This is a genomic window from Candidatus Hydrogenedens sp. (assembly GCA_035378955.1).
GTDB lineage: Bacteria > Hydrogenedentota > Hydrogenedentia > Hydrogenedentales > Hydrogenedentaceae > Hydrogenedens.
The window spans coordinates 1-57671 of record DAOSUS010000011.1; the positions used below are offsets into that span (position 1 = coordinate 1).

General features: G+C 37.1%; 43 protein-coding genes (1 of these 43 running past the window's edge). 18 read left to right on the forward strand and 25 right to left on the reverse strand.

Annotated features, from left to right (window positions below):
• Positions 1 to 88: 88 nt before the first annotated feature.
• The 5 genes from csm2 to PLA12_04085 all read right to left on the reverse strand — a co-directional run bounded on the left by csm2 (position 89) and on the right by PLA12_04085 (position 7228).
• A complete protein-coding gene (csm2, locus tag PLA12_04065) occupies positions 89 to 520 on the reverse strand; it encodes a type III-A CRISPR-associated protein Csm2 (protein ID HOQ31672.1) in 432 nt (143 codons plus the stop codon).
• 24 nt (positions 521 to 544) lie between these two features.
• A complete protein-coding gene (cas10, locus tag PLA12_04070; protein HOQ31673.1) occupies positions 545 to 3160 on the reverse strand; it encodes a type III-A CRISPR-associated protein Cas10/Csm1 in 2616 nt (871 codons plus the stop codon).
• 166 nt (positions 3161 to 3326) lie between these two features.
• On the reverse strand, positions 3327 to 4847 hold the full coding sequence (locus tag PLA12_04075; protein HOQ31674.1) for a sigma-54 dependent transcriptional regulator: 1521 nt from the start codon (positions 4845 to 4847) through the stop codon (positions 3327 to 3329).
• A 241-nt stretch (positions 4848 to 5088) separates the two neighbouring features.
• Entirely contained in the window at positions 5089 to 6081 is a 993-nt protein-coding gene (locus PLA12_04080) for a hypothetical protein (GenBank protein ID HOQ31675.1), read from the reverse strand.
• Between the two features lie 133 nt (positions 6082 to 6214).
• Positions 6215 to 7228, reverse strand: a complete 1014-nt coding sequence (locus PLA12_04085) for a hypothetical protein (GenBank protein HOQ31676.1) — start codon at positions 7226 to 7228, stop codon at positions 6215 to 6217.
• Between the two features lie 888 nt (positions 7229 to 8116).
• Between PLA12_04085 and PLA12_04090 the strand changes: the two genes are divergently transcribed.
• From PLA12_04090 to PLA12_04105, 4 genes are read left to right on the forward strand one after another with little or no spacing between them, the layout of a single operon-like run.
• Positions 8117 to 8521 (forward strand): GntR family transcriptional regulator, encoded by a 405-nt coding sequence (locus tag PLA12_04090; protein HOQ31677.1) that lies wholly within the window; start codon positions 8117 to 8119, stop codon positions 8519 to 8521.
• Positions 8514 to 9431, forward strand: coding sequence for an ABC transporter ATP-binding protein (locus PLA12_04095; GenBank protein ID HOQ31678.1), 918 nt, complete (start codon positions 8514 to 8516; stop codon positions 9429 to 9431). Before PLA12_04090 ends, PLA12_04095 begins: the two co-directional genes overlap by 8 nt.
• A 5-nt stretch (positions 9432 to 9436) precedes the next feature.
• A complete protein-coding gene (locus PLA12_04100) occupies positions 9437 to 12982 on the forward strand; it encodes a hypothetical protein (GenBank protein HOQ31679.1) in 3546 nt (1181 codons plus the stop codon).
• Between the two features lie 22 nt (positions 12983 to 13004).
• Positions 13005 to 13133 carry a hypothetical protein gene (locus PLA12_04105; protein ID HOQ31680.1) on the forward strand — a complete coding sequence of 43 codons (129 nt, stop codon included), beginning with the start codon at positions 13005 to 13007 and terminating at the stop codon, positions 13131 to 13133.
• Between the two features lie 191 nt (positions 13134 to 13324).
• On the opposite strand, the gene larE is transcribed toward PLA12_04105, so the two are convergent.
• From larE to PLA12_04135, 6 genes are all read right to left on the reverse strand, one after another.
• Complete coding sequence (larE, locus tag PLA12_04110; GenBank protein ID HOQ31681.1) at positions 13325 to 14140, reverse strand: ATP-dependent sacrificial sulfur transferase LarE; 816 nt, start codon at positions 14138 to 14140, stop codon at positions 13325 to 13327.
• Positions 14141 to 14153: 13 nt separating this feature from the next.
• On the reverse strand, positions 14154 to 15461 hold the full coding sequence (gene mtaB / locus PLA12_04115) for a tRNA (N(6)-L-threonylcarbamoyladenosine(37)-C(2))-methylthiotransferase MtaB (GenBank protein HOQ31682.1): 1308 nt from the start codon (positions 15459 to 15461) through the stop codon (positions 14154 to 14156).
• A 31-nt stretch (positions 15462 to 15492) separates the two neighbouring features.
• Complete coding sequence (locus PLA12_04120; GenBank protein ID HOQ31683.1) at positions 15493 to 15939, reverse strand: hypothetical protein; 447 nt, start codon at positions 15937 to 15939, stop codon at positions 15493 to 15495.
• 32 nt (positions 15940 to 15971) lie between these two features.
• Entirely contained in the window at positions 15972 to 17468 is a 1497-nt protein-coding gene (locus PLA12_04125) for a leucyl aminopeptidase (GenBank protein ID HOQ31684.1), read from the reverse strand.
• Positions 17465 to 18841 carry a tRNA (N6-isopentenyl adenosine(37)-C2)-methylthiotransferase MiaB gene (miaB, locus tag PLA12_04130; protein HOQ31685.1) on the reverse strand — a complete coding sequence of 459 codons (1377 nt, stop codon included), beginning with the start codon at positions 18839 to 18841 and terminating at the stop codon, positions 17465 to 17467. Before miaB ends, PLA12_04125 begins: the two co-directional genes overlap by 4 nt.
• Positions 18842 to 18981: 140 nt before the next feature.
• Positions 18982 to 19947: an NAD-dependent epimerase/dehydratase family protein gene (locus tag PLA12_04135; protein ID HOQ31686.1), complete on the reverse strand. Its 966-nt coding sequence runs from the start codon at positions 19945 to 19947 to the stop codon at positions 18982 to 18984.
• Between the two features lie 365 nt (positions 19948 to 20312).
• Between PLA12_04135 and PLA12_04140 the strand changes: the two genes are divergently transcribed.
• The 7 genes from PLA12_04140 (at position 20313) to cysK (ending at position 28882) form a co-directional block, all read left to right on the forward strand.
• Entirely contained in the window at positions 20313 to 20552 is a 240-nt protein-coding gene (locus PLA12_04140) for a cold shock domain-containing protein (GenBank protein ID HOQ31687.1), read from the forward strand.
• A gap of 158 nt (positions 20553 to 20710) precedes the next feature.
• Entirely contained in the window at positions 20711 to 21946 is a 1236-nt protein-coding gene (locus tag PLA12_04145; protein HOQ31688.1) for a DUF1080 domain-containing protein, read from the forward strand.
• A 94-nt stretch (positions 21947 to 22040) separates the two neighbouring features.
• Positions 22041 to 22649: a hypothetical protein gene (locus PLA12_04150; protein ID HOQ31689.1), complete on the forward strand. Its 609-nt coding sequence runs from the start codon at positions 22041 to 22043 to the stop codon at positions 22647 to 22649.
• A 59-nt stretch (positions 22650 to 22708) separates the two neighbouring features.
• The gene (locus PLA12_04155; GenBank protein HOQ31690.1) at positions 22709 to 24034 is read left to right on the forward strand and encodes a P-loop NTPase; all 1326 of its coding nucleotides are present in this window, start codon (positions 22709 to 22711) and stop codon (positions 24032 to 24034) included.
• A gap of 137 nt (positions 24035 to 24171) precedes the next feature.
• Positions 24172 to 26418 carry a glycoside hydrolase N-terminal domain-containing protein gene (locus PLA12_04160; GenBank protein HOQ31691.1) on the forward strand — a complete coding sequence of 749 codons (2247 nt, stop codon included), beginning with the start codon at positions 24172 to 24174 and terminating at the stop codon, positions 26416 to 26418.
• A 573-nt stretch (positions 26419 to 26991) separates the two neighbouring features.
• Entirely contained in the window at positions 26992 to 27969 is a 978-nt protein-coding gene (locus PLA12_04165) for a dihydrodipicolinate synthase family protein (GenBank protein HOQ31692.1), read from the forward strand.
• 25 nt (positions 27970 to 27994) lie between these two features.
• Complete coding sequence (cysK, locus tag PLA12_04170; protein HOQ31693.1) at positions 27995 to 28882, forward strand: cysteine synthase A; 888 nt, start codon at positions 27995 to 27997, stop codon at positions 28880 to 28882.
• Here the strand turns inward: cysK and lptB are convergent, their stop codons facing one another.
• The 6 genes from lptB to PLA12_04200 all read right to left on the reverse strand — a co-directional run bounded on the left by lptB (position 28883) and on the right by PLA12_04200 (position 34473).
• Positions 28883 to 29620 carry an LPS export ABC transporter ATP-binding protein gene (lptB, locus tag PLA12_04175; protein ID HOQ31694.1) on the reverse strand — a complete coding sequence of 246 codons (738 nt, stop codon included), beginning with the start codon at positions 29618 to 29620 and terminating at the stop codon, positions 28883 to 28885.
• Between the two features lie 11 nt (positions 29621 to 29631).
• Positions 29632 to 30540 (reverse strand): LptA/OstA family protein, encoded by a 909-nt coding sequence (locus PLA12_04180; protein HOQ31695.1) that lies wholly within the window; start codon positions 30538 to 30540, stop codon positions 29632 to 29634.
• A complete protein-coding gene (locus PLA12_04185) occupies positions 30537 to 31118 on the reverse strand; it encodes a hypothetical protein (GenBank protein HOQ31696.1) in 582 nt (193 codons plus the stop codon). The genes PLA12_04180 and PLA12_04185 overlap by 4 nt, the downstream gene beginning before the upstream one ends.
• On the reverse strand, positions 31118 to 31894 hold the full coding sequence (locus PLA12_04190; GenBank protein HOQ31697.1) for a type III pantothenate kinase: 777 nt from the start codon (positions 31892 to 31894) through the stop codon (positions 31118 to 31120). Before PLA12_04190 ends, PLA12_04185 begins: the two co-directional genes overlap by 1 nt.
• A 63-nt stretch (positions 31895 to 31957) precedes the next feature.
• On the reverse strand, positions 31958 to 32800 hold the full coding sequence (gene nadC / locus PLA12_04195; protein HOQ31698.1) for a carboxylating nicotinate-nucleotide diphosphorylase: 843 nt from the start codon (positions 32798 to 32800) through the stop codon (positions 31958 to 31960).
• A 260-nt stretch (positions 32801 to 33060) separates the two neighbouring features.
• Entirely contained in the window at positions 33061 to 34473 is a 1413-nt protein-coding gene (locus PLA12_04200) for an MATE family efflux transporter (GenBank protein HOQ31699.1), read from the reverse strand.
• Between the two features lie 328 nt (positions 34474 to 34801).
• Here PLA12_04200 and PLA12_04205 point away from each other — a divergent pair, with 328 nt between their 5' ends.
• Both PLA12_04205 and thiL read left to right on the forward strand, forming a co-directional pair.
• Entirely contained in the window at positions 34802 to 35689 is an 888-nt protein-coding gene (locus tag PLA12_04205; protein HOQ31700.1) for an NAD(P)H-hydrate dehydratase, read from the forward strand.
• Positions 35682 to 36665 (forward strand): thiamine-phosphate kinase, encoded by a 984-nt coding sequence (thiL, locus tag PLA12_04210; protein ID HOQ31701.1) that lies wholly within the window; start codon positions 35682 to 35684, stop codon positions 36663 to 36665. The genes PLA12_04205 and thiL overlap by 8 nt, the downstream gene beginning before the upstream one ends.
• A 143-nt stretch (positions 36666 to 36808) precedes the next feature.
• On the opposite strand, the gene PLA12_04215 is transcribed toward thiL, so the two are convergent.
• The 8 genes from PLA12_04215 to PLA12_04250 form a co-directional block, all read right to left on the reverse strand.
• The gene (locus PLA12_04215) at positions 36809 to 36949 is read right to left on the reverse strand and encodes a hypothetical protein (protein ID HOQ31702.1); all 141 of its coding nucleotides are present in this window, start codon (positions 36947 to 36949) and stop codon (positions 36809 to 36811) included.
• A gap of 70 nt (positions 36950 to 37019) precedes the next feature.
• Positions 37020 to 39287: a DUF4091 domain-containing protein gene (locus tag PLA12_04220; GenBank protein HOQ31703.1), complete on the reverse strand. Its 2268-nt coding sequence runs from the start codon at positions 39285 to 39287 to the stop codon at positions 37020 to 37022.
• A gap of 214 nt (positions 39288 to 39501) precedes the next feature.
• Positions 39502 to 39966, reverse strand: coding sequence for a hypothetical protein (locus tag PLA12_04225; protein HOQ31704.1), 465 nt, complete (start codon positions 39964 to 39966; stop codon positions 39502 to 39504).
• Between the two features lie 53 nt (positions 39967 to 40019).
• A complete protein-coding gene (locus tag PLA12_04230; protein HOQ31705.1) occupies positions 40020 to 40583 on the reverse strand; it encodes a hypothetical protein in 564 nt (187 codons plus the stop codon).
• Between the two features lie 273 nt (positions 40584 to 40856).
• Positions 40857 to 41897, reverse strand: coding sequence for a glycosyltransferase family 9 protein (locus PLA12_04235; protein HOQ31706.1), 1041 nt, complete (start codon positions 41895 to 41897; stop codon positions 40857 to 40859).
• Positions 41898 to 41966: 69 nt separating this feature from the next.
• Positions 41967 to 42788 (reverse strand): ComF family protein, encoded by an 822-nt coding sequence (locus PLA12_04240; GenBank protein HOQ31707.1) that lies wholly within the window; start codon positions 42786 to 42788, stop codon positions 41967 to 41969.
• A gap of 1 nt (position 42789) precedes the next feature.
• A complete protein-coding gene (locus PLA12_04245; GenBank protein ID HOQ31708.1) occupies positions 42790 to 45756 on the reverse strand; it encodes a hypothetical protein in 2967 nt (988 codons plus the stop codon).
• Positions 45757 to 46014: 258 nt separating this feature from the next.
• Positions 46015 to 46215 carry a hypothetical protein gene (locus PLA12_04250; protein HOQ31709.1) on the reverse strand — a complete coding sequence of 67 codons (201 nt, stop codon included), beginning with the start codon at positions 46213 to 46215 and terminating at the stop codon, positions 46015 to 46017.
• 384 nt (positions 46216 to 46599) lie between these two features.
• Here PLA12_04250 and PLA12_04255 point away from each other — a divergent pair, with 384 nt between their 5' ends.
• The 5 genes from PLA12_04255 to PLA12_04275 form a co-directional block, all read left to right on the forward strand.
• Positions 46600 to 47316, forward strand: coding sequence for an ATP-binding cassette domain-containing protein (locus PLA12_04255; protein ID HOQ31710.1), 717 nt, complete (start codon positions 46600 to 46602; stop codon positions 47314 to 47316).
• 4 nt (positions 47317 to 47320) lie between these two features.
• The gene (locus tag PLA12_04260; protein HOQ31711.1) at positions 47321 to 48151 is read left to right on the forward strand and encodes an ABC transporter permease; all 831 of its coding nucleotides are present in this window, start codon (positions 47321 to 47323) and stop codon (positions 48149 to 48151) included.
• 16 nt (positions 48152 to 48167) lie between these two features.
• Positions 48168 to 49832, forward strand: coding sequence for a Gldg family protein (locus tag PLA12_04265; GenBank protein HOQ31712.1), 1665 nt, complete (start codon positions 48168 to 48170; stop codon positions 49830 to 49832).
• A complete protein-coding gene (locus PLA12_04270; GenBank protein ID HOQ31713.1) occupies positions 49829 to 51727 on the forward strand; it encodes a DUF4340 domain-containing protein in 1899 nt (632 codons plus the stop codon). The genes PLA12_04265 and PLA12_04270 overlap by 4 nt, the downstream gene beginning before the upstream one ends.
• Before the next feature lie 405 nt (positions 51728 to 52132).
• Positions 52133 to 57671, forward strand: the 5' end (the start) of a protein-coding gene (locus PLA12_04275) for a PKD domain-containing protein (GenBank protein HOQ31714.1). Its footprint extends 5954 nt past the window's final position; only the first 5539 of its 11493 coding nucleotides appear in the window; the start codon lies at positions 52133 to 52135; its stop codon lies beyond the right edge, outside the window.

Below are 57671 nucleotides of genomic sequence, written 5' to 3' on the forward strand. Positions count from 1 at the left end.
CCTGTAATAACAACCTTTGCTACTAATTTTGGAAAATCGTTTGTAGTACTCATATTTAAATCTCCTTTAATTTTTGTATGTTAAATTGTTAGTCTTTTCCACCTTTGGCTTTATGATAAGCTAATATTGCTTCAAAACCAGCACAGAATAAACGGAACCTTGCTGTTCGATTGTCGTCTGCTATAGTTGTATCTGTTACTGCATCAATAGCATTTTCTAAAACTTCTTGCAAAAATCCGACCGATTCATGTCTCTTGGCGGTATAAGCAAGCATCGGCTTTAACATAAGCAATTGAGGAATAAACTTTTTGGGCTCTTGAAAGTTTTCTATTTTTTTTACATGACCAAAAATCCGTCTGATTTGGGTAGTAGTTAAATTAGCTGTTTTTACGAGATATTCCCCGTATTCTTCTGCTTCTTCAATAAATTTATTATCAATTCCTTCCATGACCATCCTTTTAAGAAATTCTTTAAATTTTTTATCTAGTTTTTGGTTTTGTTCTTCTCTTCTGTTATTCATAAATTAATCTCCTTTGTTTGATTTTTAATCTTTTTTGTCTCTTGTTAAAAATTCAACCCAGCGTAGAACGGCGCCGAGTTTGTCTTCGAGTTTATAAGCTCTATTTGTTTGGTTGAGTAGGTCATCTTGGATTTCAGTAATAATTTCAGTAATAATTTGATTGGCATCCGATTCCTTTTTCGTGTATTTTCTCAATCCATATACAAGCAACCATTTCCAACGGTCAAGTACTACGAGTTTCTTAATTTCATCGTCCTTCAGTCCCTGTAGTAAATATTTGGTTTCCTTTGCTTTTTGTTTCTGATATACATTTATAATTTCAAAAAGTTTATTAATCACACCATTGATTTCCTCTGCCGATAATTTTAATAATTGTTCCTTAATTTTTAATATAGTATCTTTTTCTTCATAGCCGATAGGTGTGTCAAAGATTACGATAGCATCTTTTTTATTTTCTTTGAAAGAACCGTTATTGGATATATTGCGGGTATAGGATTTAGCCTGACTTTCTGCAGCCTCTGCCATTTTTGCAGAGAGACGAATAGGTATAGAGTCTTCTATTATAATGATACCTCCGGAGAAAGATAGTCTTTCATGAGTGTAGTCAGAAAAATCTTCTCTAAGTTGGAAAGCGAAATCAATCACTTTATCCCAGGAACCAACAATAAATAAGTCATCACCTCCGCTGTATACAATACCGATAGTTCCTTTATAGGACTCCTGTTGTGCGAGATGATTTATATATCCTTCAAAGAAATCGGATAGAGCAGAGCTTAACATAGCAGAACGCGAAAGTGTATTGTTTTCAGAAAGTCCCTTTTGGAATATTTCCCCAAGACTATCTACATCGGCGCGGAAAATAGCAATTTTTTCTGGTCCTTGGGTTGTTTTTGCAAAATCTTTAAATTGGGCAGGAGCCAAAGGCGGGTAGCGGTTATCGTCTTTTTCTAACGGTCTTTTATTTACATCCAGATTCTCTTTAAGAGATGGCCAGTAACTGGCAAAGGGGCGAAAAGCTAAGGAAATTTTGTCGTATTTATTACATAATATTTGGGTTATTGTAGAAGTAATGTCGAATTTATCAAGGAATGTAATTTCAACTACATTATCTAAATTTATTTCCTTTAATTCATTATAAAATTCATAGTTAAATCCTAAACTGTTTATAAACTGTAGAGGTGGAGGATTATCTTCATTAACTTTTGTTTCTATTTTTCGGACCATCCATTTGGCATTACGAAGATTTTTACCAATTTCTTCCATTTGCTGCGAGTCATCTTCTTCAGGGTTTCCAGCAAGAAAATACTCAGAAACAGGATATTTATTTTTATCCATTGTGCCGAATATGTCATTGTAACGCTCTTCTGTTTGAAAGATAGAATATTTTTGTTGTTTTCTTTTTCCAATTTCACGAGTCACTGATTTCCATACTTCTGTAAATTTACCTTTTTCGAAGTGAGACAATTTTACAGGGGTTGTAGCAAGGAGGAGGTGTAGGTCTCCCTTCATGTAGTTAAGTAATTCATCGGAAATTTTTTTGTTAAGTTCCTCTACCTTTTCTTTTGCATTTTTAGGTAGAAGTATAAAGAATCTTCCTCCACCGGAATAGATAATGTTAGCAGGAGGCAAGTCAAATTGTTCACATATATAAATAGCAATAAACTCGCAAATCAGTTGTAGCAAGAAAGAACGAGCTTTGAGTTGTTTTGTGGCTCCTTTGGTTGGGATGGAGTAGATGTATTCCTGGATACCGGAAATATCCCCGCAAAGGAATGTAGCCACTTCTATTTGAGATAGGTCGTTTGTATCAGGGTTAGCAGATGGTTCAGATTGAGAAAGATTTTTACTCCAGCTGTTTATCATTTGGTCTATATCGTTGTCTGTTATAGTCTTATTTAGATAACTATGGGAGAGACAAGCTGAGATTGCAGAAGTGATTCGCAGGTGTTGAAACAAACTAATATCCGGGAAGATTTTTTGTTTTTGCGTCGGTGTTGCGGAAGGAATGCGACTGGTATATTTTTTCAATAGCGATAGCCATGTAGAATAAGGCAGGTTAAGTTTGTTTGTTTCAGACCATCCCAAAAACTTTAAATCTGTGATAAATTCATTCCATAGAGTTGTATATTCATTACTGTTCCCTTCATGAAAAGATTGTGGGAAGAAATTATCACGGGAATAGTCTGGGTATTTCGATAATTTGAAATAAGTTTTTTGATTTGTTTTTTCTGCTTTGTTATTATCGAGTTCAAGATTATCAAAGATATTTTCAAGGCGGGCGGTAGAGTTTCTACATGTTGGGGGTTCTGCTTCCGTATTTTGATTTTTTACATGTTCGAATACATTCCGTTCCCCAGAGGAAAGCCAATCAGACAGTTTGATGACTTTCATTTGCCACTCATCTAATTCTTTAATATGGTGATGCAAAGCCCAACGGTAGATATCGGCTTCGTTAACATATTTTTCTATAAAGCAACCACTCCATAAAGCATGTTCATAAGTATTAAAATATTCCTTTTCCTGTTGTGAGAAAGGCTTTTCTTGTCCTGTTCGTTGCCAGAATTTTCCGATGTCGTGTAATAATGCAGAAAGGGCAACTTTTTCAATTGTTTCTTTTATGTTGATGTTTTTTTCCGTCATGTAATGTCCTTTCTATTTTTTTAGTTTATAAAAGCAAGGAGAATGCCATGTAAAGTCTTTTGAAAATTGATTGTTTAAGTTATTTATAAATAGACATTTAAAATCCATAAACAAAATCTTATCTTTGGTTGCCTCAAATAATTTTTTAAATTTTGATTTACATTTTTCAAGATTCATTTAAATTTTCTTTCTTCTTTAAGTATTGGCTTAAAGATTGAGGAGTTATTCCTAATAATCTTGCCGCTTCCGATTGGTTACCTTTTGCTATTTCAAGTGCTTTTTGGATGTAATAATCATGGATTTCTTTTTCAATAGTTTCTAACTTAAATCCTTCATAAGGATGTGGCAAGTACTGAAGATATTCTTCTGAATTCGAGAGAGAAAAAGAGAAGTCTAATAAGTCAGGTGTAATGATTCGTTTATCTCCCGATTCAATAATCGCTTTTTTAATGACATCTCTTAATTCACGAACATTACCGGGCCAATTGTATTTCATAAGTTTTGACATTGCTTCTGGAGTGACCTGAACCGTAGGAGTTTTATTATCAAATTTAGATATAAAGTATTTAACAAGGAGAGGAATATCCGTAACTCTTTCCCTTAAAGGAGGGATTGTCACAGGGAAACCAGCAATACGATGGTAGAAATCCTCTCTTATTTGTTTCTTCTCAATTAGTTTCTTTAAATCTCTATTTGTTGCAAAGACAAAACGAACATTTGATTCAATTTCTTTATCAACGCCAATAGGTCTAAATTTTTTAGTTTCGAGGAATCGAAGCAATTTTACTTGGATGGAATTAGGCACATCCCCTATTTCGTCGAGGAATAAGGTACCATTTTCTGCTGTTTTGCAAAGTCCATCTCTTTTATCAGACGCACCCGTAAAAGAACCTTTTTTATGTCCAAAAAGGGCACTTTCAAAAAGATTTTCACTTGTCTCGTGGCAGTTAAATGGAACACATTCCCCTTTTCTTCCGCTTGCTTTATGAATCATTTCGGCGAAGAGTTCTTTGCCTGTTCCTGTCTCGCCAAGGATTAAGATGTCTACATCTCGTTTTGCATATTTCCAGGCTGTTTGGCATGCTTTAATAAAATTTTCGGATTCACCTATAAGACCATAGTCGTAAAACGATGTGGGTGTGGTTTCTTCTTCTTTCCATTCCCGGGAAATTTTAGGCGAAACAACAGGGAATTCCGGTCTGGTGAAATCAATTTGGGTTATGGTTTGCTTTTCTGAACCGGCAAACCGTGCCTCTTTACAATGTATTACTTTTGCAGGTAACATGTTGCTGGCAGCTAGTAATAACAAACAAGCATGCATCGAAGGGGTACCGGAAGTTACAGAGATAAAAATTTCATAATCTTTTTTTAATAATATATCCTGTTCTTTTTGGATAAATTTTTTAAGTGCTTTAATAATTTCAGTGTGGCTTGTTGGGTCTTGGATTTCTGTATCAATAGTTTTTACTTCTTTATTGGGGTAGAGTTGTTTGATTTCTTTAAAAGTATCTTCAGCATTTTTGGAAAGTGATGGTGTAGCGAGAAGAAAGATATTATCAAAGTCGCCTTCTTTTATTGCAGATATGATAGGACCATAAAAATTACCGTCGGCAGAAACGTTCTCTTTTTTGCTAAAAGGATCATTAGAACCCACAAAACTTATTAGTATGGATGGTTTTTTCCCCATGTATCTCTCCTTTTTTATTATTCAATTTTCAATAATTGTATTGTATGAGAATAATTTCTTGTTTTTCAAATCATTTTTACAGAAAATTAATTATTTTCTGATGTAATAGCAAAATTCGGTATCCAATGGTTGTGAAACTGCAGTTTAAGATTTAAATGAATTAAATACTCGTCTGCATAGAACACGCTTTCCCATGAATTCTCAAATATAGTGTAAACTTTAAAAATATAATTTCTTCAAATTAAGAATGATTATGAGTTTTCGAATTATTGTATTTTAATCCACGCCAGAAATAAAACATACCTACTCCACTTCCGACTAATAGGGAAAAAATGATAACGGCATAGAAAAGTCCTTGACCTATTTTTTCTACCGCTTTGTTTATTCCTTCCCCTAATTGTGAAGTAAGTGTGGATGAGTACTCTGTCTTTTTAGTCCCATCGGGAGATGTTGTTTCCGAGTGCGGTTTGGGTTCAGAGAATTCTTTTATTGCATATACAGCAACTGCTCCGGCAGTGGCTATTTTTGCCAACCCCAATATTAAATCGTTTTTCGTTTTTGCTTTATCAATTGTTTCAAGTATAGCCTGAGGCGAGTTTTTAAGTCCCGTAAGGATTTTTGATTTGTCACCAGGTGATAAATTGGTTAACTTACTTTCATTTCGAAGTAAGGTAAGTACTTGATCTCGAGACAGATTTTTCATTTGGGATACACCTTCTTTTCCTAAAAGTTTTCCTACGGGTGCACTTAAACCGGGGTGTTTTATCTCCGCCTCAATAAATTCCTTACCATATTGGCTAATTAATTTTGAAAAATCATCTGGGTGGGAACGAGCAAATTGAATTCCGGCTCGGGCTACATCGTCCGATAAACTCCCAAAGAGTTTCAGAATATCATCAGTTTGTTTTACTCCATATTTATTAACCATCCAAATTACATCACTTGTTCCATAGCGTACTGTCTTTGTACCTAATTCTTTGATAAAGGTTTTAGCCCCGGATTCGCCAAGTTCTTTCACCGCTTTTTCAGAAATTTCTTCAATTGTCTCTTTTCCTACTTTTTTTATTACCTCCTCTCCCAGTTCTTTTCCACCTTTCTTTATCACAAATTCTATTAACTCCGATGCTAATTTCTCTCCGAACTTAGTTATTGTGGCAATCTGGGCATACCCCTGAAATGAAATCAAAAAAAGCCCTGTAATCAGAAGAACGGATAAGCAAATTCTATTTCTCATAAATTTATTCCTCCTTCGTAAGTTATTGAGTGTTGTCACAATATTAATATTATCGCGAGTCATAACTTTTCCTCCTTTATATCTGAGTAAATGCTTTATGACAATTATCATACAAAGCCCCTTCTGCTTTTTGTCATACTTTGGTGAAAGCCTCTTCCATTTCTGATGTTATGTCATTCTTCAGTTTGTCGAGCGATGTACTGACCTTTAGATAGATGTCTTTTTCATATTTACTATCTATATACCAGTCAATTACAAGCCCACCCAGGAACCCTGCACCGGCACCCATTACAGTTCCGAAACCTGGTAGTGTGAAACTTCCTATTGTGGTGCCACCAGTTGCTCCCAAAAGCAATGGATAATAAGAATCAATCACACATCCTACTAAAAGACCCAATACAGGACTGACAATAGTAGGCAGGCTTGCATATATAGCATATATGTTGGCATCTTTCTTAAAGTTACTTTCTACACTTTGTGTAACGCGTTTAATCATAGTGTCTATCTTGTCCTTATCAATATTTAGTTCAGGATATTCATCAGAAACTTTTACTAAATTGTTTTTGAAATTGATGTAAAATTTATTTTCGTTTTCCTTTAATTCGCTAACATATTGTTCCTTTACATTATTGACTGCGGTTTCTAAATCGTCGGGACTAAATACCTTAGAATAGAATTTTTCCTTAATATAGTTTTCCAAATCTCCCTTTGTCCAGTGATAAAGAATTGCAAAATTGGATAAATCTTTTACGAATTCATTAATTTTCTGCTCATACCCATTAAAGTTTTCCGATAATATACTTATGCATTTTTTCTTTGATGCCTCGTTGCTTTGTACCAACTCCCTGTAAGGTTCAGATATGGTTTCTTTAAAGATTTTTTCCTTATCTATTGCTTTCGTTGCCTCTTTTGTTTCCGGTGAACTCAAAGGATTGAAACTTATAATAATCCAACAAACAATTAAGCAGGTTACGAATGTTACAATCGCGCTAACTAAACTTTTATAAAAAATATGAACTTTATCATTTATTTTTTCTTCTGTAGTTCTAATATTGTCTTGTCTCATGTTAACTTCTCCTTTTTTTGTCAAGGTTTTCCCGGTTTCTGTTTTATTCTGTTCTACGATGTTTAAATTCTGTTTATTCATATTTTACCTCCTAAATTTTTAACTGTTAGAGTCGAGCAATTTATGTGCCAAGTATGTCAAAAGCCGAAAATAATTTTTATAAGTATTTGATATTAATTAGTTTATAGTTTATATGTTTTTATTCTATTATAGATAGTCGGAAAAGAAATTCTGGTTTGAAAAATCAATTTTACTTTAAATCTTTCAATCTAAACTTAAATACTGCATAAAAAGAGAAACAAATATCATATACTGTCTATAAGAAAATATCTTTCAAAACAAACAGACTTTACAAAAAAGGAAATAGATTTGGTTGTATTTAATGTGAATTTAGGTGATTTGTGGGGATAGAAAATACAGGCAGGGGTGGTCGTTTTTAAAGACATGAGGAAAATTGATAGGGATATTTATCGGTTTTATCTCTTTCAACAATTCCATTTATTCTGCTGTATATTTGTGAATCGTTGGAGATGGGAATAACATATTATCACTTAATAACTCCATTTGTTCTGCTATGTATTCGTGAGGAAATTTAGTAGCCACGAAAACTGTCATTAGAAGATGCAACACCACCTCTTCGTTTTCAGGCTATGTATTTGTGAGGAAATTTAGAGCCATGAAAAGGGAAGATTATAGTTCTTAAATCGAAATTTTTTGAAGATTGAATGTTAATAAATCCTCATAATAAAAGATAAAAAACTCAAAAAATTTTTTATTTATTGTCCTAAATTATATAAAACCTCTGAAGAAATAGAGTTTTTAGAGTGGTAATTAAATTTTTAAATATAAGGCAACAAATAACTTACAAGTATTAAAAATTTTTTCAAAAAAATTTTAAAAAAGGTATTGACAAACGGGAAAAATAATTGTATTATATTAGTAATACAGTAATACATAAGGATTCTAATTATGATTCGGATTAATACTCAAGATGGAACGCCGATATATATTCAGATTGTTCGGCAGTTCAAATATCTAATTGCAACAGGTTCTTTGAAGGATGGAGATGAGTTGCCTCCTGTCCGCACATTGGCACAACAATTATTAATAAATCCTAATACGGTAGCGAAGGCATATCGGGAACTTGAAAGTCAAGGAATGATTTATACGCGTCCTGGTGCGGGTACCTATGTGGCTCCTAAACGAATTTTGTTTTCGGATGAGGAACGATACCGCATTGTTTATGAACATATAGATTCATTATTGGTTGTAGCAAAACACCTTAACTTTTCATTAAAAAAGTTATTAGATCTTATACAAATCCGTGCAGAACAAATAAAACTGAATATAGAAGAGGAGAAAGACCATGACTAATCAAATCAAACAACAAAAAGATTCTGTTATTGTTAGAACCGAAAACTTGTGTAAGCATTTTGGGAAAAAGTGTGCGTTGGATGATGTAACTATAGAAGTGTCGCAGGGACGCGTATTTGGATTGGTAGGAGAGAATGGAGCGGGTAAGACGACTCTGATACATCATATCTTAGGTACTTATACAGCAGAGAAAGGTTCTGTCTCGGTTTTTGGTTTAAATCCGGTGAAGTATTCGAAAGAGGTATTAAGTCGCATTGGCTACCTGTCCGAAACACGCGACCTCCCCCGATGGATGAGTATTCAGCAGTTAATCCGATATATGGCTGCCTTTTATCCCAATTGGGATATGTCCTATTCAAACCAGTTATTGGAACAGTTTGAATTAGACCCGAAGCGTAAGATACGGGCATTATCGCGGGGAGAATTGGCACGAACGGGGTTGCTGGTAGCATTATCGCATCGTCCAGAGTTGCTGTTATTGGATGAACCATCATCAGGCTTGGACCCAGTAGCAAGGATGGATATTTTGTCAGCCGTGGTTCGTTCCGTAGCGGAAGAAGGAAGGACTGTTTTATTTTCTTCCCATTTATTAGATGAGGTCGAGCGGGTTTCAGACGATGTATGCATGCTTCATCACGGCAGGATTGTTATGAACGGCAGTCTGGAAGAGATAAAATCCCGACACCATTTGTTGGAACTGAAAACGAATAGCAGTAAATTGAATTTTGAAAATATTCCCGGTGTGATACGAATAAACGCAATGGGTCATGGGTATCGGGTGTTGTATAGAGGGAATGAAAAAGAAGGGAAAGAGCAAATAGAACAACAAGGTGGAGAAATAATTAATATCGCTGTTCCGTCGCTGGAGGAAATTTTTATTGCTTATGTGAAAAAACAATATAAGGAGTAACTTTTATGAAACTTAACTCACCGTGGAAAGCGTTGTTGTGGGAAGAATTATATGTAGGGGGGAGTATTGTAGGTTTAGTTTTAATAATATGTGCTTATGTTGCTCTTTCCTGTCGTATTTTTGCGTCTGTGTATCTTGTAGATTGGCAAGATGTGGACACATGTTTTTATCTGGTTGTATATGCCATATCAATTCTTTTACTCCTTCAGATAGGGAATTCCGGGGAGATGCATGTTGGCTTTCCTCGCAGAATATTGTATCTTCCTGTATCTTCTTCTTTAGTTGTAACGGTGTCTCTATTTACACGATTATTATTGATTGTTCTCTTTACCCTTTGCTCTCGGTTTATAGGGGCTTTTCTTTTATTAGACGATGAATTTTCCAGGTTATATAGTTATGAATACATAAATACATTTCTTGATTTTTTCCCTCTTGAAATTCGTTTTTATATTCCTTTAATTTTTCCTTCCATTGTGCACGGGGTTGTATATCTAACTATTCAATTTTTATGTTGGTTTTTTGTTCTTTCACCTTTTCTGGCAGGAGTAATTATATTTCTTTCGATTTTTACATGGTTAACATTAATAATTTTAGGCGATACAACTTTTATTGGTGATTTGTTTTCCTTTTTATTCGGTTTATTACCTCTTACAGGTGCAAAATATGGGAACAAAATATCTTATTTTGCCAACAATTACTTTCTATTTTTTGGATTGATACTTCTTTATACGGGTATTATCTGGTTTTTAAGTGTAAAGATTACTTCAGAGGTAAGGGCTGGTTCACGAAAAGATTTAAGTGCTTTACTTCCTCTGAATATTCTTAATATTCTAAATAAGTTAAAACCAGATATGTTTATAAAAAATTTTCCGAATAGTCGTATTGCTCAGGTCTGGTTTGAATTGAGAAATAATGGACTGGTGATTCCTGTATGGACTTTGATTTTTTGGTTGTTACTTTTTTCCCTTTATATTTCTATTATGTTTGTATTATTAGCAATCCAGGGGAAAACTTTCTTCCGCTATTCATACTTACAGGATATACTATTTTTGTTGTTCCCTCTGGTTGCTTTAATACTATCGGGTATTGTCTGGCATTTAAAAGTTAGCCGACGGAGGAAAAGGGATTATAGAGCAGGGGTATATTCGTTATCTCATATTCCTATAACTCGTAAAGAGCGAATTTATGCTTATTGGTTAGCAGGGAATATAAACCTCCTTATAACATTAATTAGTATCTGGATTGTTGAGTTTATCTATTTTTATTGGAAGTTTAAGATACATGTTTTACCGGACCCTTCTCAGGCAGATTTATTTCCCTCCATTTTTCAACTGCCTTTTTCTGATATGAGTTCGTTCATAATACCGCTGATGATATTTATTACCGGGATTACTATAACTTGTGGGGTAATCGTCTGGTTAATTATGTTTAATCCCTCAAGTATTCTTATCTCTTCATTTCTTATCCTCTGTCTGATTATATTTTTATATCCGCCTCTTCTTCCTTATACAATTAAAGAAGGATTTTTGATACTATATCATCTTTTTGAGATAGGAGAAGTAATTAGTTGGTTCATTTCTTTTATTAGCAATTTACTGATTAGTATTATCCCCGTATGTAGAATATCTTCTCTTTCTTTTCCTTATGTTGTTTTTCACGCAGTTTATTTTTACTATTTTATTATGTTTTTTGTCTATTTATTTATTGCATTTCGATCCCGTTTGTTGGGTAAAAAAGAAAGAATTTGCCTGCTTATTATTTTCCTGAGTATTTTTGTTTGTATAATGCCATGGCAATATCTGGGGAGTATAGATATATCTATATTTGCAGGGACATATTTATTTTTATCTGCAATCTTAACTATGACATGGCTTAAAATTTTGTTATTTGCTTATGGTTATAACTGGAAAACGCCGATTAGAAGTTTTTCGAAAAAACACGAAGATTTTCCAAAAACAGAAGAGCGGGTCTCATTTTTATTTTTCGGATATTTACTCCCTATCTTCTTTGCAATCTTAATACTTATTTCCCATTCACAAACAGGGACCTATAAAAAATGTATTGCATATTTTAGAGGAAATTCCCTGCCTACTACCTTGAAGGAAATGAATGAAAAATACCAGTCTGTTTCAAAGAATGAAAACCTCGCCATAAAATACTTTGATTTATTTCCACTGCGAAATAAGATTGAAATGGCAGAAATGAATTATAAGAAAGAACATCAGAAGGAGATTGATGAAAAATTTAAAACGGATGAAGAAAATTATCTGAGTATGATATTAAACAGGTCTTATAGGGATATAATGAAGTACGACAAGCCTATACCTGAAAATGTTTTTTGGGTATATAAAGAACTTTATGAGAAGTTATATAGAGAACTAACACAAAAACTTCATGAAATTGCTGAAAGTGGTTTAAATAAAGGATATTATCCTGTTGATTTAACTAAAGGTTTTTCTATGGAATTGAATCATCTTGCAATATTGAGGGATTTTATGTGGAAGTTAGGATTGGAGGCTATTATAAGTGCTATAGATGGTGATTACGAGAATATGTTACGGGCATTTCGAAGTAGTGCCTCTATTTATAATTCTCTGAAAGATGAGCCTGTATATATTTCCCAACTTGTTCGTATTGCCATGTTTCAGATTGTCTATGAGAATGTGCAATGGATTATTAATCATCAAGAATTACCCGAGGAGGTTCTTTTAAGATTAAGTAATATTATTCAAGATTTTATGGTGCCAACTGAAGAAAGGTCTTTACTTAATTGGAGTTTGCACACGGAATTGCTAATGGTTCTGTCTGTTTTGCCTATGTTTAATAGAGAGGAAGTTTTAATTGATTATAGTTCTTGGGGATGGGAGCTTAGATATTCTGAAAAAAAACCATTAAGAAAGATAATAAAGTCATGGGCGTCTCTTTTTGATGTGTTATATCCGGTAGACATAGAAAGAATGGTGGTGGTGAATTTATATACTGCTTTGAGAAAAACGGCTACAAATGTTGCTCGAGAGGAAAATATTTTTATACCAGAGAAAATCGCTCTTGAGTTTTACTCGAATCGTCTCTTAGAGAAGATGGAAATAAATTCGGGGATTACATCTATTTCTCCGTATTGGCTTTACATGACCATTCCTATAACTTACCCAGCATTGGAACGCTGTTTTGATGCTGAGTTACGACATTATGTGTTTATAAATCTTGTTCAGGCTGCTATAGCCATTGAACGATTTCGTTTAAAAAATAATCGTCTCCCTGAGGAATTACAGGAACTTGTTCCCGATTATATTTCAGCAATTCCTAAAGACCCATGGAAGAATGGCGAACCGATTAAATATATAAAAGGAGATGATTTTGCATTTAAAGTATATAGCATTGGGTGGGATAAAGAAGACGACGGTGGAGTGGAAAGGGATTTAGAAAAAGGAATAAGAAATATACACGAAGGAGATATCGTTTTTACGGTGCTGCCGTTAAATATTCGTCAACAGCCGGATATATCAGCGGATGTGGATTTGTCCTCGTTCTTTTCGAATAAGCCGTATTGAGGACGAATGGGACGGGGGACAGATGAGACAGATGAGACAGATGGGACAGATGGGGCGGATGGGACGAATGAGACGGATGGGACAGGGGACGAATAGGATGGATGGGACGAATGAGGTGGGAGGGGACAGATGGGGCGGATGGGAAAGATAGGGGGGGAAAGGGCAGATGGGACGGATAGGGCGGGAAGGAAAAATGAGATGGGACAGATGGGGTAGAGGGGACAGGTAGGATGGGTATAAGAAGAGAAGCGTTATATCGCGTAGCGAGCATATTCATGGTAGATAGAACAGATAAGGCGAGTAGGACGGAGGGGTTGGAAAGGGCGGATGGGGTTGGATGGATTAACTTGCGGTGCTTCCTGTGCGATAACCTGCTATGTCCACAGTAACAAAACGATAGCCTAATTTTTGTAATTCTTGAAGGACTTTCTCTCGGATAGGTTCGGAAATTAGTCGAGGTAAGTCTTGTAATTCTACTTCAATGCGTGCAAGATTTTGATGATTACGAACGCGATATTGTTTGAATCCTAATGACTTTAATATTTTTTCTGCATTTTCTATTCGTTTCAGGTCTTCGATAGTAATCGGTGTACCTGTAGGGATTCGAGATGATAAGCAGGCAAAACTGGGTTTGTCAGCAGTGGGTAATTGTCGCAGTTCACTAAGAATACGAATTTCCTGTTTTGTCATACCTATTTCCGATAGGGGAGTAATTACGCCGAATTTTTGCATGGCTAACTTTCCGCTTCGTGTTGTGTCCAATAAATCATCTGCATTTTCGCCACAGGCAATTGCCTGGAAATTATTCTGTTTTGCAAACTCCATCATGGTTTTAAAGAGTTCACTTTTGCAATAGTAGCAACGATAGGGGTCATTCTTTAAGAATCGTTCATCTTTGAACTCATTGGGATATATTATGGATATATTCCACTGTTGTTGTTTTGCTAATTCAAGGGCTTCTTTTAACTCGTCTCGAGGCATGCTGGGGGTATCTGCAATAAGCAGGACGCAGCGATTGCCCAATATTTCATGAGCGACTGCGGAAAGGTAGGTCGAATCCACACCACCGGAATACGCAATTACAAGTGATGTGAAATTTTGCAGGTATTTTTTAAGTTTCAATTCTTTATGGAGTGCTTGTTCTCTTAATGATGACATTTTTTATCCTTTTCTATCTAATGATATTTATAACCGTGCCATTCATATGTTCTACAAAAATATCGTCCAATCGGACATTACATAATTTGTTTTCTAAACAATCCGAACTTTTTACAGTAACACGAATATAATTATCTGTATATCCCTGCCAACAGTTGTTGACTTTTTCTTCAAATAAAACTGTTCTCTCGGTATTTTGGGATTTTCTGTAAAACAGATTTCGTTTTCTTTTACTTAATTCAATTAACAAATCTACACGGCGGTCAATTTCCGAATTTGCGACTTGCTCAGGAAAAGAATAGGAAGGGGTTCCTTCTCTGGGCGAGTATGGAAAAATATGTAGAAAAAATATCGGTAACTGTTCAAGAAAATGTAATGTTTCCTCAAATAACGATATTGTCTCACCTGGGAAGCCCACAAGAACATCAGAACTAATTCCGATATTCGGCACAGTTTCTATTGCCTTCTGGATAAAATCTTGATAGGTTTCACGAATATATCGGCGATTCATTTTTTTTAATATGGTATTTGAACCGGATTGTAGAGGTATATGGAGGTAGGGAACCAATGGAAACTGATTATCCTTCATTCGGATAAGGAATTCTTCATTTAACGAGGTAATCTCAATAGAACTTAATCGAATCCGTGCTTGATTTCCGAACTGTTTATAAATTGCATCTAAGAGGTTAATCAGGTTTTTCCCCTCAAAATTGTAATTCCCTATATTGACCCCTGTTAATACAATTTCTTTTACTCCTGCTTCAATACGCCAATTTATTTCCTGTAAAATTTCTTGCATATTTCGTGAACGGGAAGGTCCGCGGAGGTAAGGAATAATACAATAAGAGCAGTAGCAATCACATCCTTCCTGTATTTTAATGTTTGCTCGGTGAAAGCCTGGTATAGTAATGGGTTTTGTAAGCAAGCCATTCAATGCGGTCAGTTCCCATGTTGTCCCTGTTAAAAGGTAAGGGGTTTTTCGCTTTTCTCCTTTTATATAAGGGAACCAATCCATTTTTCGTTTATTATCTACAATCAGGTCTATGCCCGGGATTTCTTTCAATGTTTCTATATCTTTTTCAACATAGCACCCAATAACAACGATTTCTACATTGGGATTTTGTCGAATTGTATGGCGAATGACTTTCCTGCATTTTACTTCCGCCTCATGGGTTACTGCACAGGTATGGATAATACAAAGGTCGGCTGGAGAGTCTTTGGATGCAATTTCGTAGCCTAATTCATAAAGTTTTTGGAGCATTGCATCGGATTCTGCCTGATTTAAACGACATCCGAGCGTGTGAATATGAATATGTTTCATAGAACAAGTGTATCTTTTCTATTTTAAGGGATTACTTGATTAATTCTAATCCCTGAGGATAATTTTCGAGTAATCGCGAGAGATATAGTTCCGCCGATTCCAGTTCGCGATATGCCTTTTGAACATCGGCTGATGAAACTTCGCGTTTTAATGATTTTTTCTGAATCTCTTCATATTTATATTGTGTTATTACCTTATTCTGATATGCAATGATTACTTCCAGTTCTTTTAAGAGTTTTTGTTCAGGGGCAATTGTTTCCACCGCTCCTTCGATAACTTCATTTTTTTTAGACAAAACTTGGGGGCAATTTTCAATAATAGCCCTTAATTTAGAAATATTTCCTGTTGCTTTTTTGAATAAGATAGTTTCAGGGAGAAAATTATCGTTTTCCCGTGATGATATAAAATGCGGATTTATCCCGAGGAATATAAGTATCAGGGTAAGAATGCTCACAACAGAAAAAAGGAAGTATCTCATAACAGTTGCCTTTTTTGATTCTGTATCTTTACTTACTTATTTAAAAGCCAATGGGTTAATAATCGAATGCCGTAACCGGTTGGGTATTTACTGTCCCAATAAGGAATGTGTTTTACACCCCAGGCAGTTCCGGCAATATCAATATGTGCCCATGGAGTATCACCTTCCACAAATTGTTTCAAGAACACACCACCTACAATGGTTGATGCTTCTGATTTTGGACCAATATTAGCAATGTCTGCAAAATCAGACTGTATGAGTTTATCATAATCCTCCCACAGAGGAAGTTTCCAGAGGCGTTCTCCCGTTTTTTCGCCTGCTTTTATAAGTTCTTCTGATAATTCGTCGTTATTGCAGAGAAGCCCTGCGGAATAATGTCCCAATGCAATAATGCAACCGCCGGTAAGCGTAGCAACATCTATAATTTGCTGCGGAGAATAGTTCTTTTGGGCATACGATATGGCATCGGCTAAAATTAGGCGTCCTTCTGCATCGGTATTCAGCACCTCAACTGTTTTCCCGCTATATGTTTTTATAATATCGCCTGGAAGTAATGCTGAACCGCCGGGCATGTTTTCTACCAAGGGGATAATCCCAACAACAGGAACATCGGATTTAATTTCAGCAAGAGCGTTGATTGTCCCTAATACAACACCAGCACCTGCCATATCGTATCGCATTTCATGCATATCATCACGCGGTTTTAAGCAAATACCCCCTGTATCAAAAGTTACCCCTTTCCCTATAAGGGCAATAGGTTTTTTCGAAGTAGAATTAAGATTGTATTCAAGGACGAGAAGCAGAGGGTCATTTTTGGAGCCTTTCCCTACGGCAAGAATGCTGTTCAGCCCTTGTTCCTCTAATGAATTTTTATTAAGTATATAAGTTTTAATTTGTGTTTTCTGACAAATATCCTGTGCAAAATCGGCAAAGAATTGAGGAGTTAATTTATTAGCAGGCGAACAAATTAATGACCGAGCCATTGTAACAGCATCGCAAATTATAACCGTTTTATAGCATTGATTACTCCGCTCAGATATATCATTGTCTTTTGATACAATAAATGTAATATGAGTAATTTCGGTAGGTTTTTCTTTTTGTGTAAAGTCTGAACTTTTATATTGCTCAAAATTATATTGGCACAGCATAATCCCTTCTATAAATGGATTAATATGCTCAGAGAGGATATTTGACCAATCACAAACCAACTCTTTGATTTTATTTGCTTTGCTACATTCAATTACTTTAGCCGATATTCTGCGAATTTTTTCAGAAGTTATTTTATCCTGAGGACCCAATCCAACGAGAATGGTTCCTGCAAAAGGTGCATTGATAAAGGAGACGAATAAAACTTCGTTCTCTTTGCCATGGAATAAATCACGGTCTATCATCGCTTGAACGGTTAATTCCTGTTCCTCTGAGAGTAACGAACATTCAACAGGAAGATTGTTCTCATAAACAGGGATGAGTAAAGCAGAATTCCAGTTCCAGTCCATAGTGGATTGAGGATGAATAACAGAGATTTTCATAAAACATCCCTCCTATTTATAGGATTTGTTAAAGGTGAATTTTTTAAGGTTTTTAAATATTCTGCTTCCAACCAATGGCCACGGAAACCTATGACGCGTGCAGAAATCAGGTCTCCAATATTCAGGTTATCTCCTGATACAGTAATAGAACGGTAAGAATTCGTTCTGCCGTTCCAGAAATTTCTATTCCTCGGATGTTTTTCTTCAATAAGGACTTCTTGCTCGGTATGGATTAATTGTTCCATAGCAGATTGATTGATTTTTTCCTGTAACTCGATTAATTGGGCTAATCGTTCCTCTTTAACTTTTCGTGGGACTGTATCCCCTAATTTTTCCGCATGAGTATTGGGTCGTGGCGAATATTTGAACGGATAAATTTGACTGAATTTAACCTGTTCCACTACCTTCAGTGTCTCTTGAAAGTCTTCTTCGGTTTCTGTCGAAAATCCAACAATCAAATCTGTGCTGATTTCGATATCGGGAACTTTCTCGTGTAGATACTCAATATGTTCTATATATTGCTCAATTGTATGTTTCCGTCGCATAAGTTTTAAGATTCGGTTTGAGCCTGATTGCAATGGTAAATGAATATGGCGTGCTATATTTCTTCGTTCCGCAATTAAATCAGACAACTCCTTACTCCAGTCGTATGGATGTGGTGATGTAAAACGGATACGCCATAGGTTGTCTATATTAGACACATCTCTTAATAGTTGAACAAACGAATAGTCGGGACGAAATTTATAAGCATTTACATTCTGCCCCAATAACCATATTTCACGAATTCCTTCGGCAACTGTGGATTGCACTTCTTGCAAAATATTTTCTGGGGTGCGATATACTTCGCGTCCTCGTGTCCGTGGAACAATGCAAAAGCTACATGCGTTATTGCAACCTTTGCTAATGGCGATATACGCTTTTATTCCTTCGCGATGTCCTTTTTCAAGCCATTCGTTTGGAATGAAATCAAATACAGGGGGTTTGGGATATGTCCGATGAGTAACACAAATTCGTTCTCCTCTGCGAACACGCTCAATCAATTCAGGCAACTCAAAATAATGGTCAGGGCCTATAACCAAATCCACAGTTGGCTCTCGCTCCAAAATGTTATCTCCTTCCTGCTGAGCAACACAACCACATACAGCGATAATCGTTTCAGGTCTCTTTTTCTTTATTGGGCGAAGCGTGCCTAACAAACTATAAACCTTATTTTCAGGATTTTTACGGACTGAACAGGTATTAATTAAAATTAGATGTGCCTTCTCCGGTGTGTCTGTAGTAGCGAATCCCAATTGGTCAACTATAGCCACAATACGAGCACTATCATGTTCGTTCATTTGACAGCCAAATGTTTTTATATATACATGTTCCATTTTGTTTCAACTTTGTTTATCACGATTAGATTTATTATCTAGAAAATAGAATTATAAAAAAGAAATTCAAAGACAACAAATTTATCGTCTATCCGAATATAAAACGGTGAACAAAAAATGGGATAATACAAATCTGTCCTTTATCCTGACTTTAATTTTTTCTGGATGTGTTCGGCTACTTTTAGGATTATATTTTCAAGGGATGTTTGAGGAGTGTAGCCGATAGCCTGTTGTATCTTTTTCAAACAAGGGACACGGTGTCTCATATCTTCATAGCCTTCGGGATATGCTTCAGCATAGGGAATAAGTTGGATAGTGGAGGGACTTTTTGTAAGTTCAATTACCTTATGTGCAAGGTCAATGATTCGAACACTTTTGTTATTCCCCAAATTGAATACCCTACCACATAAATCGGGTCGCTCTATAATCTGAACTAAAGCCGGGACAATGTCTCCAACATAGGCAAAGGAACGGGTCTGTTGTCCATCTCCGAAAACACGAAGAGGTTCCCCTTTTAATGCTTGGGTAATGAAGTTTGGTAATACCATTCCGTATTGCCCTGTTTGGCGAGGTCCTACAATATTAAATAGTCGAACGATATAAACGGGGTGTCTCTTTTCTTTCCAGTAAGCAAGAGCAAGAAATTCATCAATTGCTTTTGATGCGGCATAGCACCAACGATGACGATGAGGAGGACCTATAATCTGGTCATCCTCTTCTTCGAAAACTTCTTTCATACTTTTGCCATATACTTCACTTGTTGATGTTATGAGTAATGGGCGACGATAGCGACAGGTTTCTTCGAGAACGGTTTCTGTTCCACGAATGTTATTTACAATAGTCTGGATAGGATTGTTGATTACCAGGTTCACACCTACCGTTGCCGCTAAATGAAACACCATGTCCACATCTTTCACCAAGTCATGGACTATATCCTGATTTAATGTGGAATCAATGATACATTCCACTCCACGGATATGCTCTATATTTTCAAATTTGCCCGTGCTTAAATTGTCCAGCACAATAACATTATCGCCTCGTTGAATGAGGAATTCGCATAGATGGGAACCAATAAAACCTGCTCCACCTGTTATTAATACTCGCATAAAAATTCCTTCCTTTGATAAAGCCAGAAGATAAATGATTATAAAGGATTATACCTGTCTGATAAAAATGAGGGAATATGTTTCTGTTTATGGGTAGTCGTAAATCAGAATCTATAGGAAGAAAAAATAGACAAATCTTATTCTTTTTTTATATTAATAAAGAATTAACTTTTTATTTTTATAATAAATTAGGAAAAAAAATATAGGAAAATTAGCATGTAAAAAATAATATTATCACAATAACATACTTGACAAATAAATATTAATAATGTAAAATATTAGTTAGGAAACTTCTCGAAGAAGTATTTAGTATAGATTGAAGTTTAAAATGAAAACATTAACTAAACTAAAGAAGGATTTAAGCAGTGGACCAGGTAGTATCTACATCATCCGGCATTCGGTATGTCGGGAAAGTTAAATGGTTTAATGACCGCAAGGGCTATGGTTTTATTATTAATGAATTGGGCGAGGACATATTTGTCCATCATACAGAAATCCGCATGAGAGGTTTTCGCACCCTTCGTGAAGGCGAAAAGATAACCTTTGAACTGGTGCAAGGACCGAAAGGTTTACTTGCAAAAAATGTAAGTAGAGTGCGAATGTAAAATAAAACCTGTTTGAATTATAAAAATTAGAGGGGAATTCAAAAGGAAGAGGGATGTTTGTATTATTTTGTAAGATTGAGTAATAATATTTTGCATATAAGAATTTGTTTTGAAAATTATAATCCAATTTGTAATTCAACTTAAGAAAGGAAAAAGATATGGGTAGTTTCATTCTCATGATGAGTTTGACTATGTTTACACAGGTGTCAGACTGGGTCTCTCTTATTGAAAATAATACATTAGACGGATGGAAACCCTTAGGGGGAGAATGGACAATTCAGGACGGAATTATCAAAGGAAAGTTAACAAAAACACCAGCAGAAAAAGATAAACAAGTGAATATATGGCTTCTTTATACAAAAAAAGAATTTGCAGATTTTGAGTTTGAGTGTGAATTTCGAACTCTAAATCCCATCAATGGTGGAATTCAGTTTCGGACACAATGGTTGCCTTTATTACCAGTGCCTGAAAATGTTCCACTTGAACAAGTGAAGTATGATTGTTATGGCTATCAGGCGAATATTGAAACGCGTGAACGATTTGGAACGGGCAGAATTATTGAAGAGAATGGCAGGGGTTTATTAGCAGAACCTGCTCGCGATGCAGTAATGACACTGAAACAGCGAGATTGGAATCGTATGAAGGTGGTCGCCGTTGGACCTAAGATTGAGGTCTATCTTCACGATGTTTTAGCAGCGACTATTGAAGATGATAACTACATTAAAGGATATATACTTTTACAAGTTCGCGCTGATGAAGTAATTCCCGAAACAGCGGAAATAGAGTATAGAAATATCCGCATAAAAGATTTGGGTCGAAGTGGAGAATGGCAGTGTCTTTTTAATGGGAAGGACTTGTCTGGCTGGCAGAATTATGGCTCGGAAGAATGGGTTGTTGAAGATGGAGTTATTGTAGGTAAAAGTGGTCCTAAAAAGTCAGAAGGTTATTTAGCGACAGAAAAACTTTGGAAGAATTTCCGTGTTCGGGGTCAATTCAAAATGTTAGGGGAAGGCAACTATGGTCTATTTTATCATTCCAGTATCAAAATGCGTGAGGATGGTTATCCTCTTATCTCAGGTGTTCAGGTAGAGGTAGAGCCGGGCTATCCCACAAAAACAGGTTTCCTTTATGAAAGTTATAAACGTGGCTGGTTGACGGAACCGCATGTAAAAATTCCCGGTGCCTGGGCTCTTCGCAAAGGGGATTGGAACGAGATAGAAGTTAAAACGGAAGGCAATAGAACAATTTCGTGGTTGAATGGTATTAAAGTAGTTGATTTTACAGATGCTTCACCGAACTTATTTGAAGGTTTCTTCGCTTTGCAACTACATACAGGCGGTGTTGCGGGTATTCAATGGAAAGAATTATATGTACAGGGAGAACCATTACCATAAAAATAATTTAAAAATTTGTGATATTTTTTGGATTTTAGTGTATAATTTTATTACAAACCTAAAAATATCCAACCTTAAAGAAGGAGGGTGGAATATGAAAATGAATCACAAAAGTATTCGCAATTTATTTTTAATCCCTGTTGTTTGTCTTGTAATGTCCGGCTGTATAGGTGGGTGTATTGTCCTTTCAGACATCAAATTTACGACGCCTCTTATAAAAGGGGCAACCATTCCGGGAGGACCCGATGTATATGTTGATAAAGATGTTACTTTGACGAAAGTATGTGGTCAATTCGATATAGAAAAAATTAAAGAACAGGTAAAGACAGCCATAGAAAAGTTGCCGATACCTCCCGTAGCTTCCAGAATATTATTAATGTTGGTTAATAATGTTGAGATAAAAAATTTATGGATTGAAAAAATTACGATAACTGCCACAGAGGGAGATTTTTCTAAATTACAGAGTTTAACAATGAAAGTAAAAATAGGGGATCGTGAGATTGACTTTGGACAGGGCAGTTTTAGTGATGACAAAAAATCTATTGTATTTGTAAAAGACCCCAAAGTGGATATTTATCCGTATATAAAAGATTTCTCGGATGGAGGATGTGTAGAAGGAAACATCCATGTAACTGGATATAATAGTCAAACAGATATTAAGTTTGATATGGTTGCTGATGTTTCGTTAAAAATAGGGTTATAAATAAATCTTTATAAATATTTCCCTCTTATATTATATAAGATAAGTAAAGAGGAGTTTTTATGTCTGCTGAAATAGTAAAACCAAAGATTTTTGAGCAATTAAAAACGGTTATTGACCCTGATTTACATACGGATATTGTAACGGCAGGCTTTGTAAAATCTGTATCTATTACAGAGCAAGGTATTGTAGATTTAACGGTGGAACTGACGATTCCCACCTGTCCGTTGCAATCAAAATTCAAAGTGGAAATAGAACAAAAACTCCTCTCTATAGAAGGAATTAAAAAAGTAAATATACACTTTACATCACGGAAAAGGGCAGGGGTGCAAATGTCCCAGCAAAATTCCTTAAACCAGATTCACGCTGTTATTGCAATTTCTGCATGCAAAGGTGGAGTAGGAAAATCTACTATTGCTTCTTTTTTGGCACGGGCATTACAGAGGAAGGGTTTTAGGGTTGGTCTTATGGATTTGGACATTTATGGTCCATCATTACCGACACTTATGAGCCGACCGCATGCCGATGTGGCCATTATTGATGAACGAATCCTTCCTGTTGAGGTGGATAATCTTTTGACTATGTCGTTAGGTTATATTTTGGGCGATGCTCCTGCCGTATTGCGTGGACCTCTGGTATCAACATATACTTCTCAATTAATACATCAGACAGAGTGGGGACCGCTTGATTTCCTGATTATTGATTTACCACCTGGAACGGGCGATATTCAGTTAACCCTTCTTCAACAAGTAGCACTGGATGGGGCTATAATTGTTACTACACCACAAACATTATCACTGGTTGATGTTACTCGTGGGATTTTAATGTTTGAAAAGTTGCATGTTCCTGTACTGGGGGTTATAGAAAACATGTCTTACTTTGTTTGTGATAACTGCGGAAAAAAACATTTCTTGTTCGGTAATGGGACAGCGGATTTACAAGAACGATTTGGCTTACCTATATTAGCAAATATTCCCCTACTTTCCAATTTTCATGATGCTTCTACTAAAAACGCCGGGGAAGAATATAATACGATATGGGAACCTCTAATAGAGAAGATACAACACGAGATAGGCAAACGCAGAGCAAATACCTTATCTTCACCGGAAGTGCACATAAAGGAGAATGAGTTAATCATAGACTGGAAAAATGGAAAGTTTTCTGAAATTTCTTTAGCCAATCTTCGTCGAGCATGTAGATGTGCTTATTGTGTAGATGAATTAACAGGAGAGCCGTTATTAAAACCTGAAGAAGTGCCAGAAGATATAAAGATAGAAGAAATTCAGCCTTTGGGTCATTATGCTGTAAGTATATTCTGGAGTGATGGGCATACATCCAGTATATATCCTTGGGATTTCCTCAAAAATTTAGTTCCTCCGCATTCTTGATTGCCTGTGTTCTTATCATCATATATTTAAATTGGGATTAATTAGTAACAGGCTTTTAAATTTGCTCAACGCAAAACAATTCATTATTATAGGTATGTAGAATTTTTCAACTACCAAAAATCTATGGAGAAAGAGTCATGTGTTTTTGTTTTGTTATTGTTATGTTATTGTCAAACTTTTTGGTTTTTAATGTTAGTGCGGAATCACCTATGGATATAGCCCAAAAGCATAATATTGTTTATACAAAAATGCCAAAGACCTGGGATGAAGGGTTACCTTTGGGAAATGGTTCTATGGGGGCTTTAGTCTGGGGAGATGGTTCCCCATTGATTGTTTCGATTGACCGTATTGATTTATGGGATTTACGACCTGTTCCCGAATTTGAGAAGGAAGAATATCGTTTTGAAACGATGAAAAAATGGGAGAAAGAAGGACGCTATGATGATTTAATTAGTTTGTATGAAAAACCTTATGATAACCCCGGTCCAACAAAAATTCCTGCGGGAAGAATAAAAATAAATCTGCCACAGGGGAAAAATATAGAAAAAATGGAATTGCATTTAGACCGTGCGATGGTTTCAGCACATCTTACAGGGGGTGGACAAATAGAAGTATATGTCCTTTCGGATTATCCATTAGGATTTATTCGTTTGATAAATGTTCCTGATATAAGTGCCGAACTAATTGCCCCACCATTCGGAAAGCCTACAGACGACCGAAAATTGAGTAACGATGACTTGAGAATGCTGGAATATCCATCTCCACAAATGAGAAAAGAGGAGAAAGCTCAATCTTATGTGCAGGAAGGTTGGGGAGGATTTCAATTTGCAGTGTATATGGGCAAGTTAAAATTAAGTGATAATGAACAATTGATAGCATGGTCAATAATACCTTCAAGTAATGAAACAACAGAGCCGTTGTCTATTGCAGAAGAATATGTTAAAGGGGTGCTGAATAAAAATTATAAAAATTATATTCAAACACATGTTCAGTGGTGGGAAAAATATTGGAAACAGACTTATATATCAATACCAGATGATGTGATAGAAAAACGCTGGTATCACGAAACTTACAAATTTGGTGCTGCAGGAGGTGTCTATCCAATTGCCTTACAAGGCCCCTGGACAGCAGATAACGGAAAGCGACCACCATGGAAGGGAGACTACCACCATGACTTGAATACAGAGATGTCGTATTGGATAGCCTATTCGGGCAACCGATTGGAACAAGAACGATACTTTATTGAGTGGTTATGGAATATCCGTGATGAATGTTTTAAATGGACACAGAAGTTTTTTAATATGCCGGGATTGAATGTTGCCATGACAACGGATATTATTGGTAGACAAATCGGGGGTTGGCGACAATACACGCATTCTGCAACAACAGCGGCCTGGCTATCGCATCATTTCTATTGGCATTGGAAATATACCAATGATAAAAATTTTTTAGAACAGCGAGCCTATCCTTACCTGCACGATTGTGCGGTTTTTCTTGATGCGATAACGAAAGATAGTCGTTCGGCAGATGGAAAGAGAAAACTTCCGTTAAGTTCCTCTCCGGAAATTAACGATAACAAGCCTAATGCATGGTTTGATGAGTTAACCAATTACGATTTATCCCTTATTCGCTGGTTATTTACATCTACAGCCGAATTAGCAGGAATTCTTGGTAAAACAGAAGAACAAAAACAATGGTTAGCAATTGCTGAAGAATTTCCGCAACTCTGGGTTTCTGAAAAAGAAGGACTGTTAGTAGCAAAAGACTATGTATTACATCATTCTCACCGCCATTTTTCTCATTTAATGGCGATATTCCCATTAGGAATGTTAAATCCGTATGATGCCAGAGATATGGAGGTTATAAATAAATCTTTAGATTATCTTGATAAATTGGGCACTTCCCAATGGTGTGGATACAGTTTTGCATGGAAAGGTATTTTATCTGCTCGCGCAGGTAGAGTTCAGGATGCAATTCAAAACATAAAAATTTTCTCAGAAGCTTTCGTTCTACCGAATAGTTTCCATTGCAACGGAGACCAATCCGGTAAAGGGTATAGTGATTTTACATACCGTCCCTTTACATTAGAAGGAAATTTTGCATCAGGAACAGCGGTTCAGGAAATGTTATTGCAAAGTCATAATGGTTTGATACGAGTATTCCCATGTATTCCTGATGATTGGAAAGATGTATCTTTTTATCAACTTCGAGCAGAAGGAGGTTTCTTGGTTTCTGCAGAAAGGAAAGCAGGAAAGATAACAAAAGTCGTTATTCAATCGGATATAGGGACTCAATGCACGATACTTTCTCCATTTACTAATGAAAAAATGGATTTGAAATTCCAACCCGGTGAAATAAAAGAATTAACACCGCCGAAAAATTAACGAATACCTTCAAATAAACAAGAAGTAGTTAGCAACAAATTAACAGAAATATTTGCTTCATAGAAAATACAGACTTCAATATTTTTTATATGCTTACCTTTAAGACATAGGTAACAGATTATATTTTCTCTCCCAATCGTAGGGGCACGGTATACCGTGCTCCTACTTCGTTGTATGGTCTTGGGATAAAAGAATTAACCACAGAGGACACAAAGGAAACTTAACACAAAGAACACAGAGGGGTAAAGGCGAAAAAATTTTCGCCTCTACAGGATTTGTGGTAAAAATAATTTAACAGGATTTACAGGATACACAGGATTTGTATGTTACGATTGGAAGGATGAGGAACGAAAAAATACCAGAAGCGGGGACGATTCATCTGAATTATTCAAAAATAATAATGTATCATGTTTTTTCCCCATTCGTCTCATCCGTCCTATCTGTCACATTTGTCCTATTTCAAAATGGCAGTAATTTGTTCATTTGGAAAATTATCAGAAAATATGTAATCATAATCATTGTTTCGTATATCATTTCTAATTCAATCTTAAAGTAATGTAGTGGAGTTTTCTTATGCGTATACCCGAGTATGTTTATGGTAGTATTGCACCAACATTTACTGTTTTTAAGGAAGATGGTTCCCTTGACCCTGATGGGCAAATGCGTTTGCTCGAATATATGTTAAAGAAAGGTTCTATTTCTGCGTTTTTTATTCGTTCGGGCATGGGACAGATGTATGCCTTTTCCTTTGAAGAAGTAAAACAATTAGCAGAAATTGCCTGTAAGGTAGTAAAAGGGCATTCGGCAGTGCTTATTGGATGTAGTGGCATTTGGGACCGTAATTATGACCGTCGTCCTGACCCCCAGAAATATATTCAACAGGCGATTGAATTAAGTCGTTTTTCGGAAGGAATAGGTGCGGATGGTGTGGTTTTATCTGTCCCTGAAGCATTATTTCCTAAAGACAATGAAACCCTTGCAGATGTGATATATTATTATTTTGAAACGGTCTGTTCGGCTGTAAAAATCCCCGTTTTATTTTATCAACCCCCTGGCACAAAGCCTGAATATTGTTTAAAACCTGAATTATTAAAAAAACTTGCGAAGATAGATAATCTTGTTGCTGGGAAGGTTTCCGTTGCTGATGGCGGTTATTTGTTCGACTTAGCCCGTGCTGTACGAGATGAAAATTTTTCATTAATTGTCGGGAATGAGACCGTATTTTATGCTGGGCTTATGTTAGGTTGTCGTGCATGTATAGGTCAGGGAACCAGTCTGAACCCCCAAATAATCAATGCTATGGTACAACGATATGAAAAGGGCGATATAGAAGGGTGTATGCAAGCACAAGAGGATGTAAATCTGCTTGTGAGAAAATGTCCAAATGCAGTAGAATTTTTCAAACGCTATATTACGGAACAGGGCTATCCTGTAAATGAATGTCCTCGGACAATTGAAAATAATCCCTATTTTGAAAATCGAGAAAGGTTGTCTGTTCAGGAATATGAAACATTCAAGCAAATTTATGAAAGTATCCTTGCAAAATATTAAAGCCAATAGTATTTGAGGTGTCATTATGTTAACAGATAATATTCTTGACTTAATCGGAAATACACCCCTTATTCAATTAAAGGGCGAGCATATTTTCGCAAAAGCAGAATTTTTAAATCCCGGAGGAAGTATCAAAGACCGTGTAGCGTTAGCCATGTTAGAAGGGGCTGAACGTAATGGTAAGCTGAAGCCCGGTTGTGTTATTGTTGAACCGACCTCCGGCAATACAGGAATTGGTATTACATTAGTAGGCCGATTGAAAGGGTATCGTGTTTGTATTGTTATGCCCGAAAATATGAGTGCGGAACGGAAAAAATTGATTAAGGCTCTTGGAGGGGAACTTATCCTGACCCCGGCAGAGGAGAGTATTATGGGAGCGGTCAACAAGGTTAAGGAAATTCAAGCAAGCGACCCCAATGTTTTCGTCCCTCAACAATTTGAAAATCCAGACAATCCCCGTGTCCATTATGAAGAGACGGCTCGTGAACTCTGGCGACAAACAGGCGGAAATATTGATTGTTTTGTAGCAGGAGTGGGTAGTGGAGGAACTTTGCAAGGAGTGGGTAAATTTTTGAAGGAACATAAGCCTGATGTTCGAATTGTTGCCGTAGAGCCGAAAAATGTTTCTGCTTTATTGGGACATGAGCCGGGTTTACATCAAATTCAGGGTATTGGAGATGGTTTCATCCCGCCGATACTGGATGTTTCCATGGTTGATGAAGTTGTAGAGGTAACGGATGAAGATGCTATCGAAACAACGCGTGCGTTAGGACGGGATTATGGACTTCTGGTTGGGATTTCCTCCGGAGCCAATGTATGGGCAGCACGCATTATGGCACAAAAAATCTCTGGCAATATTGCCACAGTACTTCCTGACCGAGCAGAACGGTATTTTAGCACCTCGCTTATGTAATCAGGAGTTCCATTGAAACTGTTCGCCTAAATATACCTTGCGAACGCGTTCGTCTGCGGATACTTCTTCGGGTGTTCCGGTGCATATAACCTGCCCTTCGCTGATGATATAGGCACGGTCTGTAATTGCTAAAGTATCCCGCACATTATGGTCAGTAATTAGAATACCAATACCCCGTTTTTTCAATTCCTTTACCATACTTTGTAATTCACTGATAGCAATTGGGTCTATTCCCGCAAAGGGCTCATCCAAAAGAAATACCTTAGGCTCTGTGATTAAAGCACGGGCAATCTCCGTCTTTCTACGCTCTCCACCTGAAAGGGTATAAGCATATTGATTGGATAGATGTTCTATATTCAATTCTTTTAATAGTTGGTGGGCTTTTTCTTTATGTTCCATGGGACTGCCCGGTAAAAATTCCAATATCGCTAATAAATTTTGTTCTACCGTTAGATTACGAAATACAGATGGTTCCTGAGCTAGATAGGCAATTCCCGCACGGGCTCTACGATACATGGGGAAACGGGTAATATCCTGTCCCATGAAAAAAACTTTTCCTTCATCGGGCTTAAATAACCCCACGACCATATTAAAGGTTGTTGTCTTTCCAGCTCCATTAGGTCCTAATAGCCCTACGATTTCACCTCTATTTAAACACAACGAAACATTTCGGACTACTACGCGTTTCCGAAATGATTTGACCAATCCTTGAGTTTCCAATAATTTTTCAGAAGTCATAAACCCCTCCCTCAAAGAGGTTTTATCACATCAGGGAAGGCACATTGTAGCAGTAAACGGTTTAACCGCACCTGTTCTTCTGCTGTTAATGTTCCCTTCTGTAGAAGTTCTTTTGCCGTTTCCGGTAGAGTTATTTTTGCCCACGCTTCTTTATTATAAAAATCAGGTTTCCGTAATAACCGATTGATTTGTTTAATCAAATCCTGTTTTCTTTTTAAGATTAAATCATTAGGAGCGGATAAAAATTGACTTCTGGCGTCCCCATCAAATTTACTCAACAGGTATTTACCGGGTGTCATCTCATTATCTTGTCCTTGTTTCTTTAATTCCGCAATAAATCCATTCCAATCGGATACATCACTTTCCGTAAGGAGAGGTAATCCTGTTTCTACGCCACCTTCAGAACCTCCTCCTTCTACTTGTATCGGTATCATATCTGCTTGTAGATTTTCAATATCAATGATATTGTTCTTAAAATCCATAACAATTTTGCTGCCTTTCAATCCTTGTGCTTTAGGACTATCTAACATTGGATTTCCTGTAAACTCAACAATTTCTTTTTTAAAGTCCCAAACGGCTTTTTCTGCGGTCAATTTCCCTTCGGGATGTTCAAGATACACTTTTCCTTCCATACGAATAAGTACTGGTGAATTTCGACCCTCTTCCCATTCAAAGGTCATTTTATCTGCTTTGATAGGCATGTTAGGGGTATTGGGTTCTTGAGACAATAAAACGATGCTTACCCCTCCACTCATTTCGCGTATGCTCATTCCTTGGTTTAGCGTCCCTTTTAATTTTCCTACCTTTTCGATTTTCATAGAGGAATATTTGCCCAAACTCATACTCTCTTGAGCATGCATTTGGATATGTATGGTAAAAATCAATAATAAAATAAATAATACAGTTGCTATTTTCTTCATGTTGTATTCCTCAATATAAGCGGGACTTGCCCGGATACTTCTTCCAGTTCAAATTCTTTTGTTTCAGGATATATAATTAAATTCCCTGCATCCAGATGTAAATCTGTGCCCTGTACCGCAATTTTACCATGCGTCCATATACGGGCGGGTTCTGTTTCTGTTCGATTGCTCCATTCAATACCATCCGTATTAAATATTATATCATTCATTTGTGCCTCTACATTTCCCTTAAGAGAAGCTTTATTCATTTTTTCAAAAACGCCTTCCTTTGCGGAAATTTTTATATGTTCTGTACCGGATTGGACATCGTAAATAACAGCATGCACATCCTCAACCTTCCATGTGTTTTCATCAATAACAGCGAACTTTTCGGCGTGTAACCATAATGTGGGTTTTCGTGCTTCACCTATTGTAGGGCGAGGGTCATGATGGTACAAATCTACAGAAGAGACATTCATATTATCTATGGATGGATGTTGAGGAACGGTTGTTTCAGGGGGAGGTGTGGTTGCAGACGGTTTTTTACCGCAGGAAAATAATAGAATTATACATATTATAAATACCGCTATCCATCTCATTACACAGTGCCTCGGGCGTTTTTTTCATAAATAATTTTCAATCCTTTTAATGTTAACAAAGGGTCAACCACATCAATATTTTTTGCTAATTGGGCTATGGTTTCCGCAAGTCCCCCTGTTGCAAGAACACGGGCAGGTGTTCCCATCTCCGAGCGTATCCGTTTTATCAATCCATTTACCAAATCCGCGTATCCATAGGTAAGACCGGAACGAATATTGGTTACAGTGTCCCGACCGATAACAGAGGGGGGGATGCTAATTTCTACTCGTGGTAACTTGGCACAGTGTTCAAACAAGGCATCTGCGGATAATTGTATGCCAGGCACAATTACTCCACCCAACCACTCGGATTTGGCTGTTACTACATCAAAAGTTGTGGCAGTGCCAAAATCTACTATGATTAAGGGACCTCCGTATTCTTCAATCCCTGCTACAGCATTTACAATACGGTCGGCGCCCACTTCTTTCGGATTATCACATTGGAGAACAATCCCTGTGCGTATTCCCGGTTCAACCATTATAGGCTCAAACCCAAAAGCGCGTTTGCACAAATCATATAAAGCAGAATTGATATCCGGTACTACGCTGGAAATACAACATCCCCGAATTTGAGAAATCTTAATATTGGAGGAATAAAATAACATGTTTATTAATAAATAAAACTCATCTCCGGTTCGATAATTGGATGTTACAACCCTCCAGTGATTTAGTAACTTATCCTTATGATAGATACCAAGAACAATATTTGAATTTCCAACATCAATAACCAATAACATAGTTATACCTTCCTACCCATCGGGCATTTAATAATGGGAAAGTATCTATCTTTATTTATTGTATTATATCCTTTCTATTAATAACGAAATATCTAACGCAGAAACAGAATGGGTTATTGCTCCTACGGAAATAATGTGAACCCCGGTTTCTGCTACAGGACGAACACGCTCTAAATTTATATTTCCACTTGCTTCCAATAGTACCGGGTGTCCCTTGGCTATCTTTACTGCTGCCTTTATTTCCTCTAACTCCATATTATCCAGCAAGATAGCGTCTGCCCCCGCTTTTAATGATTCTTTAACCTGCTCCAGAGTTATTACTTCAACTTCTATCCGTTCCAGATGAGAAATGCGTTCGCGAATATTACGGATGGCTGAGGCTATATCTCCTGCTATTTCTAAATGATTTTCTTTTATTAATATTCCGTCTGATAGGTTAAACCGATGCCGATGTCCTCCTCCATGAACTACGGCATCAATCTCCATGGCTCGGAGTAATGGCATGGTCTTTCGAGTATGACAAATCCGTACAGACAAATCTTTTACCCGGGATACAAATTTATGCGTTAGTGTTGCAACTCCTGAAAGATGTTTTAAGAAGTTAAGAGATACGCGTTCAGCGCTTAACACGGCATGGGCATTCCCTTCAAAAGAAGCAATAATTTCTCCTTTTCGTATATGTGTTCCATCCGTAACGGATTCCCAATTTTCTATTTCTGCTTCGTTGAGTTCATATAATCTACGGAATACCTCAATTCCACTGATAATTCCCTCCGCCTTCGCAATTACTTTTACTTTACACCTTCTATCCGGTGGGACAACAGCATTCGTTGTTTTATCTCCCAGCCCTATATCTTCCTGAAGTGTAAGATACAAAAGTTCATCTCTATCAATAGGACAAAACATGGCTATACATCCTGTTATATAAGGTTAATGTCGGATTTTAATCCACTTAAATGCTCAATCATATCACAAAAACATACATATAATCGAATTGTGATTGTTTAGTCTTCATAAAAACGGTTTGATAAATCTATTTAACCTGATAAAAAATGAATAGTTATATGAGAGAATTTACACTTCCATATAAAATATGTCTTAATAATATCCCCCTTGGCTGTAAAAACCATAGTATTTTGAAATCTATCTACAAAACAAATATCTTTTTACTCTACAATTTCCAGTTGCGGGGCAATTTCTACCTTTGTTTTTGTCCAGCCATCTGTTTGAAATACCGTTAATGTTAGTATATATCGAACAAAATGAGCCAACAGAATAACATACCAGATACGATAAATATTTAACATATCTAAGAGATAAAGCACTTCACATACCCCTAACAACACACCAAACTGCGATACCATAGCAATTATCATAGGTAATCGCGTTGCCCCGGAACCCTGAATGCCTCCTGTCATAGCAAGGGTTGAGGAAAGCAAAATTCCTGAAAAAGCCAAACATTGTAGTAAAGCCTTTCCATAATTCAAAACTAATTCGGATTGAGCATTAAATATATACAGCAAAGGGGTTGGGAAAAAAACAAAAATAGTTCCAATTGTGGCGCCCCATAAGGCTCCTAAATAAGCACCTGCCCGAACTGCCTTTTTGCCCCGTTGAGGATTTCCGGCTCCCATATTTTGCCCCATCACAGTAGAACATGCAGAACGAAGTCCAAAGGATGTCCATGTTACTATGGAAAATAATTGTGTATAACAAATCGTATAAGCAGACTGTCCCGCAGTGCTATTGGGCATGCTACTAATGTATTTTATTAAGAGAACCCCTGCAATATTCAGGACAACGCCTTGTATTCCTGTTGGTAATCCAACACGAATAATCATTTTTAAAATATGAAAGTTAGGGAACCAATACCATCGGGAAGGTAATTGAATTAATGTTTTTCCGCGTAACATTAAATAGAAAGCCAATAATAAAGAAATTCCGGGAGCCAGAACCGTTCCTATACCTGCTCCTATAACTCCTAATGATGGGAATATACCCAACCCCGTGATAAGGGCGAAACTGATAACAATATTCAAGCCTGCATTCAACATATTTAACATCAACGCTAATTTGGGCTCTCCTGCTGCTTGAAACGCCCCTGTAAGTAAAATCATCAAGAATAGTGTCCAGTTGAATATGAATAGAAGTCGTAAATAAGGAAGTGATAGACGATAAACCGTTTCTTCAACACCAATAAAGTGTAATAGTTGCGGACTAAAAAGGTATCCTAAAGGAGCCACAATTCCGATTAGAAAAAAAGCACCGCTTAAAAACGCATCAAAAAAAATAGTGCTTACCATTTTACGGTCTTGTCGTCCGGCATGTCTTGCTATTAAGACATTCATCCCGTGAGAAATCGAAGCAATTAAAACTACCATCACAATAAATAATTGCCACGCTACACCAATTGCTGCATTACCCTCATTATTTTCCCCGGGAACAAAATGACCTATTAACACCTGGTCAATAAATCCATGCATCCCATTGATTAGGTTTAATAGAACTAATGGCCAGGTTAATTTCCACAGGGAATTTAGCACATTCCCGGAAACAATTTCTTCATCAAAACGCTTCATAAATTCAGGATGCTTTTATTAAAAGGTCGTTTTATAATGAACAAAGATTTTTGTGTTTTACCAAATAGTTTTATTTATTTTCCTTATATTTTAACTGAAATAGGTTTATAAAATCCCTGAACAATTATAAGTGGATTAGGAGCAGAAAATGTGCGTTGCTGGGAAAGGGATTGATGTAAATTCAAATTTGGAATTTAAAGACAGCTTTGTTGGAATATAAGAAACGATATGAAAATAATATAATAGAAATAAAACACTTCTATTATTCAAGTTTATGTATATAATGGTGTATGTTTTATAATTGTGTATAAAGACAGGAAATATAGTTATGAATAATTTAATAAATGTGGCTGATTTGCAGAAGTTTGTGCCGATACGGTCAAAGCATGACCATAAAGGAAGGTTTGGGCATCTTCTTGTTATTGCAGGTTCACGATATTATACCGGTGCGGCAAAACTTTCTGCGTGTGCAGGTATGCGTTCCGGTGTAGGTTTGGTTACATTGGCAATACCATCGGTTATTGTGGATGTGGTTGCAAGTAATCTAATGGAAATTATTTTTTATCCGCTGCCGTCAACGAAGGAAGGGACATTTGCAGAAGAGGGGGCAGAAAAAATTGTGGAATTTTCGAGAGATAAAAATGCAGTTCTAATAGGACCGGGATTAAGTCAGCATCCGTCCACCATAAACTTTGTTAGAAAGATATTGCCACAAATTGAGGCTCCTTTGATAATTGATGCCGATGGATTGAATGCTATTAGTAATAATCCGGGCATTTTACGAATGTGTAAAGGCGCCCCTGTTATTACACCGCATCCCGGAGAAATGTCCCGCTTAATAAAAAAATCTATAAAAGAGATACAGCAAGATAGGGAACAATGTGCCGTTGATTTTGCAAGGCAAATGGGTGTGTTTGTTGTTTTAAAGGGTTGCCATACAGTAATTGCAAGCCCTGATGGAGATTATGCGGTAAATACAACGGGCGGACATGGTTTGTCCAAAGGAGGAACGGGGGATATACTTGCCGGGCTTATTGCGGGACTTATTGGACAGGGAGTATTACCCTATCCAGCGTGTCAGTTAGGAGTATGGCTCCATGGTAGAGCAGGCGACCTTGCAGAACGAGCATTACATCCACGGAGTATGACGGCAGGAGATTTATTCGATTTTTTACATCAAGCATGGAAGGAGTTAGACCCGCAACCGTATGATTAGCCTTCAAGATATTGGTGAATTGGAATTGATTAAAAGAGTGGAATTATTAGTCCAACAGGCACAAGACAAGAAGGTAGTATTGCCGCTGGGGGATGATTGTGCCGTAGTAAAAGTAGGGAACAAATTTCTTCTTATCTCTTCAGATATGTCTGTAGAAGATGTCCATTTCCTATCCGATAAATTTCCACCGACGGCTATCGGCTGGAAAGTTATGGCATCAGCCTGGAGCGATATTGCAAGCATGGGAGGAGAACCTCGCTGGGCATTGGTCTCAATGGCATTACCCAAACGGATTTCGGTGCAAAAAGTTGAGCGTATATATGAAGGAATGATGGAAGCCACAAAGTTTGTAAATGCGGTTATTGTGGGGGGAGATACAACGACTTCTTATGACGACAAAATTGTTATTGATGTTACTGTAATTGGTGAGGCTATTCATAAGAAGTATATTACACGGTCAGGTGCGAAACCAGGAGATATTCTTGCTGTAACGGGGACCTTAGGAAATTCATCAGCAGGATTGGTTGCTCTTCAAAAGGATTTACCCGAAACATTCCTATGGCGTTCTCAATGGTATCCTGTTCCACGAATACAAGAAGGGAAATGGCTCTGCACAAAGGCGAATGTAAGTGCTATGATTGATATAAGCGACGGATTGCTAACGGATGCAGAGCATATTGCGGAGATGTCAGGTGTAGGGATAAATATCCATAAGCAGAAAATTCCCATTTCGGAAGAACTATCGATATTTTGCAAGGAGCATAATTTATCAATTGATAACTTTATATTGGGCGGTGGGGAAGAATATCAATTGCTTGTTACAGTACCCCAAGAGAAATGGAAAAAAATTCAAAATAAATTTAACAAAAAATTTTCTTGTGGCATTACAGAAATAGGATATGTAACAAAGGAATGGCAGGGTGTCCGCGTAGATGGAGTTGTCCCTTCTATCAAAGGATATGAACATTTCCGATAGTATTACGAGAGTCTCCTTTTTGGATAAATTACCAATTAAAATATTCTTAAATCCCCAATATCTGTATTTTCTCCATACAATATTTGGCGATACTCCTAAGTAAAATTTAAAAAAGAAAAATCTTATTTTTTCTTCAAGTGCTTTTACATTAGCAGGGCAAGGGCAAATCTAAAAGGTAATGTTATTGTGTCAATTATCAAAGTAACTATCAGAATGGCTACAATAGACAAAGAATTAATATAATTACCTAACACTTCGGCTGCTTCATAAAGCCCTTTTTCCATATAAATTTCCTTCTTTTTGATTTTAAAAATGATAATTTTAATTGTTATCTATATCCTATAATTTTTTACCTTATTTAATATTCTGGGACTGGAATAAAGTGGAGGCAGTAGATAGAAGTTTTAATCTGTTTAGATAAAATAGGAATGGGTTCTGTTCATAGACAGTCAAAGAAGAAATCAGATTGTTTAAAACCTCATTTCTTACTTCACGGGCTAAAACACTATTATATCCATTTCGGGAATATTGGATTTGACTTAAAAATACAAGCGGTTCTCTATCCTCAATTCCATCTCGAAGTAATTCCAATCGGAGAGAGGGTATCGGCGGGGCTACAAGGGGCTCTGTTGGTTTTTGTGGCTGTGGAGGATAAAATAATCGCCCATCACCATTACCCCATGTTCCTTTACCATCGGGAGGAACGGACATTGCTTGTTCCCAGGGATTTTGCAGCCAATAGGTAAGCGACCAGTACAAGTCCCCATCCAACCCATATTTATCGGCTTGCCAGAATCGAATTCTATGATTTATCCCGGGATGGTCAATAAAATTGTTAGCATAGGGACAGCGAGGTCCTGTGCAAACATACCACCATACTTGCTCACCCAATTCCTGTCTCCACCAGGCTCTTTTTGCGTCATATCTGGCTGCTATAGGTACCCACAAATTTACCAGATTATAAAAATCAGGAGCAGGAGTTTGTTCTATATGTAAAGTTAGTAATCGGCGTATTTCAGGACAAGAAGATTTTAATAATTCTAATCCTTTTTTAACCTCGGGATAACTCTCTTTCATAGGTTCATCTACCCAATACCAATAGGCTTTGTGCAACCAACCTTTTTCCCTCAAATGCTCCTGAACTTTTTGAAATATCAATGTAAATAACCGAACATATTCAGGACTATATTGTTCTGCCCCGTTTAGTTCTCTCGGTAAGCCCCCCATATTAAAAGAAGTAAAATGGTATTGGTCCAGATATTTCTCCATTGCTTTGTCAAATTCGGAAAAATCCAACTTTGGCTCGGGTGGTTCCCCTTCAAATACCCATTGAATCGGTGCGAAAGCATGAGGAGAATAAGGACTGATTCGATATTCAGCACATAAATCCATGTATAACCCAAATACCTCTTTCTTCTGTTCATCATTCAATGGACCATGATAAGCATAATCGGGATAAACACCATACGCTATTTCGGTGCTCGTTGTATCAGGTAAGGTATAGGCATATACCTGAACCTGATACGGAACTTCTACTGTCTTTTGCGATGTATGTATTTCTATTTTTCCTTTGTATATTCCTGAAGCCTGACTTGGCAATGTCTTCAATCGGAATAGAAATACTGCATTTTCATTCACCGATAGTTGAAACGATTGGTTAAGTGGAATAATGGGGTCGGGATAATCTTTGTTTGGTTGACCAAACGCATCGGTGGGTTCAACAACTCGAATATAACCCACACGAAATACCTTAAAATCCGAACTTTTAAGAACATTTCCATTATCGGTTACTGCATCCCGAACAACAATGGAAAGATTCTCCAAAGTCTGCTTCGGACGAATTACCAACTGAAACGATTCGTATTCGTTCCGTGCTATATCTAAAGGAATAAATTCTAATTTTGTTTCTGGAACACCTTCATCAAGACCTACCTTCTCTATCACAGGGGAATACCAGAGAGAAAAAATATCCGAATCAACTATAGATGACTTTAACGAGGAAAGTTTGTAGATATTCCTATATATCCTCTCTGGAGCATTAGGTTCTTCAGTATATGAAAGACTTCCATCTTTTGTTAATTGGCGTGCAAAACAACCTACCAGCCCACTATCACTGCATACGCCCCCTCCATTCAAAATGGGATTAAACATATTTATCAAATTCTTTTCTATCTCGGCTATTCCATCTATCTCTTTAGTTGCATCTGAATCAAACCTATAACCTTTGGGGTCTAATGAAAACCAAATCTTACCTAAACCCGGCAATGGTAACAATGTCCGTATCCACAGCGGTTTTATATTTGTTTTCAATACCTCATATTTCCCCGGTTCTACTTCTTTAATTGCACCTGAAACAAGTTCCAATTCAGGAGTATAATCTTCCGAATCAAGTATACCTGCATCAGCAATACAGTCCCTTTTTATGTCCTTAAACGCCATTACGGAGGTTGTTAAAGGTTTTCCCTCCATATCGTATAACTTTATATAAATTTTATTGACATTTACATCTACTGCTTTTCCTTTATCACGACCATAAGAAAAAGCACTAATCCCTAAACAGAAAAGTGCAAAAGATAAAACAAAAAAATATTTACCTATACACATACGATTATTCTTTTTCATAATAATTCTCCGACTAGAAATAGTTTTTCTACTTACCGAAAACAAAATAACTCCAAAATTTCCAAATAATCGGCTGATTTATTTTAATAAAAAAGAAAGCAATAAAAAAATAAACAGAGGAGAGAAAGTAAAGAATTTCTTTTCTTTGATAATTTTGTCACTTCAAGAACGGTATAATAGTTCTATAACTCATTCCAAAAATTAAGTAACCTTTTTATTTAGAGATCTCATTAATATTTTTACTTATTAAATTACCGTCGTTATCAAAAAAGAAAATCTCTGCACCTTTTTTGGTACTTTTCAACCATCCTCCTGTGTTGTATATATCTATGTTAATATTATCCAACAAACGAGAATCTTTCTTATTAGCAACATGGGTATGTCCAAATATAATGCCGACTGTTTTTAACTCTCTTTCTGATTTGTTTTCTTTATTTTTGTCTGTATTTGGCAATATTTTCTCTAATTGTTTTAAACTTGCTTCATAAAATCTTTTTAGTCGTTCTTTTTGAGCAGGATTATTTTTGGTATCAGGAAATAAGTCATTATCTCTTGGGTTCTCTATACCCTTTTTTCTAAGAAGATACCAGATTATTATTTTTGTGATGAAGGTATTTACTTTTTTGCTTTTAAGTAGAAATAAATTTTTCCCAAAAATTATTGGTAAACGAGATAACATATAACCAATCATTTGTTCAAGATTTTTTGTGTTTTTATCTCTTCGTATATCAGTTAGTAATTGTAGAGCAAATCAGAAACATCCCCTCCCTGTCCTACACCTGTGCAAATTATAGATGTGAGTGGGTAGTTGTATTCTTCAAAATGTTGAATCTCGCCACATTCAATATTTTTCCATCTTTCTAAAAGTTCAGAAAGTAAAACCCAGGGTGTATCAAACATATGTCCATGAGTAATTATATATATACAGTCATTTACCTTAATGTATAGATTCGGGTATACAATGTTTATGGGTAATTTATTATCTTCACTTTCAAAAAGTCCTTCTAAAAAAAGGTTACCGTATCTATTTTCTCCTTCGACATAGCTTACTCCGGGTAATAACAAATTTTTGTCTTTCGAGTTTGTTGATAAATCTATGATCCCTGGTTGGGTCCTTTTAAATGCTCTTGTATCTTTGTGTTTTTCTAATTTCCTGATAACATTTACTTCCCATTCAACAGCATCCCATATATGTTTATCATGATTTCCTGGAATATATATAATTTGCTTAACTATACTTTGTCCTTTTTTTTGATTTCCTGAAAAATTTTTTAGCGATATTACATGAGTTTGCAAAGGAATTTATAGAAAAATCTAAGATATCTCCATTTAATATTAGATAATCAACAGGTCCTCGAGGAGAATGATTGTAAAGTAAATCTACGAATTCGTAAAATAAATGACCTTTGTTATACCCTGAACAATTCGGATCAAGTCTTGATTCGCTATCTCCTAAATGGATATCTGAAGTAATAGCAATTTTCATAAGGGTCTCCTTTTTTACTTTGTTATTTATAGAATAACAAATGATTCATCTGAAAAAAGCATTTTAATAAGATAGTAAAAATTTTATTTTGTTAAATCTAATACGGATTTGAAGACTTCTTCGGGGGTGATTTTTTTTAGGTTTTCTTGTGCTTGTTGTAGTGAGATTTTTTTAGGGAAGGGAATTGTCCCTTTGTAGTGGGTGCGAAATTGGGGTCCTTGCGGGGCATGTTGTTGTGGGTTTGTTCCGCCAAAGATACAAATGGCAGGTTGGTGAAGTAGCCATGCTAAGTGCATAGGTCCTGTATCGCCGGATATAAAAACGGAGGAGTGCGCAATCAATAATGCCAGATGTTTTAAGGTAGGGAGTTGGGGACAAACAAGCACAGGATATTGCATATATTTTGTTATTTGTTTGATGGTATCGAGTTGTCCGGGTCCCCAGGTGAATAAAACTTCAAATCTCCCATCGGAAATAAGCATATCTGCAAGTTTTGCGAAATGTTCAAGAGGCCATTGTTTTTCAGGTCGTTCTACAGGCGGATGAATTACAATTAATTTTTTATTTGTTTCACAAAGAGTGTTTATAAAATCTTGTATTTCTTGTTCGATTTCGATAGGAAATACCATTCCAATCCAGTCATCTATTGTTTCTGTTCCTATAGCCTTAGCAAGGATAAAGTTTTCTTCTATCCGTGTGAGAATTTTATCCGTAGGTAATGAAATTCGATGTGTAGCGAATATATAACTAAATTCCTGTGCCCGAGGAGGTGCAAACGAAAAACGATAAGGGGCTTTTGATAAAAAGGATATAAGTCCGCTTTTTAAGATTCCATGAAAATCTATAACAAGGTCATATTGGTTTTCTCTAATTTGTCTACATATAGTAAAAAAATTTCTTAATGATGTAAGGATATGTTTACTGCGTTCGAATACAATACAATTGTTTAATGCAGGATGACCATTAATTACATCGCTGGCTTTATTTTCGGTTACCCAATCTATTTGTGCGTTCGGATAGGCAATTCGAATGGCTTCCATTGCGGGGATAACACGGACAACATCACCGATGGCACTCAAACGGATAATAAGAATTTTTGATATGTCCTTGTAGGGTATTTCCATGTCAATATCTTAGATTAACTTTGCTTAATTCTAACGGATTGAATACTGTTAGTGCATTATCGGGTCGGCTTAAATAGCGGGCTCCAATAAATCGTCTATATCAGATAAATGGGAAGCCCTTGCAACAGATAAAACATGAACAGATATAGCACCGCTCTTTTTTAATACGCGGGCGCATTCCGTAACCGTGGCAGATGTTGTAACGATATCATCAATAAGTAATATATTTTTTCCTTTTACTTCATTGGGATTTTGCACCTGGAAGGCATTACGAATATTCTTTTTTCGTTCCTGAACGGTAAGTAAAGTCTGAGTTAATGTTGGTCGGACACGAATGAGTGCTTCGGATAGTCTCGCTCCTTCAAAAGAGTTAACGATTTGTTCTGCAAGCAGAAGGGATTGATTAAAACCCCTGCGTTTAAGTCGAAAAGGATGTAAAGGAACAGGGACAATTAAATCAAAATGTTTCTCTGCCATTTCTATTTCTATCCACTCACGGAGTAATGCTCCCAATGGGTCTGCCATAAACTGTTTCTTTTTGAATTTGAATGTAATTAATGCGTCACGGGCAATCCCTTTGTATTGAACAGGACTCCGTATGGAATCAATATACGGATTAGGATGAGTTCTACATTGTTCGCAAGGAAAATTTGAGCGTGTTCCAAATCCAATAGCAACAGGATGAGGGACACCGCACAATGAACAATAAGGTCGTTCTATTCGAGGTAAGGTTGCCCAACATGTCGGGCAATAAAAAGGGTTTTCTTCTGTTATTAAACGACTGTCGCAATGGATGCAATAGGAAGGTAACAGTATATTCTTCCATGCAAGTAGCCAATCAGGGTCTGAAAATATTTTCGGAATATAACCTTTTAACTTTTGTATAAACATATTATTGTGGTAATGGAACTATATACAGAAGTTTATTGAGAGCATTAGGAGTTATTGCAACAGTAACTTTTCCCTCTGTTTCTGAATATTCAAAAGGTATTTTTTCACCAGGGCTCCCGGGTGTTGCTCCTTCTGCGATAATCTCAAAGGATTTGTTTTGAGGTGCCTTGAATGGGATAAAAATGTTCCCATTCCCATTCACAAAAATTATTGCTAATGCTCCATTTTCGACATAACGATTTTGTGACACAGGAGCCCAAGAAATGTAATGGACAGGGTTGTCTGCAAAAGTGAAGGTTTTTCCATCAATAGTTATTTCTTTTGAGCCGGCTCCAGTAAAAGCGAGTAAGTTTCCATCTGCAACACGAAACGCCATGGCTCTGTTCCCTTGATATGTAACCGTATGCCCCCAGACTTTAAAGTCTTTCAATTCTATAATATTAGGTTTTAGATTTAGTTCTTTAACTGTCTGTTCATCTTTTTCACGATTTCGAGCAAAACCTCCTTCCCAGCCCTCTTCGATATCTTTATAATGAGGTGCTACTGCGATTGTGCCATTTGGGAAGCGGGAGAACATATAAGGATTATTCCGCGAGAGATAGTCGGGGTTATCATTATAATCATTAAATATACCGGAAGGTGGATAAGCATTCATGGCAGATAAAATGTCGAATAACCAACGTGTTTCTTTCCCGAGACTTGCACTTTGATTATCCCGTGGACGGAAACCCAAATAAACAGTTTTCCCTTTGTTTATTCCTTTGTATGTGCCAACGATATTGCCTTTACATGTTGCTATGGTTGTTGTATTTTCAAAAGGTTGAACAGGGTAAATAGCGTCTATAGGGAAATCTGTTAATATAGTCATAGGCGATAAATGAGCAAGGGGTCCTGAGAATTCTATGTCCATTCCTACGGCAGAATAACCGTAAAACTTTGCGGGAGGGAAATTGACCCCCATCAAGTTTTGCCACTTATCTAAAATGGGATTTCCAGCAAAATCAAAGTAAGGCGGCGGTCCTATCCAGATTAAGTTTCCACCATTTTCCACAAAAACGGATAATTTGTCTAAAAGTCCTTCAGGGGGAGTAGGTTCAAATAATGCCACCAATGTTTTATAAGAACGATTTTTAACAAGACATACGCCGTTTTCGAAAGAGCCCAATTCCATAAGTTTTTCTGCCGTAAGGTAATTTCCATAGCCATATTGAACGGTCAAACTTCCGAAGCGTTCGTCAAAAGCGACAAGGTCAATGGGATATAAAAAAAGTACATCGGTATCACGATGTTCATAATCTTCAACTAAAGCGAAGGGTAACCATGGAGCATTTCCGTAAACATCACAGAGTGCTTGGCGTCGGTCAGCGATTTCATGAGGCATACCCCAATGTGCGGAGTAAGAATTAGGTACATCGTTAATAACCCCGGTAGAAGCACCTAAAGCCAATCCGTAATAATTGCGGTCAAGAAAACCCCCTTCGGCGGTATCATTCCCGTTGCCTGTTAGAAAATCACCCCATTTGAAATAATCATAACAGGCAGAACTTGCTTGATGAACCGTATTTGACCACATAAAATTAGAGGTATATTCATAGACATAATTTAATCGGTATAAACAGCGTTCCGTTCGCCATAAATCACAGGTAGGACTTTCTGCCCATGTCGCATGAGCACGTGCTTCTAATTTATATCCTACTTTCTGTTCGAGGTATTTTTTTGCTTGGGTAAATAGGTCAACAACACCGTTCTGTAAGAAATGATAGTATTGAGCACGGAACAGAGCCGTTTTAATTAAGCCCTCAACACCGGGTGCCATTATATGCTGTATAGGCTCATGAGCGAATAAATCATCTGTGAACACATCCTGTCCCTGCACAAAATAAATCATATAAGGAGCAAGGTCAGCATATTGTTCACCATATTTTTGAGCAAAGGCTTTCTGAAACCCGGGACTGACATAACGCAATGCGAAAGAACCTAAATCATGATGATTAAAATAAGCCCAATCCTGTTGAATATGCATTTCATCCGAATAGAGGGCATTAATTTTAACACCGGCGTTGATATATTTATCACATAAAGATTTTAAATAGGGTAGCGTATGTTCGCTGAAATAATCCATTTCAGGCGTTTTATAATGAACAACGACTAATATACGATTTCCTTTTGTTTTATCTACCGCACCACTGCCATATATACGAATGCGAGTAGCGGTAAAATCACCATGCTTCGTTTTTAATGAGGGATACTCCTCTATCTGTGCCGTTTCACTGATTTCTACTATCTGATCGGGGGGAACTACTTTATATTGCCTACCGTAAGAATTTTCATTGAAAGCAAATATACGAACACCAGCAAATTCAACATCAATAGGACCTTTGTTATTTGCCCAGCGTTCCTGTCTCCATAATTCTACACTGTATTTCCCTGTGTCTGGGTCCCGAAGACCTTTCCCAAAATGCATCCATACACCACATTCCCCTGTTTCCTTCCGATATTCGGCACCTAATTCCAGAGGTGTGAGAAAACTTAAATCCAGACCTAACCCATACGACTGAGCAAACTGGCTTATTTTTGCTATCCGTTCAATATATTCCTTTTTATCTGGGGTCCATTCACGGGGTTTGTTTTGTCCCGGGCGATACTGAGCGAAGAAATGGTCAAATGCAATTGTAAGTGTTCGCACACCTCTTGCCTGTGCATTCTCACAAATCTTTCGCAATGTAGTAATGTTTGGCTCGTTAGTAACACTAATATTAATTTCAGCATCGGGATTACACAATGTATCCAGTTCATCATCCCGCACTAAAATAATACCTGCTTTCGGTAATAGAAATTGCCAGGGTCCAGGATACTTAATCAACGATGTAGAATAATCCGGCTCCGGTACCTCATCATTGCTTGATATAAAAAAACCTGTTAAAACAAAACATAAAAATAAAAGACAAAAACCAACTCTTCGTTTCATAACTTTCCCTTTCGAATAAATTAAATTTTAGGAAATAATACTATACCTTCTAATCCCAAACAAAAAAACTTTAAATTTGTTATAAAATTAAACCCGTAATAATTTAGGGACATGATTTTTGCGTTTTTATGGTTATGGTAAGGGCACACGGCATGGCTTGATTTTATGATTTGAGAGAGAAGATATAAATCCGTTACCTATATTCTATGGGTTATCACTTCAATGTTTCTGTGTCGGGTTTATATTTATTGAGAGGTTTTATGCGGATTGAGGGGTGGCTTTGGGAGTAAGATGGGGGAGGAGTGTTGAATGGTTTTTGCGGTATTCGGAGATAGTTTTATGGGCACAGGCAGGACAATAGATGTGGCTGATTTGCTGGTCTTTTAATTGATGGCGTGTAGGTATCATCCATCGGGCATCATGTCTGATTTTTCCGCATACACAACATTGAACTATCATAATACAACCTTTCTTTTATTTACTATACCATTGTAAGCATATTTTGTGCCATATTTTTTTTGAGGTGAAAATTTGATTTAAGGCACTGAAAATCAATAGAGTATGGTCATATAATTTAAGTAGAATGGCGTTTTTATCGGAAAAGAGTTCCTGTCTGTAAGAAAAAAATGCCGATTGATATATGAAAACCTATGTAATAATGTCAACAAATTACCAGTTTAAAAATATAATTTTGTCAAATGGACAATATATTAAAGAAAGCCACGAATACACGAATTATAGAGATTAGCGAATAAAAAAATCTTAAAAAGTCACAATTGCACGGATGTAAAATAAACAAGTAAAAATGAATGATAAAGTAAAATTAACCCGAGATTTTAATATATGATTGAAGTTCAGAAGTTAACAAAATTTTATGGTTTGTTTTGTGCGTTGAAGGATGTATCTTTTTCTATTCAGGAAGGAGAGCGGGTTGGATTGTTAGGTCCGAATGGAGCGGGGAAAAGCACGATGATGCGTATTCTTACAGGGTTTATGCCAGCGAGTTATGGGACAGCAAAAATTGGGAAGTATGAAATACATGAATATCCGTTGGAGGCAAAACAGTTAATAGGTTATTTGCCGGAGCGAGTTCCTTTATATGACGAAATGACGGTTAAATCATTTTTAAAGTTTGTGGCTCAGGTGAAAGGGCTACCGCGTAAAGAATGGAAATCCGCAGTGGATGAAGTGGTTTATACTTGCGGGTTAGAACAGGTTTTTAACCGTGTGGTGGGTGTCCTATCAAAAGGGTATCGTCAAAGGTTAGGTTTGGCACAGGCTTTGATAGGTTCTCCACCCGTAATTATTTTGGACGAGCCCACAGTTGGTTTAGACCCGCAGCAGGTAGTTGAAATTCGAGAATTGATAAAAAATTTAGGGGAGAAACATACAGTTCTGTTAAGCACACATATTTTGTCTGAAGTATCTTTATTATGTTCGCGTGCCTTGATTATGAATAGAGGTGAGATTGTAGCAGAAATTTTAATTGACCCACTTAAACCGTCTGTAGAAATAGAGCAAGCATTTTTGAAGGCTATATCAAAAGAAGGAATAGGTTAGGACGATGAAATCTGTTTGGAGTATTGCTAAAAGAGAATTCATGAGTTTTTTTATAACTCCTTCGGGCTATGTCATTTTAGGTTTAATTGCTTTATTGACAGGGACAGCCTTTGTAATGTCATTTTTGACCTATGTGCAGATTTCTCAATCTCCGTTTCAGTTTGGATATTCCTCTGTACCCGATTTTGAAGAGACTTTTTTAAGCCCATACTTTGTTTTTTGCGGGATTATGATTATGTTCTTATCGCCTATTATTACCATGCGGCTGCTATCTGAGGAATATCATCGGGGAACAATGGAATTATTGTTGACTTATCCGTTAAGAGATAGGGACATTATTTTTGGAAAATTTGGTTCGGCGTTAGCAGTGTTATTACTGGCGATAATTCTTATTGCTTTGAATGTTTGTTTACTACTTCCCTTTACAGATGTTGAAAAAAGTGTTTTACTATTTGGATTATGTTCTGTTTTTTTAATGGGAATGGCTGTATTAAGTGTTGGATTATTTATTTCTTCTTTGATAACCTATCCTATAACAGCGGGATTAGTGAGTTTCGGAATTTATTTAATGATGTTCATCATTGGAAATGTGGCAGAGAAATTGCCTGTGGCTGCCCCATTGCCCAACACCTTTCCTTTAATGTTAAAGAATATAGTTGAAAAATGTTATGTTCTATTCCGTTCATTATTATTAGAATTACCGTTAGATAATCATGCAAAGAATATGGCATTGGGAATTTTCGAACCGAAGGATATTGCCTATTATTTCCTTTGCACAGCATTTTTTATATTCCTGACATTCCGTTCCCTAGAGTCGAGAAACTGGCGAAAGTAGGAGTTATTATTAGCCAATGAAAAGGTATTTAAAAACTTATAGTGGTATTATTTCCGCCATCAGTTTATTGATAGTTTTAAATTATGTTGTTTGGAAACAAGATATCTTTAATTTTTGGGTTTTGTTATTGGGTGGAGTTTTTTTTGCTTCTGGCATTATCTGGTTAGGGGCTGTTTTCTGGAATATTGTAATGGAATCGGGTTGGTCAGGTCGTGCGGTTTCGGGACTGAATGCCATTCTTTCCACATTTGCTTTTTTAGGTATATGCATTGTTTTATATGCTTTCGTTTTACGGTGGGATGTTTCTGTTGACCTAACTCAGGAAGGTCGTCGGACATTATCTCCACAGACCGTTAAAGTTTTGCAGTCCATCAATAAAGAGGTAAAAGTATTGTGTTTTTTTATCAATATTGATGAAGAATCTGTGGTAATTGCCCGAGATAAAACGCTTCGTTTTTTAGAACAGTGTAAAAAACACACACCTTTTTTGGATGTGGAAATTTTGGACCCGCAAATAGACCGTGCCCGTCTGGAAGCGTTAGAGATAACTCATGCCTCTACTCAGGGGACTATTGTGTTGAAATGTGGAAGTCGCCAGCGGGTTATTATGTTAAGTGGTGCTAATCCACGGATGGAAGAACGAGATTTCACACAGGCTTTAATTAGTGTATTAAAAGAAACCGAGACAAAAATTGGATATTTAACAGGACATGATGAAACACCGATTGATGATACCAGCCCGAGTGGACTTTCCACAGCGAAAAAGATTATAGAAGGCGAAACCTACAAAATTGAACCTTTCCAGATAAGCGTTGAATTGCCGGAGATTCCTAAAAGTTATGAAGTGGTGATGATTCATAACCCCAAAGGAGATTTAAACCGTGAAGAGTTAAATGCAATTTTAAATTTCCTGAATTCAGGCGGTCGCCTTTTTATTCTCTTTGAACCGTGGATAAGTGTCCGTTTAGGAATGAGTGGTGGAGAAAATTTGCGTCCGTGGCTGAAGGAACAATTGGGTGTGGATGTCGGTTCGGATATTGCCTTTACTATTCAGCGAAAAAATGCATGGGAAATAGAAATGCGTTCGGACCCGCAACCTTTTGAAAATGTGGAAAAAGACTTTATGGACTTTCGTGGCTCCATGCGTATTGACCATCCGATTACCCAACGAATGGACCAGCCCTTATTATGGCGAGCCGTGCGAACTGTGGAACCTGTTGAAAAGGTACCGGATAATTTACAAGTTTTTCCTTTATTAAGGACCCCGCCAGATTATTGGGCAGAAACAGACCTATCGCGTTTAGCAGAAGGTGGAACTGTAAAGTATGAGTCAGGGGAGAAAGAAGGTCCACTTTATGTGGCTGTAGCAGGAATACGGACAAAAGAACAACCCGATGGCACAAAAAAGCGAAGCCGTTTTGTTGTAGTAGGCGATGCAGATTTTATTACCAATGAACGAATTAGTATCGGAGGACATATTAATTTTTTGTTAAATAGTTTAGCATGGCTTACAGAACATGATGAACTTATTGCCATTCGTCCTACAACAAAAGAAGACAAGCCGATAGTCCTTACAAACACACAAAAACAGTGGTTGCTCTGGTGTTCTGTGATGATGACACCTCAAATTGTTTTGATTGCAGGAATTCTTGTCTATTTTGTAAGGAGGAAATCAAAGTGAAATGGCGTAATACCGTAATTCTAATACTGGCTTTGGTATGTCTCATTTCTTTCTACGGGTTTTTAGATTGGCGTAAAGAAGAGCAACAGATAATTCGGGAAGAGGTAAAAAAGATTTTTACTTTTGACCCTCAGTCTGTCCGTGAACTTCATATACAGCAAGCGGGAAAGTCTGCCTGCATAGCCAAAAAGGACGCAGATGGTAAATGGAATTTTGTAAAGCCATCTACAGATATTCCTGCATTGCAATTAATGTGGGAACGGGTTGCAAAAAATCTTGCGGAATTAAAAAATCAAAGAACACTTGTTGCAAAAATGGATGATAAAACCGCTTACGGATTGGACAAACCGAGTTTGATTGTAAAAGCGGTAATAGATGGTATAAAAGAACCAATAGAATTAAATTTTGGTCTCCTTGACCCTACCAATACTTATCGTTACACAACAAGGGATGGTCAATCTGTATTTTTAGTTGATGACAAGCAATTTTTTGAGTTGAATCGTTCATTAGAAGATTTGCGATTCCGATTTTTAGTAGCAGAGAGGGAAACTCCTTTGGTTCGTATTGAATATGCACGGATATGGACCGAAGATGATGATATACAGGACGCCAATTATTCTCCTAAAATAGGTGAAGAATCCACCGCGGTTATAATGGAACGCGAGAATGAGAAAACCCCATGGAAAATAATAGCACCCAGTCAGGGGCTTGCAGACCAGGAAGCCGTTAATGCTCTTGCCTCCGAAATACAATATGGTATGGCAAGAGATTTTATTGATAATCCTGAAAGTTTATCTGATTATGGATTGGACCCACCCCGATGCCGATTAACCTATTTTGATGCAAAATACAGAAAACCTCAGACATTGTTTTTAGGAGGAGTACAAACGGCAGGTCAAAGTACTCAGGAGAAAGATAAGGAAAAACGGAAGCGATTGAAATTATCGGAATGTACAGGGGTTTTTGCAAAATTATCGGGACAAAATTCTGTCTTTTTATTAGACCCGCAATTTTTGCAATTATTGCCCCGTTCCCCAGAAAGTTTTAGGAATCGTAGAATTTTTACAAGTGAGTTAACCAATGTGAATAAGATAGAAAGAATTGAAGCAGGACAATCTGTATTTGTACTTGAAAAAACAAAAGAAAAAGGGTGGATAATGACACACCCCCCTTTAGAGGATATTGATGTATTAAGTATAAATAACTATCTGGGGAATTTAAAAAATATCGAGGTGCAAAGTTTTCCCGGAGGGACATGGGAAGAAAGAGGATTGAATAAATCAAAAGATATATTACGGTTTACTACGGAAGATGGAAAAACATTAGAAATCCAATATGTCCCTGTTCCTGATGATGAATTACATGCTTATATCAACAATGACACCGGAGAAGTTGGAATTATTTCCAAAGAAATTATTTCAAAAATTTGGATTCGCCCCGAAAGTTTCCGCAGTTTACTTTTGTATCGTTTTTCTCCATCTGAAGTTCAAGAAATTGGGATTGTAATAGATTCTACATCATATCTATTTACACAGATTGATGGGCAATGGACAGTAAAAGAGCCCAAAAATAAAGTGTTAACCAATCAAGGCGATTTACTTCGATTGCTTCGTTATATGTCAACCTTAACTGCAGGTAATGTCAGCAATCAGAAAGAGGATGAAGCGAAAGTAGGAGAAATTTTATTAACAATTTCTATTAAACTTGCAGACAAGAAGCAGTCTCCAAATATCATAGAAGGCACATTAAATATAGGTACAATCGACGATATGGATTCTCGCTATCGCTGGGCAAAGAAAGAGGGAAAACAGGGAGTTTATCAGGTGAAACAAGAATTGGTAGACATTGTTCGTGATATGTTAAAGTCTGTAAGTGATGTAGAGAATTCTCAATAAAAGCCAAAAACATTTTCTTTTTAAAATCCAATTTTTAAGTTTTTTAATGGAGTTTTTGTTGGAGAATTCTCTTGACAGATGAGTGTTAAATATGCTGTAAAATTAATTTATTCAAAAAAGTAGAATAAAAATACAAAAATAATTTGAAAATGAAATAAATTGTTGACATAATTATAAAAGTGTATTATAATTTATGTAATAAAAAAATTGTATATTGGTTTGTATTTAATGGTAAACTACTATCAAATATTAAACAAGGTTAAAAGAAAAGGATAAGAGTTTCAAATATATCATATAAGTGTGATAACATATTTTCAATTACAGAAAAATTGTAGAGAGGATAAAAATTCTATCTACATGAAGATATATGTATAAATGATATAAAAATATAAGGAGTAGATAGCCGTGAAACGAAAAAATAAATTTTATTTGCCGTTTCAATTAATTGTTATTATGTCCTGTGTAATTATTCTGGGAGTGTTTTTTTACCTGTCGGACAACAGAGGGAATATAGGAAACTCAAATCGAGAAGTTAGAGGGACCTCTATCATTACTGATAGAAATGATAGTAAAAATATAGAATTACCTAAACAAGGGGAGAAATCACAGACCGGTTCTCTACAACTTACTGTAAATGAAAAAGCGGAAATAAAAAACACTGCAAATAGGGTTCAAGTTGCTTCTACTGCTCCTAATAGTGCTCTTACCGGGATATTGCCTTCCCTCGTTTCCGGGCAAATTGCTAATCTTGTATATCCAACATGTGACCAATTGACACTGAACTTTGTTGCAGAACCTACTGATGGTGCGGCTCCTTTAACGGTAAGTTTCAGACTTGTATATACAATGACGGGTTTTGGTCCTAATGACATGCCGAATATAAAGAATATAATATGGTATATTAGTAGTCCGTCAGGAGGAAGACCTGGGTCAACGGGATTCCAGTGGCAATATCAAGTAGAACAACAATATGACCCAAGAGTGACTCCGGAACAGCAGGTATTTGTGATTGGAGGGCAAGGTTCTCAATATTTTCAAACCGGGGGTAGATACACGATAGGAATGCGGATTCGTTTGGAAGATCCTACTAATCCTGGAGATTATCGGTATTGCCCTGATCCACTTATCTATAAAGAGGACTATATAATTGTTCGGCAAGAATCTCAGATTCCACAGGCATCGTTTGAGGCAAAAGATTTGATAACAAATGGGATGGGACTGGTTCCCTTAAATGATTGGGTTCCGCTATTTTATTTTAATATGAAATATAATCCCAACCAACCCGCACCGCGAACTTTAACTCAGTTAAATTATAGTCTTTACGACAACGCAGGTATTTTGAAGCCTGAGGATATACTTGAATTTGGATTATTTGCAGATTCAGGACCGGAAGGGAAACCGGATGGTGTTTTAGACTTTAAATATGATGGCAGATTTGTATATATATCGGGAACACCTAATGCGTTTTATATTCAACCTGGAACACCTATGTTGAATTGGGATAGGTATGGTTTCCCCTATGAAATGCCTAATAACAATGGAGACTTTAGTAGAGATTTAAATTACAACCTTAATTTTACAATGAATCCGGACAGTTCTTCTTACGACCCAACAGACCCGTTTGCGGCTGTAAATCCAAGAAACAATCCTCCTACAGAATTATTCCCATTTGTGAAAGTTAAAAATTTGAACCCAGATTCAAGTGCCAATGATGGTGTTGATACAACTGAGGGAATACTAAGACAATGGGTAATCGCAGGACCTGACCCGGGTTATGGATATATTGTAGCAGTTCGATTAACATATAATTGGAAGAATGGAAATAGGATGGCTTTAAGTGTTAACAGAGCCCGAATGCAGCCTTATAGCGGTCCTAATTTATCTACGATAGTTAGTAATGTTCCCTTTCCATTTTGGAATTATGGAGTGGGTTCTTTCCCAACTCAAAGCACAGGACAGCCGGTGGATTCTTATAACCCAAACTTCTATAAGGGTGATATTCTAATTGAGGAGAATTTTTATACAGCACACTTCAATATCTATGATATAACAGGGGATACTATTTTTGGTTACCGTCCAGGAGAAGACTGTAATCTTTCCAGTTGGCCCTTCTTTATGTATACCCCTGTTGCAGAGCATACAAGACCAAGATGGGACATATCTAACACATTAATAGAGGCTGTTACAGGAGAGATAATGGATTTGCGTCATATCTGGCCTATGGATGCCTGGATACCTGTAATCGGTATTAATGTTCACGGAGATCCGTCAGCACAAATTTGGGAAGTAAACTTGATTTTAACAGATATAGGAGGCGACCCTTTTGGTCCTCCCGGAAATGGTGGATTTAATCCTAACTATGCATTAGAGCCAATAACAACATCTTACAGGGGTGATTGTTCTGTATCTGTTCAGAATGATTTTGCTTTTAATGGAGCCTGGCTCTGGCATGATTCCGATTCTGCGGAAGGAAACGGGAAATTTGATTTTCCAACACCTCTTGACCCCTCTGGAAGTACTTACGGGATTTCGTTTACGGACTGTCCCATGTATCCAGCAAATCGGGACCAGGGTGGTTCTGTTGAGCCAATGATACAATGGGAATATGAACCTTTTCCACCGGGTGGCGGTGACCCATGGTGGAAAGTGCGATTAAGATTCTCAGGGGGAAGAAGAAGGTGCCCCAATCAAACCCCAACGGGATATTTTGATCCTTTACCAGATTACTATGAACCGAACAGAACAGATACTGCAATAGAAAAAACCGATTATTATATTGTATTGAGGACAAATAGTGGTAGAACTGACTTATCAGGGAGGACATCTGGCCCTGGAGGTCTTTTTGGAGGTGATTTCCGCGCATTTATTGAGCCTCGTCGTTGGAATCCTCGCGATGGAGGGCATTGGGATGGCGGACTATGGTTTTCTAATATGAATCTTGACAGAAAGAAAAAATATGTTCAGGATACGGAATGGATAGACGAGCCTTACCCTACAAGTGCTACATCAGAAACGAATCGCAGAATTAATAGACCTTGGTTTACAGAACGCTCTCATACCCAAGATAATGTAAAACCCCAAAGGGTAGGTTTTGAAGTTCATGACCTTGTATTAACATATAGCACAGATAATACATTTGGCAGAGAAACCTATATCCATCCCACACAGCCACTTCCAATAGCAACTCATCCGGTTGATATTGTTAATTATGCTTTTTATGATTGGAGGGGTGCAAATGGTGTGAGTAATTTAAGTTTATGGGTAGACCCGCCAATAACATTAGGATTTGGAGTAGATGTCTTTGGAATTTTTAATCAAAGATTTTTATTAGGATTAGCACCTCCCTCAGATTTGGTTCTTGACCCCACTGTAAATCCTTTATTAGGTACAAATGCAGTAGAGTGGTTATATAATCCGGGTTTTCTCCCCGATTATTCAGAAGGTGTTTTTTGGACGGGACAACCCATACCTAATTTAGACGAGTTAACTTTTTTCCAGTATGCATTTGAGACAGTTCCATTTGAGCCAACATTTGGTGACCCAGTGATAGTGCGTTCCCTGACTCCTCGTAGCCCAGCGTATCCCAAGCCGTTTATTCAACCTACTTTGCCTGATTATTATACCTGGCCTATGAGACTTAATCTTGTGAATTTCGGTTCAAGATGTATTGTTTATGCCGATGAGGGAAGTTTATCGGATAATCTTGAATATTATCATTTTGACCCGACAGAAGACCCTAATGTGATTGAGACATGGCAAGGAATATGGGCAGGATATAAAGATGATATTTATTATGCAGAATTATTAGACGGTAATTTTGCAGGAGTAGATTTGTCTGGCTGGTGGTTTGTTGATAATAATGGGGGGAGGTATTATATTAAGAGTAATGATGGGAATATATTAGAACTTGAAAATGGACATGCGGCTTATGTTTCTGCATATATGATGAACGGGAACAAATTGAGTGTTTCCCAATATCCTTATGGTGTTAAAGGAGGACGAGCCAATGCTGTGGAACGGGGTCCCTGGTTAGTAGTTAAAGATGCTATGGTTCGCAATCGTTACCCGCAGATGGCAGATTGGCCCTTGGGATGGGGAGATAATACGGTTACATCAGGTCCAAACGGTGAATCCCGTGCTGCACGAATATTGAGACAAAAAGTTGAATATAAATCCCAACCGGTAGCAGTTTTGGGATTAAATATATCAGGTGCGGATGACCCGGTTGTGAATAAGAAAGGACCTGTTGCGTTAAATTCTATTTATGTAGCCTTCTGGGGACCGGAATTTGACCCATCAGATTTAACTCCATTAGATAGTACAGGTGGAACATTACCTTCCTCAGGTGTTCTGCTTTATGAAGATACAAATGGTGACGGGGTATTTACAGGACCTGTCTTTTTGGATACGGTCTCCGTTCCTGTGTTTACCGATAGAATTGTTCCATTGGTCCCCGGGTCATTGGAATGGGGTATTGCACCGGAACCTGTGGATTTAGATGGCGATAATATACCTGACGATTTAAGCGGAGATGGGATAGTTACAGACGGAAATGTTGATTTATCTGTTCCAGAGAGACCTTCACTTACTTCTGACCAATTAAAGGCATGGGATGGCTTGAAAGACTTAGCATGGGTATTGAAATTGACACCTACGCAACCCTGGACAGTTCCACAATCTGATGTGCGTTCCGGAGGCGCCAATCCACCTGTAAGTGCTAAAAGTCTGGAAGAAGATAACAATTCGTCACTACCTTTACCGGCAGAAATAATAAAAGGTATTCAAGAAACAGAAAAATTAGCGTCTTCAACAAAGAAATCTTTCCTTCTGGACATAACATCTCCGGAGTATAATGACGATGGAACTGCAAATGTTATCCCGATGGAAAAATCTGCAAAAGCACTTACAGCAGGAGGGCATCAAGGGGATGATTTGTTTGTAGTAATTAGAACATCAGACACAGTGAGTGCTTTTGAAGAATTCCGTTGTGTAATCCCTGCTCGCTTACCAGATAGGACACCTACAACGGCACAATTCGCAGGTGTCGTTTTCTCGCAAGGAGGCTTAACATCACGAGGAGCCGCTTTCAAGACCAATCCAGAAGAAGGAGGTTTGCAAGACTTCTATGGTCATGATATGTTGCAAGTGAGTGTCCCAACAAGAGTAGTGGACATGACAGATGCTTTACTTCCCCCATCTACCAGTGGCATTAAAACACCGGTTATAACGCCTGGGGGGCAACCTATTGCTATTTTGGGTGTTGACGCTTCCATGAACCGTGTAGAAAATCTAATTGCTTATGGGAATGGTACAGGTGCCTCTGCTGGAGATAAGGCATTCAGCCCTGATTCACGAGATATTATTATCCCAGAAACAAGCCTTAAAGGTTTCTTTTCTAATGGTGCGTGGACACAGAATATAGTAGGTATGTGGCTGGTTGCTTATGGTCAGGCAGACCAGGAAGTAAATAAACGAGTAGAGGCTTTTGAAATCACAGGCGCTCAGGGAAGGACTTTACGGTTAAGGGCAGGTACTCCGAAGAATGGTAGTCCCTGGTATGTGGTTAAAGACCCAACCTTCTTGGAACAGTTAATTGTTGAATTTTATAATGCGAATACCCAGACAACCGTCCGTGGTTTTGACCCATATAATGATTTATTACCTTTAGATGAAGAAGACCCTGCAAATGGAAAAGTAAGTGGTGTCTCAATATGGCGGGATAATGATTGGGATCCGCGGAATACAAATGGTGTGTTTGACCCACCGATTATTAACGATAATGGAACGATTGATTATATTGATTTGCCATTACGATTGGACGCGGCACCCGTATGGTATTCACGTCCAGGAGACCCCCGATATCAAGTACGGTTCGTTTTCTCTTCCCCCGGCACGGATAATAGTATCGGAAGGGATGTGACACAAGGAGGAACACCTTATGTTT

Coding starts and splice junctions, on each gene's coding strand:
- csm2 (HOQ31672.1), bottom strand. CDS start 520: ATGAATAACAGAAGAGAAGAACAAAACCAAAAACTAGATAAAAAATTT.
- cas10 (HOQ31673.1), bottom strand. CDS start 3,160: ATGACGGAAAAAAACATCAACATAAAAGAAACAATTGAAAAAGTTGCC.
- PLA12_04075 (HOQ31674.1), bottom strand. CDS start 4,847: ATGGGGAAAAAACCATCCATACTAATAAGTTTTGTGGGTTCTAATGAT.
- PLA12_04080 (HOQ31675.1), bottom strand. CDS start 6,081: ATGAGAAATAGAATTTGCTTATCCGTTCTTCTGATTACAGGGCTTTTT.
- PLA12_04085 (HOQ31676.1), bottom strand. CDS start 7,228: ATGAATAAACAGAATTTAAACATCGTAGAACAGAATAAAACAGAAACC.
- PLA12_04090 (HOQ31677.1), top strand. CDS start 8,117: ATGATTCGGATTAATACTCAAGATGGAACGCCGATATATATTCAGATT.
- PLA12_04095 (HOQ31678.1), top strand. CDS start 8,514: ATGACTAATCAAATCAAACAACAAAAAGATTCTGTTATTGTTAGAACC.
- PLA12_04100 (HOQ31679.1), top strand. CDS start 9,437: ATGAAACTTAACTCACCGTGGAAAGCGTTGTTGTGGGAAGAATTATAT.
- PLA12_04105 (HOQ31680.1), top strand. CDS start 13,005: ATGAGACAGATGAGACAGATGGGACAGATGGGGCGGATGGGACGAATG.
- larE (HOQ31681.1), bottom strand. CDS start 14,140: ATGTCATCATTAAGAGAACAAGCACTCCATAAAGAATTGAAACTTAAA.
- mtaB (HOQ31682.1), bottom strand. CDS start 15,461: ATGAAACATATTCATATTCACACGCTCGGATGTCGTTTAAATCAGGCA.
- PLA12_04120 (HOQ31683.1), bottom strand. CDS start 15,939: ATGAGATACTTCCTTTTTTCTGTTGTGAGCATTCTTACCCTGATACTT.
- PLA12_04125 (HOQ31684.1), bottom strand. CDS start 17,468: ATGAAAATCTCTGTTATTCATCCTCAATCCACTATGGACTGGAACTGG.
- miaB (HOQ31685.1), bottom strand. CDS start 18,841: ATGGAACATGTATATATAAAAACATTTGGCTGTCAAATGAACGAACAT.
- PLA12_04135 (HOQ31686.1), bottom strand. CDS start 19,947: ATGCGAGTATTAATAACAGGTGGAGCAGGTTTTATTGGTTCCCATCTA.
- PLA12_04145 (HOQ31688.1), top strand. CDS start 20,711: ATGGGTAGTTTCATTCTCATGATGAGTTTGACTATGTTTACACAGGTG.
- PLA12_04150 (HOQ31689.1), top strand. CDS start 22,041: ATGAAAATGAATCACAAAAGTATTCGCAATTTATTTTTAATCCCTGTT.
- PLA12_04155 (HOQ31690.1), top strand. CDS start 22,709: ATGTCTGCTGAAATAGTAAAACCAAAGATTTTTGAGCAATTAAAAACG.
- PLA12_04160 (HOQ31691.1), top strand. CDS start 24,172: ATGTGTTTTTGTTTTGTTATTGTTATGTTATTGTCAAACTTTTTGGTT.
- PLA12_04165 (HOQ31692.1), top strand. CDS start 26,992: ATGCGTATACCCGAGTATGTTTATGGTAGTATTGCACCAACATTTACT.
- cysK (HOQ31693.1), top strand. CDS start 27,995: ATGTTAACAGATAATATTCTTGACTTAATCGGAAATACACCCCTTATT.
- lptB (HOQ31694.1), bottom strand. CDS start 29,620: ATGACTTCTGAAAAATTATTGGAAACTCAAGGATTGGTCAAATCATTT.
- PLA12_04180 (HOQ31695.1), bottom strand. CDS start 30,540: ATGAAGAAAATAGCAACTGTATTATTTATTTTATTATTGATTTTTACC.
- PLA12_04185 (HOQ31696.1), bottom strand. CDS start 31,118: ATGAGATGGATAGCGGTATTTATAATATGTATAATTCTATTATTTTCC.
- PLA12_04190 (HOQ31697.1), bottom strand. CDS start 31,894: ATGTTATTGGTTATTGATGTTGGAAATTCAAATATTGTTCTTGGTATC.
- nadC (HOQ31698.1), bottom strand. CDS start 32,800: ATGTTTTGTCCTATTGATAGAGATGAACTTTTGTATCTTACACTTCAG.
- PLA12_04200 (HOQ31699.1), bottom strand. CDS start 34,473: ATGAAGCGTTTTGATGAAGAAATTGTTTCCGGGAATGTGCTAAATTCC.
- PLA12_04205 (HOQ31700.1), top strand. CDS start 34,802: ATGAATAATTTAATAAATGTGGCTGATTTGCAGAAGTTTGTGCCGATA.
- thiL (HOQ31701.1), top strand. CDS start 35,682: ATGATTAGCCTTCAAGATATTGGTGAATTGGAATTGATTAAAAGAGTG.
- PLA12_04215 (HOQ31702.1), bottom strand. CDS start 36,949: ATGGAAAAAGGGCTTTATGAAGCAGCCGAAGTGTTAGGTAATTATATT.
- PLA12_04220 (HOQ31703.1), bottom strand. CDS start 39,287: ATGAAAAAGAATAATCGTATGTGTATAGGTAAATATTTTTTTGTTTTA.
- PLA12_04225 (HOQ31704.1), bottom strand. CDS start 39,966: ATGTTATCTCGTTTACCAATAATTTTTGGGAAAAATTTATTTCTACTT.
- PLA12_04235 (HOQ31706.1), bottom strand. CDS start 41,897: ATGGAAATACCCTACAAGGACATATCAAAAATTCTTATTATCCGTTTG.
- PLA12_04240 (HOQ31707.1), bottom strand. CDS start 42,788: ATGTTTATACAAAAGTTAAAAGGTTATATTCCGAAAATATTTTCAGAC.
- PLA12_04245 (HOQ31708.1), bottom strand. CDS start 45,756: ATGAAACGAAGAGTTGGTTTTTGTCTTTTATTTTTATGTTTTGTTTTA.
- PLA12_04250 (HOQ31709.1), bottom strand. CDS start 46,215: ATGATAGTTCAATGTTGTGTATGCGGAAAAATCAGACATGATGCCCGA.
- PLA12_04255 (HOQ31710.1), top strand. CDS start 46,600: ATGATTGAAGTTCAGAAGTTAACAAAATTTTATGGTTTGTTTTGTGCG.
- PLA12_04260 (HOQ31711.1), top strand. CDS start 47,321: ATGAAATCTGTTTGGAGTATTGCTAAAAGAGAATTCATGAGTTTTTTT.
- PLA12_04265 (HOQ31712.1), top strand. CDS start 48,168: ATGAAAAGGTATTTAAAAACTTATAGTGGTATTATTTCCGCCATCAGT.